The following is a 54,154-nucleotide window of genomic DNA, read 5'->3' on the forward strand; positions in this document are numbered from 1 at the left end:
CGAAGCGGAGGGACACGAAGCCCCGAGCGAGGCGCCGCTTTTTCTTGGAGGAGCTTGCGGGGGAAAGAAAAAGCGGCGCCTCGCGAGCCGGCGACGAAGTCGCCCAACAAAAGCGAAGCCGGCGACGAAGTCGCCCAACAGACTTACCCCATGAAACTTCGCATCGGCGTGGGCATGAGCCCGCGCGACCCCGCCGACCCCGCGACGTTCGGCGAACTCGCCCGGTACATGGAAGACATCGGCGTCGACTCGCTCTGGTTGCCCGACCTGATCGGCGGCGACCTGCCCGACCCCCTCGTCGGCATCGGCTACGCGGCCGGTCGTACCGAGCGGCTCAAGCTCGGCAGCGGCGTCACCGTGCTGCCCGGCCGCAACCCGGTCGCCGTGGCCAAGGAACTCGCCACCCTGGCCGCGCTCGCGCCGGGCCGCATCCTGCCGGTGTTCGGCGTGCAACACGCCACCGCGCGCGAACGGCCGCTGTTCCCGATCCCGGGCCCGCGCGGCGAGGTGATGGACGAGGCGCTCACCGTGGTCCGCCTCCTGCTCGACAACGACGACGTCTGCTTCGAGGGCAAGTACCACCGGTACGAACACGCCACCGTGCGCCCGCGACCCACCCGGCCACTGGACCTGTGGCTCGGCGGCAACGGCCCGAAGTCGCTGCGCCGGGTGGGTCGGCTCGCCGACGGCTGGCTGGGCGCCGCGCTCACCCCCGACGAGGCCGGCGCGGCCCGGCGCGCGATCGAGGCCGCCGCGGCCGAAGCCGGGCGTACCGTCGACGACGACCACTACGGGATGAGCCTGGTGGTCGCGTTCGACGGCGCGCCGGGCCGCGAGTTCGGGGCGCTGCGCCGGCAACGACCGGACGTGGACCTCGCCGAGCTGGTACCCACCGGTTGGGCCGCCGCGCGCGAGCTGATCGGGCGGTACGCCGAGGTCGGGGTGAGCAAGTTCGTGGTGCGGCCGGCCGTCCCACCGCGCTCGTGGATCGCCTTCCTGAACGAATTCGCCACCGAGCTGTTGCCGCTGGAGACGTGAACGATCTTGCCGTACCCGCGAACTGACGCTCCGTAAGCAAAATATTGCGCACACTCGGGCCTGCCGGAATCGTACGGCCGGCCGAGCGGCCGGGGACCCCGGACCGCCGACCGGCCGCCCTTCCTCCTCGCGCCCACCTGCGCCGCAGCGTCGGTCGACACGTGAACAGTCCCCGTATGCCCGGGAGTCGGTCCTGCCCTCCGATTGGCCGGATTCCGTACGCCGACACCGATCGAATCCGGCCGGCGGGCGCGCGGCGGTCGCCGCGACGGAGGGTTGCGCCCGGTCTGACAGTCAGTCAGGATCGCCCCCGTTCCCCTCCGGACGGCGCGCGCCACCGAGCGCTGCCGCCGGCAACGAAGGATGGAAATACACGTGTCGACTTCCCCCGCGACTCCGCTCTGGCTTCAGGGACGGGACGCCGTCGTTGCCGCCGCGGCACCCGGCGACTGGCGCGAAGAGGCCCCCGACTACCACCTCTCGCACACCGTGATGCCGGGCCAGCGCAGCACACGGCACGCCCCCGACTCGCTGGAGGCGATCGTCGAGAGCATCGTGCAGGTCTTCGAAATGGAGGTCTCGCACAAGAAGGACCCCAAGACCTGGGTCTCCATGGTCACCGAGCGATTCCGCACGAACGTCAACGGCGGCCCGTGGGCGAGTGCGCAGGACATCGTGGACCGGGGCAGCTACAACATCCTGATCGGCGACAGCATCTTCTATTCGCCGGGCGGGGAGAGCTTCGAGTCCTCGCACCACATCTTCCACACCGCGTTCCCCGAGGGCTTCTACTGGGAGGTCCTCGAAGTCCTGTCCCCGCCGCCCGTGGTCGCCTTCAAATGGCGGCACTGGGGCAGCTACACCGGCGAGTACAAGGGCTTCCGGCCCAACGGCGAGACCATCGAGATGTTCGGCATGAGCGTGGCCAAGGTCAGCGACGACCTCAAACTCGTCGAGGTCGAGCACTACTACGACCCCAACAGCTTCCTCGCCCGGCTCACCGGCGGCTGCCCGGTCGCCCACGGAAGCTGATCCCGCACAACCGCACCCCAAAGGTCCGCGACCAAAGCACACCACCACCCCCACCGACGCCCGGGTGCCGAGCCCCCTCCCCAACCCCCGCCCGGCACCCGAGCCTCGGCCCCTCGCGCCCGACGTGTCGGCGGTTCGGGGTCGGGCTTGGGGGTGTGGCCGATCGTTGGGGGTGCTTCATGGGTTATGCGGCACGGGGTGTGCGTGGGGGGCGGTCACAGGCGTGGGGTGCGCATGCGGGTGAGGCGGCCGCCCTCGGTGGGGGTGGTGTCGTCGGTATTGACCGTCAGGGAGCGGTAGGTGCCGGGGACGGTGGCCACCCAGAAGCGTTCGGCGAAGATCGTTGCCGGGGCCGGGAGGATGAACCGGCCGCGGCGGAACTCGACTCGCGGGGGTACGCCGTCGTTCGGCAGCACACCCCACGCGAGCGCCCACGGCGGCTCGCCGCGTCCGGAGCGCAGCGCGCCGCGCAGCAGCGTGCGACCCAGCGCGGTCCCGGCCACGGCCACGTCGATCAGCCGGTACCCCGTGTACACCTCGAGCGCCGGTCGCCCGCGCGACCCCTTGCCCACACGCATCGTGCAGTCGCTCAACCGCAGGTAGAGCTCGGTGCTCGACTGCTGTAGGACATCGCTCATGGCGCGCTCCCCCGTTCGAAGCGCCCGACGGGACAGTCCCTCGGGCCCCACCAGGATTCGCTGTGGGGGCGGTCCGGCGCATCCACTGAACGAACCGTTTCCGCCGCCCCGCGTACTCCCCCTGTAGGACGGAGAAACCCTTCGCGCCTCACCCGAGCGAGCGAGTAACCGGCCCGCGCACCGCTCGCGCGAGCACGCGGGCCGGGCCCGAAACGGTCGGGCGGACTCCGTGGACGCGCCGCCCGCTCCGAAGGGAGGAGCCTTCAGGCCGTGCCCGGAACGGCCAGCCCGGTCTCGTACGCGCAGATCACCGCGTGCACCCGATCCCGCAGCCCGAGCTTGCCCAGGATGCTGCTGACGTGCGTCTTCACCGTGTGTTCGCTGACCACCAGCGCCTCGGCGATCTCCGCGTTGGACATGCCCAGGGCCAGGCAGCGCATCGTCTCCCGCTCGCGCGTGGTCAACACCGCGAGCCGCTCCGACGGCTCGGCCGGGGCCTCCGTACGCGGCAGCCGACGGGTGTAGTCGGCGATCAGCCGCCGGGTCACCGAAGGCGCGAGCAGCGCCTCTCCGCTCGCCACCATCCGCACCGCGTGGACGAGATCGTCCCGCCGCACGTCCTTGAGCAGGAAGCCGGCCGCGCCCGCGTACAGCGCGTCGTAGACGTACTCGTCCACGTCGAACGTGGTCAGCATGACGATCCGACACGCGGGCGCCTCGGCGGAGACCGCGCGGGCCGCCTCGATGCCGTCCATCCTGGGCATCCGGATGTCCAGGAGCAGTACGTCCGGGCGGTGCGCGCGAACCGCCTCGATCGCCTCCACGCCGTCGCCCGCCTCGGCCACCACGCGGATGTCCGGCTGCGCGTCCAGGATCATCGCGAAGCCGCTGCGGACCAAGCCCTGATCGTCGGCCACCACCACGCGGATCGACGTCACGGGGCCCGCACCGCGTCGAGCGGGATCCGCAGCGCGACCTCGAAGCCCGGCCCGGTCACCCGCGGCCCGACCGTCACACTGCCGCCGCACGCGCTCGCCCGTTCGCGGATGCCGACCAGCCCGTGCCCGCCGCCCGGGCGCGGTCGCCCGCCCCGGCCGTCGTCGGTGATGGTGATCCTCATCGTGTCCTCGCCCCATTCGAGCCGCACCGTCACCGTGGTGGCCTGCGCGTGTCTGACCGTGTTGGTCAGTGCCTCCTGGACGACACGGTACGCGGCGATCTCCGCGTCCGAACGCAGCGGCCGGCGCTCGCCGATGCTCTCGTACACCACCCGCAGGTCGGTCCGGCCGACCTCGGCGACCAGGTCGGCGATGTTGGCGACGGTGGGCTGCGGGGCCCGGGCGCCGGCCTCGGCGTCCTCCTTGAGCGTGCCCAGGATTCTGCGGAGTTGCACCATCGCGTCGCGCCCGGCGTCGGCGATCGCGTCGAACGCGGCCTCCGCGCGCGCCGGATCGCTGCGCACCACCACCGGGCCGGCCTCGGCCTGCACGGTCATCAGGCTCACCGCGTGCGCCAGGATGTCGTGCATGTCCCGGGCTATCCTGGCCCGTTCGCGCGCGGCGGCGCGGGCCACCTCGGCGTCCGCGCGACGGATCTCCAGGTCGCGTTCGTGCTCCAACCGCCGGGTGCGCTCCTCGATCCCGGCGATGTACGCGGTGCGGTGCCGGGTGGCCAGGCCGAAGGCGGCGGCCGCGGTCAGCGCCAGGACGTCGAAGGTGGCCTGTTGCGAGGGCTGATGCTTGGCGTACTCGACGGTCAGCGTGATCGGCAGGATCATCGCCGCGACCGTGATCCGCTCCCAGCGCCGGCCGAGCGCGAAGACCGTGTAGATCGCGATCGTCATGCCGAACTGGAACGCCTGTCCCGGTCGATGGTGCAACGAGGCCGGGACCGCGAACATCGCGACCACGCACGCCACCAGGAACGGCCTCCGGCGCCGCCAGATCAACGGGATCGCCGTTCCGGACAGCAGGAAGAACCCGATCCGATACGGCGAGCGCCAGGCGACCAGGAACGGCAGCGACACCATGAACTGCACCATCAGCGCGATCAGGATGTCGACGAGCCGCGGATCGGTCCGCCGCAGGATGTCCAGCGTGTGTCTGGCCCGGCCGCGGACGTGCCGGTCGGCGCCGGGCTCGGCGAGGTGGTCGGACATGCGGCCTACTCCAGGGTGGTGTGTACCGACAGTCTCGCGGGTGATCGTCCACCGCCGCCTCGCTCGCGCGAGGGATCCCGCGCGGAAGGCGCGGGCGTTGCGCGACGGGACCGCCGAGCGTTCGTGCGAGGTCCGCGAGCGTTGCGTTCGGACCCCGCCCGGCCCGTGCCGGTCGATGCCCGCGCAAGTGCGCCGCGCCCCCGGTGAATCGGGCGAATCGCTCCGCCGGCGGCGAACGCGCACCCCGTTGGCATTTCCGGTGGCGTCGCGTCTGGTACGACTGGTGCCATGGCTACCGGCAACCGCTTCGTCCCCGACCCCGACCGTCCGACGCCGGCAGCGCGTCGCGGCCTGCCGGCCATCGCCGTCTCGGGCCGGACAGGGGCGGAGCCGTGCGGGCGCTGAGGCGCGGCCAGGTGTGGACCATCCCCACCGTCGGCCGCGAACGCACCTTCATGATCGTGCAGAACGACCACGTCGCCGCCCTGCACCCGGGCGCCGCCCTGTGCGCGCTGGTGGACACCATCGGCGACCGGCAGGAGTCGCTGGTCACGGTCCGGATCACCACGCCGGTCAACGGCGTCGTGCTCGCTCCCGACCTGTACACGTCCCGGCATCGCCGGTTCGAACAGGGCACCTATCTCGGCGATGTCGCGCCGGACGAGATGGAGCGGGTTGACGTCGCGCTGCGCGCCGTCCTGGGTCTGTGAGGCCGTCGGTGCCCTCGTCGGCGAGACCGACGGCCGGCACCACCCGGGACGGCGCGCGGCCGGCCCGTGCTATCTGGGCAGCGTGATCCGAAACGTGGTGCGCCCGGGTTCGGAGTCGACCGTCACCGTGCCGTCGTGTCGCTGGACGATGATCCGGTAGGAGATGTCCAGGCCCAGGCCGGTGCCCTCGCCGAGCGCCTTCGTGGTGAAGAACGGCTCGAAGATCCGGTCCTGGATGTCGGGCGCGATGCCCGGGCCGCTGTCCTCGATCTCGATCACCACCGACGCCGCGTCCGCGTGTGCCCGCAGGGTCAGCGTGCCCTTGCCGCCCATCGCGTCCGCGGCGTTGTCGATCAGGTTGGTCCACACCTGGTTGAGCTCGGCCGGGTAGGCCTGGATCTTCGGCAGGTCCGCGGCGTACTCGCGCTCGACCCGGATGTCGCGCAGCGGGCCGGCCAGCATCGCCACCGTGCTGTCCAGGCCCTTGCGCAGGTCGGTCTCCTGGTACGGGGCCCGGTCCATCTGGGTGTACTGCCCGGCCGCGGCCAGCAGTTCGGTGATCCGACCCAGCGCGTCGGCGACCTCGTCGAGCAGCGCCTCGCCCTCCAGGTTGGCGGCGAGCCAGGTCAGCCCCGGGCGCGCCGCCGGGCCGAGCGCCGCACCCGCGTCCCGGGCCCAGTCCTCGTACAGCCCCACGTTCACGAACGACGGCGCCGTCTCGTACGCGTCCGCGATGTCCAGGTCCTCGAAGACCTCGGCCACTTCGTCGGTCCGGTCGGAGAACTCCAGCGGGCGCAGCCGAGGCGGCTCGCCGGCCCGGTGCGCCAGCACCTCCTCCTGTAGGCGTTCCAGCGCCGCCAGCGCCTCGGCGCTCGCGCCCGCGTGGGCCAACTCGGCGCGGGCCGAGCGCAGTTCGCCGAGCCGGGTACGCAGGTTCGCGGCCGCCCGCTCGGCCGCCGCGGCCGGGTTGCCCAACTCGTGGGTGAGCCCGGCGGTGAGCGTGCCCAGGGCCACCATGCGCTCGCGCTGCCCGACCGCCGAGCCGTTGCGGCGCGCGCCCAGGAACATGCCCGCGACCAGGTGCGCGGCCATCGGGAACCACTCGGTGAAGGCCTGCGCCAACGCGGCGGCGGGCAGCACGAAGAAGGTCGAGTCGACGTGCGTGCGCGCGGTGTTGCCGTACGCGTGCACGGCCGGCGTCGCGTCGTCCTCGCCGTCCAGCGCGAGCGCGGCGCCGACGTAGGCGCCGCGCATCGACGAGCGGTGCACCTCCAACTCGCCGCCGCGCACCATCCGGTTCATGGTGACCTCGCCGGAGAGCAGCACGAAGAAGCACTCGCCGGGGTCGCCCTCGTGGTACAGCGTGGTGTTCGCCGGGAACGCCTTGACCTTGCCGTGCGCGCACAGCCAGTCCAGGTGCTCGTCGGCGAGCTTCTCGAACAGGAAGAGCGTGCGCAGTTCCTCGGGCGGCAACACGTCGCACACACTCATCGCGAGCCCTCCGTCTGCGGGATCCGGGTGTTCAGGGTGTCCAGGTAGCGGTGCACCAGCATCACCGTCATCGCACCCTCGCCGACCGCCGAGGCGACCCGCTTGACCGAGGCCGCGCGCGAGTCGCCGGCGGCGAACACGCCGGGCACGGCGGTCTCCTGGACGAACGGCGGTCGATTCCAGCCGTCGAGCTCGCCGTCGCAGTCGTCGAGGAGTTCGCCGCCGGTGAGGATGTAGCCGTCCCGGTCGCGGCGCACCCCGCTGCCGTCCAGCCACGCGGTGCGCGGGCTGGCGCCGATGAACACGAACAACCACGACGCGGGCACCGTCTCCTCCTTGCCGGAGTCGCGGTCGCGCAAAGTGAGTTCGCGCAGCCGGCCGGTGCCGTGCGCGTGGGTGATCTCGGTGCGCACACGCACCTCGACGTTGGGGATCTGCGCCAACTGCTCGATCAGGTAGTGCGACATGGACGCCTCCAGGCCCGCGCCACGCACCAATATGATCACCCGGCGGGCATAGCGGGCGAAGAACACCGCGGCCTGACCCGCCGAGTTGGCCGCGCCGACGATGTACACGTCCTGGTCGCGGGTGTCCGGGCCGGTGGTCAGCGCGGCGCCGTAGTACACGCCCCGGTCGGTGAGTTCGGCCAATCCGGGCGCCTCCAGGGTGCGGTAGGACACGCCGGTGGCGAGCACGATCGCGTGGCCCCGGGCGACGACGTCGCCCTCGCACGAGATGGTGCGCACCTCGCCCTCCACCCCCAATTCGGTCACATCGCGCGTACTGACTATCTCGGCGCCGAACTTGAGCGCCTGACGGCGTGCCCGACCGATGAACTGCGAGCCGGAGATGCCGTCCGGGAAGCCGAGGTAGTTCTCGATCCGCGAACTCTGCCCGGCCTGCCCGCCGGTGGCCTGGCGCTCCACCAGCAGCGTGCGCAGCCCCTCGCTGGCCGCGTATACCGCGGCGCCCAGGCCGGCCGGGCCGCCGCCGACGATCACCACGTCGTACAGGTCGCCGGAGGCGGTCACGGACAGGCCGACGTACTCGGCCAGTTCGCCCTTGGACGGGCCCCGCAGCACGGTCGAGTCCGGCGCGATCACCACCGGCACGTCGGCCTCGGTGGTGCCGGTCTCGCGCATCAACCGCCGCGCCTCGGCCTGGGTGACGTCGTACCAGCGGTAGGGCACGCCGTTGTTGGCGAGGAAGTCGCGCAGTTCGAAGGACGGCGCGGAGAAGCGCGCGCCGATCACCGTGGCCCAGCTCTCGTCCGGCACCGGCGCGGTCTCCCACGCGGTGATCAGCGAGTCCAGGACCGGGTACAGGCGTTCCTCCGGTGGATCCCACGGCTTGAGCAGGTAGTGGTCGATGTCCACGTCGTTGATCGCCCGGATCGCCGCGCCGGTGTCCGCGTAGGCGGTCAGCAGCACCCGTTTCGCGCGCGGGTACAGGTGTGCGGCCTGTTCCAGGAATGCCACGCCGTCCATCTGCGGCATGCGCTGGTCGGCGATCAGCACCGCGACCCGCTCGCCCCGCTCGTGCAGTTCGGCCAGTGCCTCCAGGGCCTGTGCGCCGGATTCGGCGCGCACGACGCGGTGTCGGTCGCCGTACTGTCGCCGCAGGTCACGGGCCACGGCGCGGGATACGGCCGGATCGTCGTCGACGGTGAGCAATACGGGCTTGTCCACGGATTTCCTCACGGGCATGGGCGGAACACGGAAGGGGGCCACTGCCCGGAACCGGTCTCGACCATGCCCCGGACAGCGCGCCCGCCACGTTATCCTCTCGCCGAAACCCGCAGGTGGAGAGTGTCCGCGCAGGTCCGCCGCGACCGGGTGGGCCCGGCGCCGGGCGACGCGGTGCGCGAAGGCGGCGGCGACTCCCACCGGGTGTCGCCCGCCGCTCAGTCGACCATGCCCGCCTCGTAGGCCACGATCGCGGCCTGGACCCGGTTGCGCACCCCCAGGCGGGCCAGGATCGCGCTCACGTGCGTCTTGACCGTGCCCTCGACCAGGTGCAGCCGGCGGCCGATCTCCGCGTTGGCCAGGCCGGCGCCGACCAGCGCCAGGACCTCCCGCTCGCGCGCGGTCAGCAGCGCCACCCGCGCCCCGGCGTCCACCTCGCGCGCGGGCCGGCCCGGGACCATCCCGCTGATCACCCGCTTGGCCACCTTCGGGGACAGGTACGCGCCGCCCTCCGCCGCCGCCCGCACGCCCGCGATCAGTTCGCGCGGGTCGCCGGACTTGAGCAGGAACCCGGTGGCGCCGCTGTCCAGCGCGGTCGCGATGTACTCGTCCTCACCGAACGTGGTCAGGATCACCACGGCCGTATCCGGTACCGCGCGGCGCAGTTCGGCGGTCGCGGCCAGGCCGTCCAGGTTCGGCATCCGGATGTCCATCAGCACCACGTCCGGGCGCCACAGCCGGGCCTGCTCGATCGCCTCGCGGCCGTCGGCGGCCTCGGCCACCACCTCGATCCCGGGGTCGGCGGTCAACACCATCCGCACGCCGGTGCGGATCAGCCGCTCGTCCTCGGCGATCAGGACCCGGATGGTGGTCGTGGACTGCTCGGTGGTGCTCAACGCGGTGGCTCCTCGGGTGGGTGCGTGGGTGCGTGGGTGGTGTGCGGTGGCGTGCGGTGCGGTGCGATGGGGTGCGTGGGATGGGGTGGAGCGGGCCGGTCCGGCTCGGTTCGTCAGTGTGTGTCGTCCCGGCCGCGTCGCTGTTCGAGCGGCACGTCGTCCTTGGCGACCAGCACGCCGCGGACGAAGCACAGGCGGAACAGCCGGCTCGGCAGGAAGTCGCCGTTCGGGTAGTACTCGCACGCGGCGCCGGTCGGGATCGGCGGCTCCCGCTCCGGGCGGTGGTCGCTCTGGTCGTCCGGCAACATCGAGGCCAGTTCGGCGCGGGTCTGGCCGATCCGCATGCGGTCGAAGTCGCGCGGCGCCACCGACTCGCCCTGGGTGGTCAGCGCGTACGCCGATCCGGCGAGCAGCACGCCCGCGCCGGTCCACACCAGCGTCTTGACGAACCGGCGGCGGATGCGCCGGCCCTGTTCCACGTGGTTGGTGGTGTCCGAGCGGGCCGGTGCGGCGTGGTGCGGGAGGTGGGCCAGCACCCGGAACCCGTCCGCGTCCGGCGCAGCGGTCAGCGTGCCGCCCAGGAGTCGGGCCCGCTCGCGCATCCCGACCAGGCCGTGGCCGCTGCCGACCGGCGCGGACTCGGGCGGACGCGGGGCGGGGCCGTTGGCGATCTCGACGGTGGTGCGTTCGCGGCCGTGGGTGACCGTGATCCGCACCACCGCGCCCGGCGCGTGTTTGGCCGCGTTGGTCAGTGACTCGCGCACGATCCGGTGCAGCGCGAGATCGACCATCGGCGGCAGCGCGACCGGTTCGGCGGTCGGCTCGGGGGCCGGCTCGACCGTGTGGCGGATCACCATGCCCGAGGCGCGGCAGCGCGCCACGAGGGTGTCCAGGTCCTCGTGCACCGGGTCCACCGGCGCCGGTTCGTCGTTCTCCCGCAACACGCCGATGATCTCGTGCAGCCGCTCGGTCGCCGCACCCGCGCCGGCCCGCAGTTGGCCGGCCCGTTCGCGCTGCGCGTCGGTGAGCGTCGCGTCGAGTTCGAAGGCCGCGGCGCGCAGCGCGATCAGGCTCAGGTCGTGGCCGAGCGAGTCGTGCATGTCCTGGGCGATCCGGGCCCGTTCGCGCAGCCGGGTGCGTTCCTCGACCAGATCCCGCTCGCGTTGCAGCCGTGCGGCCTGCTCCCAGCCGCGTCGGTGCAGCGCGACCCACTGGTAGCGGTACCGCCCGATCAGCCAGGGCACCGCCGCCAGGCCCAGCAGTTCGGCGGGCAGCACCGCGAGTTCGGCCGTGCTCGGCGACTCGATCCAGGCTCCGAGCGCGGCCGGCACCAGCACCGAGACCAGCCGCCCGGGTAGGCCCGGTCCGTCCGCGGAGCGCCGCCCGGCCAGGAACGCGGCGAGGGCCACGGCGGCGTAGCAGCGGGAGTCGAGCTGGGCCATGAACACGGTCAGCGCGAGCGCGGCGGGCGGATACGCCCGGCCCAGCACGGCGCCGCCGACCAGGCAGATCGCCAGCGTCGCGGCGTGCGTGGCGGACAGCGGCAGCGGTGGGTTGACGGTCAGCATGCCGATGCCGAGCAGGGTCCACAGGGCCAGGTCGGCGGCCCAGGCGGCGGGGGTGGTGCGCATGCTCGCGACGGTACCGACCCGCCGGGTCGCGACACCTCCGTCGAAAGTCGTGTGCCATGCCTGCCGGCGCACCCCGAACATGCCTAACGTGGCGCTATGTCCGAGAAACGACGCCGCCCGCACCGCGAGACCGTCCAGGCCCTCGTCGGCGTGGCCGTGATCGTGATCGGCCTGGTGGCGACCCTCGTCCTGCACCTCACCCACGACTCGGACGGGCCGCGGCCGACCCCGGTCCCGGTGCCGATCAGTCCCACGGCGCCCGTGGTGCCGGGGCCGAGCGAGGTGCCCGGGGTGCCCGGGGGGCCGGGGGAGCCGTGTTGCACGCCGTCGCCGGGGCCGGTGGCTCTGGACGACGGCGTGCCCTGAGGTCGGGCGGCTATCGGCCGACTCGGATCGGTCGGCTCGGATCGGTCGATCGGATTGGTCGGCTCGGCTCGACTCGACTCGACTCGACTCGACTCGGCTCGGTCGGCTCGACTCGGAACGGTCGGCTCGGCTCGGGCGACCCGTCGCGACACTTGCAGAGAACCATTTGCAGAGACTTCTTTGCCAAGAGTCCTTTGCAGAGAAGTCTCTGCATATTAGAGTCGGGTCATGCCCAATCCACTTCCGCGGATGGACGCCCGCAGCCTGCGTGGCCTGGCCCACCCGCTACGCATGCGCATCGTCGAACTTCTCAAGCTGGACGGCCCCGCGACCGCCACCCATCTCGCCGCGCGACTCGGCGAGAGCACCGGCACGGTCAGTTGGCACCTGCGCACGCTGGCCGAGCACGGCTTCATCGAGGACGACCCCGACCGAGGCACCAAGCGCGAGCGCTGGTGGCGGGCCGTCTACAACCCGCGCCAGCTCAACACCAGCGACTTCCGGGACGACCCGGAGACGAGCGGCGCGCTGGCGGTCTACGAGGACGAGGCCCTGCGGCAGCAGGCCGAGCGCATGGTGGCCACGTACGCCGACGCCCAGGAGATGGGCCCCGAATGGGTGCGGGCCCGAGCCGTCTCGGACTGGAGCGGCGCGCGCCTGACGGCCGATCAGATGGCCGAGCTCAACGATCGTGTGGTCGCGCTCGTGAGCGAGTACACGCAAGCACCGGAGCAGCCCGGCGCGATCACGGTGGTGCTCCAGTACCAGGCCCTTCCGCGCCGATCCCAGGAATCGACATGAGTGGACTGCTGCGCCGACACCGTGACTTCCGCCTGTTGTGGTTCGGTGAGACCACGGGCAAGTTCGGCGCCTCGGTCACCAGCGTCTCGATGCCGCTGATCGCGGTCTCCACGCTGGACGCGAGCACGTTCCAGGTCGGCCTGCTCAGCGCGGCGGCGTGGTTGCCGTGGCTGCTGATCGGGCTGCCGGTGGGCGTGTGGGTGGACCGAATAGCGCGTCGTCCGATCATGCTCGGCGCCGCGGCGGCTTCCTGCGCGCTGTTCCTGGCGGTACCGCTCGCGCACTTCGCGGGGTTGTTGAGTGTCGGTCTGCTGCTGGTGATCACGCTCGCGACCGGGGTGTCCGCGGTCTTCTTCCAGACCGCGTACACCGCCTACCTGCCGAGCCTGCTGGGGCCCGCCGACCAGGCCGAGGGCAACAGCAAGCTGCACGGCAGCGCGTCCGCCGCGCAGATCGCGGGGGTCGGCGCGGGCGGCCTGATCGCGCAACTCGTGGGCGCGGTCAACGGGATGTTCGTCAACGCGGGCACGTTCCTGACCTCGTTCACGTGTCTGCTGGGCATCCGGCACCGCGAACCGCCGCACGAGCCGGACGGGGCGGCCGGAGCGGCCGGGGCGGCCGACGACTCGGGGGCCGGGCGTTCGCTGGTCCGCGAGATCGGCGAGGGTCTGCGGCTGGTCGCGCACGACCGGTGGCTGCGTACGTTCGCGCTGTTCGGTGGCGCGTCCAACCTCGGTCTGGTCGGGCTGCAATCGATCCAGGTGGTGTTCCTGGTCCGGACCGTGGGGGTCAGTCCCGGAGTGGTCGGCGGCCTGATCGCGATCGGCTCGCTCGGGGGCGTCGCGGGGGCGTTCGTCGGGCGCCGGGTCGCGGCACGGATCGGCACCGCGCGGGCCACGATCGTGTTCGAGTTGGGCCTGCCGGTGCTTGTCCTGCTGATGCCGCTGACCGGTGGGGGCGTACGGCTCGTGCTGTTCGTGGTGGGCAACTTCGCGATGGTGGCCGGCGTCGTGGCGGGCAACGTGATCAAGGCGGGCTTCCAACAGCGCTACTGCCCGCCGCGGTTGCTGGGTCGGATGACCGCGAGCATGCAGTTCGTCAACTACGGCACGATCCCGCTGGGCGCGGTCCTGGCCGGCACCCTGGGCTCGACGATCGGGGTCCGTCCCACGGTCTGGGTGATGGCGGTGGCCATCCCGGCCGCGGCCCTGATCCTGCTCTTCTCGCCGCTGGCCCATCAGCGTGATCTGCCCACGGCCAGGGAGGACGAGGTCGACACGCGCGTGGCGCAGCGGGTCGCGTGAGATCCCGCGTCGGTCCGGAACGCACCGCCGCCGGTCCCGAGTCCCGGGTGGGACTCGGGACCGGCGTGCGTGTCCGTCGTGTCAGCGGCAGCGGTGGGGCGGCGCGGGGATCACGCTGTCGCCCCCGCGCCACGGGCCGGGCGGGGGCGGCGGTGGGACGCGGGTCGGGGGGTGGGGTCCGGGACCGCGGCGGCGAGGTGTGCCTGTCTGGCTTGGGCGATCTTGCGCCTGCGCTCGTCGACTTCTCGGGGCGTCATCAGGTACGGCGGGACGACCGTCGCCGAGTCCTGCACGGGCGGGCCGTCGTCCGCGACGGGGGAGGGGGCGCGTGGTACGAAGGTGCGCCACTGGGGGTGGGTCTGCGGCTTCGGGTTGGCGGGACGGCTCGGTCGAGGGCGCTTCGGCGCGGTAGGTCGGGCGGGCTGCCCGTCCGGCGTCGGCGGGGTGCGTCGTCGGCGCAGCCATCCGAAAACGGCCGCGATAAAGTGGGTCACGTCGTCAGCTCCTCGTAAGCTGTCGGCCGATCCCGGGACCGTTCCAGCGGTCGCCGGGGCTTCTTTCATGGGTGGGTCACGACGGGGTCGTTACCGGGCGAGTAGCGATTTCCATCGTTGGGCTTGGTCGGGTAGGTCTCGGGCGTTCGCTTCCGCGGTCGCTCCGGTGACGAAGGCGCGGATGCCGGCGTTGGATGCCGCGCGCCATGCCGGGAATCCGCGCAGCCACGCGTGTGCGGATTCGGTGGTGTGATCCGACCACAGCAACAGCAGGTATACGTAAGCGAGTTCGGCCCAGGCGGGACCGATGGCAGACATCCCCCAGTCCACGAAGTAGGCGCGTCCGCCGGCGCTGTCGTCTTCGATGAGCACATTCCAGGGGTTCAGGTCGGTGTGCAGCAGGTGTGTTCCGCCGAGGAGGGCGCGTTCGGTCGGTGTGAGGTGTTCGGCCCAACGGTCCGCGAGACAGGGCAGGGCGAGTCCGTGCGGCGGGCGTACGCGGCCGGCTCGGCTCAACGCGTAGGCGAGGGGCGACAGGTCGGATCCGCCGGGGGAGACGTCGGCGTAGCGGCCTTGTACGTGCGTGAAAAGCAGTACGTCCCAGCCGGGCGGCGTGAGGTGGGCGAGCAGGGTCGGGGCGACACGTCCGCCGACCGAGGGGGCGGCCAATGCCTCCCGTCGTTGGTGGTCGAGGGCCTTGCCGTTCGTGGTCGGCGTGCCCTTGACGAACACCCTGCGCCCGGGGGCTCGCAGCACGGCCGTGAAGGGTGATGTCAGGCCCTCGCCGGGTGGTTCCGCGGTGCGTACGGGCCCCGTGACCGTCTCGATGTCCGCCCGGACCGTGTCGGGTAGTTCGGTCCATGTCCAGCGGCGTTCCATGGGTTGCCTTTCGCTTCGGTCACGGGGTCCGATCGTCTACTTCTTCCTGCTGACCGCCGGGCACTTTCGGCAGCGGTCTTCCCCCGACCAGTGCCACCACTCGTGCGCGCAGTTCGCGTTCCCACCTGTGATTTCGTATTCGTCGTCTGCCATGTGCCCCACCTTGCGCGTCGGTAGTGCTCGGATGGTGCGAACACCGCCCGGTGTCCTTCCCAGGCGTCCGGGCGGAGCGAACATGAGGGTCAACGTGGCGACTTGACCCGGTACAACTCGGAGCCCTTCAGCAGGTACGGCGTGCCGGTCGGCGGACACACCATGACCACTTGGTCGTTGTCGAGCCCGGCGGAGTCCTCGGCCCTTTCGACGCATCCGGCGGGGTGGGCGTCGTGGCCGAGCCCGGGACGCGGTGCGACCCAGTCGCCGACGGAGTGGCGCAAGGGTTCGGGCTGTTCTCGCGGGGGCAACTCCCGTGCCACGACGATCGGCACGGCTTCCCCGTCCACACCGACCACGAACCCCGCCCCACGGCTCACGACAACCGCCCACGAGGTGCACCCCGAACGACCAACCGGGGATACCGAGCACGAACCCGACGGATGATCCACCGCCGAATGGCGTACTGATCCACGCTCAACGTCCGCACCCCACCGGGCGGATGCATCGATTTCGTCATGCCACTCCCTTGCAAGACCACGCGCCCCGGCGCCGGGACCACGCGCGACCGAGACCGACGCCGGGGCAGTTCAAGGCGCGACGGATCGGCCGCGCGACGGGGCGCGACCGGCTCACAAGATCACCAGTGAGTGTCGGTGATGTCGCTGTACGTAGCGTGCACTGAATCAGTGCTGAAGTGCAACATGTGTACTTGAGAACGTCCTATGTCACTTCTCGCTGTCTCCTCCGTCTGCGAGACGGCAGACTGATCCGCACATGGAGGTGGGTGCGTGCCGATTGAGCAGAACCCGACAGTGCGTCGGCGACGTCTGGGATCAGAGCTACGGCGGCTGCGGGAAGGGGTGGGGCGGACGCTGGACGACGCCGCGGTGGTCCTTGAGTGCCACAAGACCAAGATCAGCCGCATTGAAAACGGGCGTTCCGGTGTTCGGGCTCGCGATGTCAGGGAACTGCTCAACCTATACGGCGTAGACGATGCCGATATCCGGACGACGCTGGAAGCGCTCGCTCGGGAAGGCGCCAAGCGTGGTTGGTGGCAGGATTACAGCGACACGCTGCCCTCGTCTTATGCGGACGTAATCGAGCTGGAAGCAGCGGCGAGTTATATCCGAGGTTTCCAGACTTTGCTAATTCCCGGTCTCTTTCAGACTGAAGAATACGCCCGAGCAGTTCACTCCGCTAATCCGGCCGCCATCGATCCGGCGACGACGGAGACGCTTCTCGAAGTCCGCATGGCACGACAGGGCGTCTTGGAAAAGACCGACCCGGTTGTCCGCGTGAGCGCAATCATTTGCGAGCCCGCGATCCTTGCCCCGGTCGGTGGTGCAAGTGTGATGAAGGCCCAGCTCGATCGGCTTCTGGATCTATCGGTGCGACCTAATGTCGATGTTCAGATACTGCCTATGAGTGCCGGAGCTCACGCGGGGATGAGTGGGCCGTTCATCATCTTCGGATTCCCGATGGTAGGGGATACGGACGTCGTGTTTCTGGAGAATCTGACAAGCTCTCTGTACGTAGAGAAGCAGACCGAAACCGATTTCTACACGCTGGTTTACGATAAGCTCAGGTCCTCGGCCCTGGATCCGGAAGCATCTCAAAATGCAATCCGACAAGCAATCGCGAAACTCTAATAGAGGTGAATCGTGTTCTCATTCGATGCCGTGGTCGGCGCATGGCGCAAGAGCAGCTATAGCGGTGCCACGAATGAATGTGTCGAAGCGGCAGGGTCGATCAAGGGTGGTGCGGTAGTGCGCGATAGTAAGGATCCGAGCGTTGGGCACCTTATTGTCGACGCATCCTCTTGGGAGGCCCTGACGGCATCCTTGCGCGTGTAATTCGCGCTTCGGGCGCCCCGTCACCTTGACCGCGAGCGACGGGGTGTCCTGCTTCCCGTCCGCACGGCCGATGATGTCAGGGCCCAAGCAGTGACGGTTCGGAGCGCAACTACGAGCGAGGGCCGGTCGGTCGGGAGGGCGAGACGTCGAACGGGAGGTCTCGGTGGAAGACGGCCATCGGCTGGTCGGGGCCGTTGTAGTCGTCGATGATCCTCGCGTCGAAGCCGAGGCTGCGATGGAAGGCGATCGAGCCGGTGTTCTCGACCGACGTGATCGCCTTCAAACGCCGTGCGCCCTGACGTTCGGCCGCTTCGGCGAACGCCGCGTACAGGCGACGTCCGAGACCGGTGCCGCGAGCGTCGTTCCGCGTAGCGATCAGGTGTACGTAGCCGGTGCCTTCCGGGGTGACGAATCCGAAGACGTACCCACGGATACCGTCCTCGGCTCGGGCGACCAGGCAGGTCGCGCCGAACTCCTGTATCAGTGCGAGCAGATGCAGCGATCGGAGATCGCGTTCGCCCCAATAGCGGGGGTGGTCGGCCAGGACCCGGTGGTAGTCGCCCACCTCGGCCGGTGAGATGCGGATACCCATGATGATGATCATGGCAGTGTTACCGAGCGTTCAACGGCGTGGGCCCGAGTCCGAGGCGTCGACGTGCCGGGAGTGGCCCATCGTGGACAGGTGGGCCGCAGTCGCGCGCAGCTCCGTGATGTAGGTCTGGCGCTCCGCCGGGCCTACGGCATTGCGTAGGGGCCCGATTTGCAGTTCGTGCGTCGGGCGGCCCCGGGAGTCGCGGACGGGGGCGGCCAGGTAGCTCAGGGGGAGGGGTTGGTCCGAGGTCAACTCGGCGTCCGTGTACGGGTGGGCGCTGATCGAGGCGAGTTGGGTGCGGACGCGTTCGCGGAGGGCGGTCCGGCCCGGGTGTTCGTCCAGCAGGCCCACCACGTCCCGCAGAACGGCCAGCAGTTCCGTCGAGTCGGTGTGTGGGCGCCACGCGGCGACCCCGTGGGCCCGGATCGTGTCCAGGGCCGGCGCCAACTCCGGGGCGTGGGCGAGCCACGCGGCCCGTTCGGCGGCCGGTCGCCACGGCATCACCGACGCGCCCGCGGGTGGTCGCAGCGGAAGCCGGGTGCCCACCTCGATCCCCGCCGGCACCCGCCCCGGACCCGGCTCCACCACGAGGAAGACCACGTGGTCCGCGCCGACCAGGGACAACGCCACCCCGCAGCCGACCCGTTCCGCGAGCCCCGCCAACACCTCCGCCGTATCGCCCGGCGGCCGAACCCGCGCGTGTACCGCGTCGGCGACCGCCAGCAGACCCGGCCCGAGCGTGTAGAGCCGATCGGCCCCGCGCTGCACCCACCCCGGCGTCTCCAAGGCGGCGAGCACGGCGGTCGCCGTGGACCGGTTCAGGTCCAGGCGCGCGGCCACCTCCGACACGCTCAATCCGATCGGCGCGGCGGCGATCAACTCGACGACGGCCACGACCCGATCGGTGGGTGGTGAAGCAACCATGGGGGCCTCTTGTCCGGGCTCGACGTCATGCCTAGAGTCAATGAATATACGTCACTTCGGCGACGAATATTCGTCAACCGCCCATCGATACCAGGTGGTTGCGAGGCGGCGCCGAGGGCTGACCAGGGAGTCCGGATGAGCGATGTGCATATGGTGCGTGACTTGGACGCGCCCTTCGACATCGAGGGATACGACTTCGCCTTCGACGACATCCCCGACGCGCACGAGTTGATCGCGGCGGCTCGGGCGCGGAAGCCGTACGCGATCGTGCCGTTTCTGGGGACGCGCGCGGTGATGTTCCTGACCCACGATCTGGTGAGTGCGGCGTTCAAGGACGAGGAGTCGTTCCCCGCGTCCGCGATCTACTCCGCGACCACCGAACCCGTGCTCGGGCACACCATCCAGTGCATGCGCGGCGCCGAGCACCGGATCAACCGCAAGCTCGTGGTGCCGGCCTTCCGCCGCAGGATCGTCACCGACCAGGTCGAGGCGATCCTGGAACCCCTCGCGCATGAACTCGTCGACCGCTTCGAGGCGCGTGGAGAGGCCGACCTGGTCACCGAGTTCACGCACGGCTACCCGGTCCAGGTGATCACCCGCCTGCTCGGGCTGCCGGTCGACGACGAGGAACGTTTCCGCCGCTGGGCCGTCGACCTGTTCCACTTCCCGATGGCGCCGGACGCGGCCGAGCGCGCGTCGCGCGAGTTCACCGAGTACGTCACGCCGATCGTCGCGCGCCGCCGGATGGACCCGGGCGACGACCTGCTCTCGACGCTGGCCGGTACCGAGGCCGAGGGCCGCCGGCTCACCGACGAGGAGATCCTGTCCTTCCTGCGGCTGCTCTTCCCGGCCGGCGCCGACACCACCTACCTGGGCCTGGGCAACGCCCTGTACGCGCTGCTCACCCACCCCGAGCAGATGGCGCGGGTGCTGGCCGACCCGGACACGGAACTGGAGTGGGCGGTCGAGGAGTCGCTGCGCTGGGAGCCGCCGGTGGGACTGCTGCCCCGGATCTGCCCCGCGCCGGTCCGCGACTGGCAGGGTCTGGGGCTGGACATACCGGCGGAGACCCCGCTGATCTTCGCCATCACGGCGGCGAACCGGGACCCGGCGCACTACCCGGACCCCGACGTGTTCGACATCGGCCGCCGGGTCCGGCCGACGCTCGCCTTCGGCGACGGCCCGCACGTGTGTCTGGGCACCTGGCTCGCGCTCGCCGAGATCCGGGCCGCGCTCAAGGTGCTGCTGCAACGCCTGCCGACGATGCGACTCACCGAGCCGACCCGGATCCGGGGCCTGCTCGGTACGGCGCTTCGCGGACCGGAGTCGCTACGGGTGCGCTTCGACGGGTGAGGCGGCGACGCGGCCTCCGACGGCGGCGGTCGGTCGACCCGGTCCCACCCGACCGGCGCCGCGCCCTCCCCGGCTCCGCCCGGGGAGGGCGTTCGGCGCGACGACGGACGCCGACACGACGAGGTAGTCCGCCGCGTAGCTACCCCGCCTGCTCGGCCGGGATCGTCGGGTCGGCCGCCGCGTCGAGGCGGGTGACGTTTTGGAGGAGGCCCCAGACGAAGTCCAGGCGGTAGGTCTCCTCACCCTCGGTGATCAAGCTGCCCCACCGACTCGGCGCCGACCCCTCCACATGGCGCAGGTGCGGGAACGCGTGGGCGACGTCGCCGATGACGAACTCCCACGGCCGCAGGTCGGCCACCGTCTCGACGGGCGGAATGCCGGCGGGATCGGCTCTGACCAGCCATTCCTGCCAGACCCGCCCGTCGGGGCCGGTGAGCACCTCGAAGCGCAACTTCGGCCACAGCGGCAACACCCACCACTGCGCGTCGGCGGTGAGATCCCCGATCCTGCGCTCGGCCCGGCCGGCCGGTTCGCCGAGCGCGGCCCGGTACGCGCGGCCCGAGCCGCCGACCGAGCGGGAGCGCACCATGCGCTGCCACTGCGCGTTGACCTCGCGCATCCGGGTGCGGGTGAACTCCAACTCGCGGACGGCGTCGGCGACCAGGTCGGGTTGGTAATCGCCCATGCGTCGCAACAACACCAGACAGAATTGATCCGGTCCCACGGTGATCTCCGTACTCGTTCGCAGCAGACCTCGACGCTATCCACAAAGCGGACGACCATGCCGTCATTCCCCGCATTGTGATCGCCGGGCCGAACCCGAACACCTCGCAAGGTGTATTCCGGAGCCCCTGGGATCTGACGGTCCGTCAGCGCTATCGTGAACCCGAAGTCATCGGGCGGCCACCGAACCATCGGCGCCGACCCATTACATGGCAAGGGGTGGCACATGATCGTCGACTACATCCGCATGCTCGGTGGGGACCGCATCGAACATCCCGGCGGAACCCTGCTCGCCCATCTGAGCCGGGTCGAGGCACTACTCGAGACCTGGGGCGCCCGCCCCGAACTGCGCAGCGCCGGCCTGTGCCACGCGTTCTACGGCACCGACGGCTTCGCGACCGCGCTGCTACCGCTCGACCGCCGTGCCGAACTCGCCGGTCGGATCGGCGTGGACGCCGAGCGCATCGTGTACTTCTACGCGAGCTGCGACCGGGCCGCCAGCCACGGCACGCTCGTCGACGGCACCTTCCGGGACCGATTCACCGGCCGGACCTACCGGCCCACCGAGGCCGAGCGTCGCGACTTCGCCGAGCTCACCGCGGCCAACGAACTGGATATCGTCAAGATCGACCCGCAGGCCCACGCGCGCTGGGGTGCGGCCCTCCTCGACCTGCTCACCGGCTTCCGCCCGCTGCTCAGCGCCCCCGCGTGGGCCGAGTGCGAACGCGTGCTCGCGAACACGAAGGCCGGCACCCGGTAGCGACCGGCGAACCGATGGTAGTGATGGGGAGCCCGCGCCGATCCGGTGTCGGGTCGCCGATCCAACCGGCGAACGGTGTCAAGGGAGGACCATGCGTATCGAACGGCTCGACCATCTCGTGCTGACCGTCGCCGACATCGGCGCCACGATCGACTTCTACGCCGGCGTGCTCGGCATGGAGCCGGTGACGTTCGGCGACGACAGACACGCGCTGCGGTTCGGCGCGGGCAAGATCAACCTGCACCGGGCGGGTGCCGAGTTCGAGCCGAAGGCCCGCGCCGCCACCCCCGGCAGCGCGGACCTGTGCTTCGTGGCCGAACCCCCACTCACCGCGATCACCGCCGAGCTGCTCCGCGCGGGAGTGCCGATCGAGGAGGGGCCGGTGCGGCGCACGGGCGCGCTGGGGCCGATCGACAGCGTGTACGTGCGGGACCCGGACTGGAACCTGGTGGAGATCTCGGTGTATCCGGCCGATCAGGAGGCCGGCGGCGTGGTGTGACGTCCGGGACCACGTGCCGGGTACCCCGGTCGGCCCGGTGTGGTTCAGCGGCCGTCCGGCGTCGGCCGGTGTTCCACGTACTCGACGATCGTGCCGTCGGGGTGCCGCGCGGTGAGGCCGGCACCGGTGGGTACGCGGCGCGGCGGCTCGGTGATCTCGGCGCCGGCCGCCGTCAGGCGTTCGAGGTAGGGGGCCAGTTCCGGGACGAGCAGGGTGCCGGTGGTGGACCGGAACCGTTCGACCGTCTCGGCCTCCCCCTCGATCAGCAGGAAGCCGCCGACCGCCGAGAGCGCGATGCCGAACTCCCGGAAGGTGAACCACATGTCGCGCTCGACCCCCTGGAGCTCCTCGTAGAACGTGGTCGCCCGCTCCAGGTCGCCGGGTTCCACGAAGACCCGCAGGAACGCGCGGGGCGTGGCGAGCGTGGACGAGTCGTTGCTGCGGCGCCACATGATGTTGGCCCCGGTTTCGGTGTCGGTCGTCGATCCGGTCGTTTGCTCGGCCGTCGGTGGGGCGGTCGATGCGGTCGATGCGGTCGTCGGTTCGGTGGTCATCGGTATCGAGGTCCCTTGGCTGTGTGCCGGGCCGGTCGGCGCCGGCGGCGTTCGTCGGTACGTCCACCACCCTCGCGGCATCGCCGCGGCGGGGGCAGGTTCCGGTTCATACGGTGAGCAACGGTCATAGGCTGGGCCGATGGCCACCGAGGACGAGCCGGATCGCCGGCGCGAATTGGGCGGATTCCTGCGCGCGCACCGCGAACTGCTCGCCCCCGAAGCCGTCGGACTGCCCCGATCACCGCGCCGCCGGACACCGGGCCTGCGCCGCGAGGAGGTCGCCGCGCTGTCGGGGGTCGGGGTGGCCTGGTACACGTGGCTCGAACAGGGCCGGGTGGACACCTCGCGCCAGGTCCTCGAAGCGGTGTCGCGGGCGCTGCGCCTGGACCCCGACGCGCGTCGGCACGTCCTGGAACTCGCCGGCTTCCACGTACCGGCCGGCCCGGGCGCGACTCCGGCCGACGGCCTCCGGGCGATGGTCGAGAGCTGGCCGGCCACGCCCGCGCTGGTGCTGGACCGGGCGCTGGACGTACTGGCCTGGAACGACGCCTGGCGGGCGACCTGGCCCGATCCGGGCGCGGTGCCGACCGAGCGCCGCAACCTGCTGCTGATGCTGCTGACCGATCCGGCGTACGAGCCGGGGTTCCCCGAGCGGGAGACGATCGCGCTCGACCTGGTCCGGCACCTTCGCACCCGCCCCGACGACGCACGCGACCGCGCGATCGCGGCGGACCTGCGCGCCGCGCGCCCGGACCTGGCGGCGTGGTGGCACTGCCGCGCGGTGGGCGTGTTCGCGACCCGGACGGTGCGGGTGTGGGGGCCGGCGGCCCGGGCCGCAGGGCGATCGCGGGCGGCGGGAGGTGTGGCCGGGGCCCCGTCGGAGGCCGAGCGGTCCGGCCCGGTCGACGGCGACGGGACGGGCGAAGGCCGGGATCCGCGGGGTGTGCCGTTGCGGTTCACGATGTCGCTGCTGATGCCGGCGGAGGCTCCGGAGACCACGGTGCTGGTGTGCACGCCGGCGGACGCGGAGACGATCGGGTATGTGACGGGTGGGTCGGCCGACCCGCGACCGGCGGACGCGGCGTCGGCGACCGCGGGAGCGCGCGGGGCTGCGGCGACAGGGGCACGGGGGTAGGCGGATCCACGGCGCCGCGCGCGGGTGGCCGGGGCGCGGGCGGTGGGCGTCCGAGGGCGCGGCGCGGTCAGGCGTGCTCGTCGCCCACTTGGCTGAGCCGGTCGTCGCCCAGCCTGTGCTGTACGTCGCGGAACAGGATCGCCAGCAGGCTCGCGAGCTGCGTCTGCTGATCGGGAGTGAGCCCGTCGATCAGCTCGGCCTCGCGGGTCAGTACCCGATCCACCGTCGCCTCGACCAACGCGTGCCCCGCCTCGGTCAGTTCGACCTCGACCGACCGGGCCCGACCGGGCCCGGGCCGCCGTACGACCAGCCCCTCGCGCTCGGCGCGGGCGACCCGCTGGGACACGGCGCCCGCCGTGACCAGCGAGCGTCGACCGAGTTCGCGGGTGCCCAACGTGTACGGAGGCCCACTGCGGCGCAGCACGCTGAGCAGGTCCAGCGTCGCGGTGTCCACGCCGGCCCGGGCCAGCACCCGGCGCCGATCGTCCCCGAGCAGCTTGGCCAGACGCCAGATCGGCGTGACGATCCCGATCGAGGACACCGGCGTCCCGGGCCGCTCCCGCTCCCACGCGGCGGCGATCTCCTCGACGGTGTGCCCGACCCGTTCCTCGCCGTCCCGAACGCCCGCCGGACCCACCGACACGCCCGCCTCGGTGCGGGCGTCCGTCCGGTCCTCGGGATTCTCGGTTGCCATCGGGCCTCCTTCGAGTGTTACGTTCAGACCTGAATTTAGATCTAAACGAACGACGTGGAGGTCATCCTATGGCACGCAACATCCTCGTCACCGGTGGCGGCACCGGGATCGGGCTCGCGGTTGCCCGGCACTTCGCCGCGCTCGGGGACGCGGTGACGATCACCGGTCGGCGGGCGGAGCCGTTGGCCGTCGCCGCCGAGGAGACCGGCGCCCGGGCGCTGGTCTGCGACCACACCGATCCCGAGGCGCTGACCCGACTGGTGGCCGAACTGCCCGAGCACCTCGACGTACTGGTCAACAACGCGGGCGGCAACACCGACTTCGACCACGGCGCCGGCGACGACCTGGCCGGCTTCGCCCGGGCCTTCCGGGCCAACCTGGACGCCAATCTGGTCGGCGCCGCGCTGACCACCCGGGCGGTCGAGGACCGGTTGGCCGCCGGCGGCGCGGTGATCGGCATCGGCTCGATCGCCGCCGACACCGGATCCGGCTCCTACGGCGCGGCCAAGGCCGGACTGGCCGCCTGGAACGTCGGCCTGGCGGACGCCCTGGGCCCGCGCGACATCACCGCCAACGTGGTGTCCCCGGGCTACATCGCGGACACCGAGTTCTTCCGGGACAACCTCACCGACGAGCGGCGCGGCCGGTTGGTCGCCGCGACGTCGGTCCGGCGGGCCGGCTCGCCCGAGGACATCGTGGGCGCCGTCGCGTTCCTTGCCTCGCCCGCCGCCCGGCACGTCACGGGCCAGGTGTTGAACGTCAACGGCGGTGCGCACAAGAGCCGTTGAGGCTCGGATCGGATCCGGGCGGGCGTCGCCGCGCGCGGGCGGGGCCGGGAGCGGGCGGGAACGGGCGCGGGCTGGGCCGGGCCGGAAAACCGGTTCGCCGGACGGGGCGTCGGTCGCATCCGTAGCGTTGGTCTGTAAGGGGTTCTCGTACGGAAGGCAGATCTGATGGATTCCGGCACCCTGGCCGTTCCCGGAGCCGACCTCTACTACGAGGTGCGCGGCTCCGGGCCGGTCCTGCTGATGATCAACGGCAGCAACGGAGACACCGCCCTGTACGCGGGGTTGGCCGATCGCTTCGCCGGCCGCCGTACGGTCGTCACCTACGACCGGCGCGGCAACTCCCGGAGCCGGCTCACCGGTCCGCCCGAGGAGCAGCGGGTCGAACAGCGGGTCGAGCAGCACACGGACGACGCGTTCCGGTTGCTTCGGGAGCTCACCGCCGAACCGGCGGCGATCTTCGGGAGCAGCACCGGCGCGGCCGTCGGGCTCGATCTGCTCGCCCGTCATCCCGAATGCGTCGAACTGCTGGTCGCCCACGAGCCGCTCGTGCTCGGCATGTTGCCCGAACCGAAGCAGTGGCACGCGAGGTTCGACGCCGTGTGCGACCTGTTCGTGACCGCCGGCGCGAGGGCCGCGATGGACGAACTCTGCGCGTTGTTCGGGGTGGCCGCCCCGCCCGAGCCCGCGGCGGAGATGCCCGCGTCGATCCGGGAGCTGCTCGAACGCGTGCAGGCCAACGTGGAGTTCAACTTCTCCTGCGAACTGCGCGCGTTCAGCCGCTTCGAACCTGATCTCACCGCTCTGCGCGGCGCCCCGCTGGTGACGGCGGTCGGAGCCGAGGGAGTGCAGACGCTGCTCTACCGCACCACGGCGCTCCTCGCCGAGCGCCTGGACCTGCCGGTCACCGAGTTCCCGGGCGACCACATGAGTTACGCGATGCGGCCGGAGGAGACGGCCGAAGCCCTGGCCCCGATCCTCGAGCGCACGTAGGGGCCGGGCCCCGGGCCGCACGACGTCACGGGGTCGGGCCGCCGGCCTTCACGACGTCACAGGGCCGGGCGGCTCGGCCCTCACGACGTCACGTCGAGGACCGCCTTGCCGCCGAGCCTGCGGTCGGCGAGCAGTTCGGCGGCTTCGGCGATCCTGGTCCAGGGGCCGTGCCAGGAGATCTGCGGGTCGAGGTCGCCGCGCGCGGTCCGGGCGGCGAGCCAACCCAGGTCGGCGTCGACGCCCGTGATGTCGTCGAGCAGGTAGTAGGTGACGAGCGAGCGGTTGTGCCGACCCTCGTTCCCGAACAGCGCGCCGAACGCGAACTCCTCGCCCACCCCCGACGCGTGGCCCAGTGCGACCAGCGTCCCGCCGCTCGCCAGCAGATCGTACGCGGCGGTCAGGTGCGGCCCGCCGACGTTGTCCAGGACGCCGTATACCGGCGCGGTCGCGTACGGGAGCCCTTCCGTGAGCACCTCGGCGGCGCCGAGCGCGCGCAGATCGTCGGCCTGGGCCGGATTCCCGGTGGCCGCGACCACCTCGGCGCCGCCGAGCGCGGCGAGTTGCACCGCGAACCGGCCCACCCCGCCACCCGCGCCGGTGATCAGGATCCGCCGGCCCAGGATCGGGCCGATCCGGCGCAGCGCGCGCAACGCGGAGAGCGCCGCCACGGGCAGTGGCGCGGCCAGCGCGGCGGGCATGCCCTCGGGCAGCACGCCGAGCCGACTCGTCGGCACCGCGCGCAGTTCGGCCCACGCCCCGCCGTCCCCGAGCGTGGTCACGGGCGTTCCCGCCGCGGGCCCGGAACCGTCCGCGGCGGCGCGCTCGACCACACCGGCCGCGTCCCAGCCGGGCACGGTGCCGTCCTCGCCCAGCGGCACGACGAAGTGGACCTCGCCCGCGTTGAGCGAGATCGCCCGTACGCGCACGAGGGCCTCGTGTGGTGCGGGTTCGGGGTCCGGCACGTCGGCGAGGGTGAGGTGACCGGGGGCGGCGTGGTCGATGACGAGGGCGCGCATGGTGATGGCTCCTGTGCAGAGGCGGCGGGAAGCCCACTGTGCCACTCAGTGGCGTTTGCGCACAAGTGGCTTTAGCGGCCGATAGGCGAATCGGGGTAGGCTGGCCGGTATGACCACCGAACTGCCGCTCCGGGAACGCAAGAAGCTGCGCACGCGGCAGGCGCTGGCCCAAGCCGCTCTGGAGCTGTTCACCGAGAAGGGCTTCGACGCGACCACGCTCGACGAGATCGTGCGCGCGGTGGAGGTCTCCAAGCGCACGTTCTTTCGCACGTACGCGTCCAAGGAGGACGTGGCGCTCGCCCCGGAGCGCGAACTGTGGTCCGCCTATCTCGCCGACCTTGCCGAACGCCCGTTGCGGGGCCCCCTCCTGGCGATCCATCAGGCCGCGTTGACGGACACCCTGGCGACCATGCCCGACGACTGGGCGGACCGGTTCACGGCCAGCCGCCGGATCGCCGAGGCGACGCCCGGCCTGAACGCGCACAGCCTGCGCTTCTGCGCGGACACCATCGACGCCGCCGTCGACACGGTCACCGGCCGGCTCGGTGCGGCCGCGCCGGACCGGATCCTGGTGCACCTGTCGCTCGACACGATGATCGCTGCGTGGCACTGGGCGCAGCGCGAATGGACCGAGCGGGGGGCGGGGCCGGGCCTGGCGGAGCATGTGGAGCGGGCGTTCGCGGCCATCCGGCCGAGTCTGGACCTGGTGGTGCCGGCGTCGGGCTGACGCGACGACGGCGTGCGGGCACGTTGCGTGCCCGCACGGCGTCTCGGTCGTACGGCTTCGCGGGCCTGTGGCGCTCTCGGGGTCAGGCCGATGCGCCGCCGTCGAGGACGAGGTCGGTGCCGACCGCGAAGCCGGCCTCATCGGAGGCCAAGTACAGGACGGCCGCCGCGAATTCGGTCAGCGTGCCGATCCGGCCGGACGGGTTTTCGGCCTTCATCCGGTCCGCCCGGTCGCCTTCGGTCTCACCCTGGCGCAGCGACATGCCGGTGGCCAGCGGGCCCGGGCTGACCGCGTTGATCCGGATACCGTCGCCGATGTGGTCCAGCGCGGCGTTACGGGTGAGCGTGCTCACGGCGGCCTTGGACGTGACGTACGCGCCGACATTGGCCAGCCGGGCGTGCGCACCGAGGTTGGACGCGATGTTCACGATCGCCCCGCCGCCGTTGGCCCGCATGTAGCCGATCTCGTGCTTCATCGACAACCACGTGCCGGTCACGTTGATGTCCAGGATGGCCCGGAAGTCCGCCTCGTCGACGTCGCCGAGCGGGCCGATGCCCAGGAGTACGCCCGCGTTGTTGACGGCGACGTCGAGGCCGCCGAACAACTCGACGGTGCGGGCGACGAGCGCGGCCAGGCTCGCCGAGTCGGTGACGTCGGCGGTGACGGCCGCGGCTCGGCCGCCTTCGGCCTCGATCAGGCGAACGGTCTCCGCCAGCGGCGCGGCACCGCGGCCCGCGACCACGACGGCGGCGCCCTCACGGGCGAAGGCGAGTGCGACCTCCCGGCCGCCACCCGAGCCGGCGCCGGTGACGAGAACGGTCTTGGCGGTGAAACGTGCGGACATTGAGATTCTCCAGAGTCTTGCGGGTGGTGTGTGGGTCGGGGAATCGATGGGCGCGCGGGGGCCGCCCCGCCGGTCAGCTGCGTCGGTGGGCGGATTCCGGGAGGCTGTCGTGGTCGTGGTCGTGGTCGTGGTCGTGGTCGTGCTCGTGGTCGTGGTCTTGCGCGTGCGCGTGCTCGTGGTCCCGGTCCCGGCTGTCCCGGCCGCGGGTCGGGCGGAAGGCCGCGAGGGCGACCAGGGCCGCCACGAGGAAGACCGCTCCGGCCGTGCCGAAGGCCCACGCGTAGCCGACGATCACGTCGCCGCGGGTCGCGGCCACCGACATCAGCGCGGCCAGGCCGACGGTGGGGCCCAGTTCCATCGCGGTGTTCAGCACGCCGCCGGCCAGGCCCGCCTGGTGGGCGGGCACGTCCCTGGTGGCCAGGACGGCGGTGCCGGCGAAGATCAGGGCGGCGCCGACGGGCAGCAGGACCAGGCCCGGGAGGAGGTCGAGGGCGTACCGGCTGCCGTCGTCCAGGCGGGCGAGCAGGAGCAGGCCGGCGCCGCCGATCAGCAGGCCCAGCACGGTGACGCGGCCCGGGCCGTACCGGGTGATCAGCGGGCCGGCGGCGCGACCGGCCGCGATCAGCGCGAGGGCGAACGGTACGAACGCGCCTGCCGTCGCGAGCGGCGACCAGTCCCGTCCCTGCTGGAGGTAGAGCGAGATCAGGAAGCTGATCAAGCCGGTGCCGGCTGCCGCGAGCAATACCCCGACCAGCCCCAGGATCCGGCGTGGATCACGGATGAAGCCCGGCGGCAGGAGCGGATCGACCACCCGGCGCTCGACCGAGAGGAACGCGACGAGCAGGCTCACACCGACGCCGAGCGGGACGAGTACGGTCGCCGACGCCCACGAGTGGTCGCCGGTCACGGTCAGGCCGTACCCGGTGACGGTGATGCCGACCGTAGCCAGGACGGCGCCGATCGGGTCCAGCCCGGGGCGACGGCGGGACGGGGCCGACGTCCCGTCGGCGGGCTCGCCGTACGTCGGGCGCCCGGCCGGCAGGAGGCCCGGTGTCAGGAGCAGGGCCAGGACGGCCACGGCGACGGGTACGACGAACATCCAGCGCCAGGACACCCATGTCGTGAGCACGCCCGAGGCCAGGTTGCCGACGGCGGCGCCCAGTACGGACAGGCCGCCCCAGGTCGCCATCGCCCGCCGATACGCGCCCGGTTCGGGGTACACCGCGCGCAGCACCGCCATCGCGGCCGGCGCGGTCAACGCCGCCCCGAGGCCCTGCCCGAAGCGCACCGCGACCAACACCGCGAAGCCCGGCGCGAACGCGGCGATCGCGGACGCGAGGCCGAACAGGACCAGGCCCGTCGTGAACATCCGGCGCCCGCCGTAGCGATCCGCGAGCCGACCACCGAACAGCAGCAGTCCGCTGAACGGCAGCCCGTAGGCGGCGCTGACCAGCACCAGATCGGCCGACCCCAGGCCGAACTCCCGGCCGATGTCGGGCAGTGGCACGCCGATGATGGTGATGGTGAAGATCAGCGTGGCCTGCACGAAGCCGAGCAGGACGAAGGCGAGGGTGGCGCGCGGGGCCGACGCGGGGGCGGGTGTGTTCGGGCTGCTCTCGGAGCCGAGGCCACCCGTGGTCGGGCTCGTTCTCGTGTCCGTTCCCGGTCTCGTGTCCGTTCCCGTTCCCGTTCCCGTGTCCGCGTCCGTGCCTCTGCTCACGGCCATTCCGGTCAGGCCTGTCATGCCGGTACCCCCGTTGCCACTGGCTTTACAGATCGATCGTTCTTGAATCAGGGCGTGCGTGTCCGATGGCGCGACGAGTGCCGCGCCGTCCGGGGGTGTTCAGGTGAGCAGGGTGAACGCCTGCCGCGTCGCGTCCCGCAGGCGCGGCGAGTCGGGGCCGGCCTTGCCGACCACGCGTATTCCTTGCAGCAGTACCAGCAGGAAGCGGGCGAGGGCCTGCGGATCCCGGTCCGGGCCCAGCTCGCCCTGTGCCCTGGCCCGGGTGAGCGCGACGGTCAGATTGGTCTCCATCTGACTCCAGCCGTACTCGACGATCCGCGCCGCGCCCGGGTCGTGCGCGGCCAGTTCGGCGGCGGTGTTGGTGAGGAAGCAGCCGAACAGCCGACTCGGCTCCTCGGACGCCTGCCGGGCGAACCGCTCGACGAGTGCCCGGACGGCCGGCAGCACCGGGCCCGGCTGGGACAACTCCTCGAACAGCTCCGGGTTGCGGCTCTCGCGGTAGCGGTCGAGCGCCGCGAGGTAGAGGTCGTGTTTGTTGCCGAACGTCGCGTAGATGCTCGCTCGGGCGATGCCGAGGCGAGCCACGAGGTCCGCCATCGAGGTCGCCTCGTAGCCGCGCTCCCAGAAGAGTTCGAGAGCGGCCTGCAGGGCGGCGTCGGGATCGAATTCCTTGGTCCTGGCCACGAGTGCGACTCTAGGCCATTCGAGAACGAATGGTCAAGAAACTTGCGCTCGGCGGGCCGGTGTCGGGGCGTTTGGCTAGGGTGCGAATCGGTCGCCTGCGCGGCCGGCCGCTGTCGCGGGCACGGGTGACCCGGGTAGCACGGGCGACCCGGGCGACCGGCCCGGACCGGGTGGTCGTCGACAGCCTCGGTGGCCTCGGCGGTCGGGTAGGCCGGAAGCGCGGGTTGATGGAGGTAGGGCGATGGCAACCACCGCGGACGACGTGCGTCGACTGGCGCTCGCGTTGCCCTCGACGACCGAGAAGCTCGCGTGGGGCATGCCCACGTTTCGGGTCGCCGGCAAGATCTTCGTCTGGCTGGGCGAGGACGACGCGTCGATGGGCATGAAGTGCCCGATCGAGGAACGCGCCGAACTGATCCAGGCCGAGCCGGACAAGTTCTTCCTGCGCGAGGGGCACGACGACACGGGCAACTGGATCCGCGTGCACCTGTCGGCGGTGGACGACGAGGACGAACTGCGCGCGATGGTCGTGGACGCGTGGCGACTCACCGCGCCCAGGCGACTGGCGGCGGAGCACGGCGAGCCGGGCGTCGACTCCTGAGGGAGTCGCGGGCTCGGGCGGATTCCCGGTCGGGGCCCGGAGTCCTTCGGGCCTCCGACCGTCGGGGGGCCGGGACCCCTCGGGTCTCCGGCCGTGCCGGGTTTCGGTGCTCAGCCGGCCGCCGCCCGGGTCCAGCGTCGGCCCAACTCGGCGACCCTGGACACGAGTTCGGGTGGGCTCTCGACCGTGAAGTCGAGGTCGAGGAGGGCGAGGCGGAACGCCAACGTGTCGATCGAGGACGATCCCGTGGTCAACCGGCACGTGTTCGCGTCGATCGCCGCCAGCACACCGTCGGTCGCGCCGATCCGTGCGGCGGCGACCTCCGGGGCGGCCCGCAGGAGCACGCTCGCGTGGTGCGGGTAGGCGCGGGTGGAGATGCCCGCCGACATGTACGCGGCGACGTCCTCGTCCGGAAGCCGACGCGGCTCGAACCGCGGGCCGTTCGGCGTGCGCAGCCGGATCCGGTCCACACGATAGGTACGCCAGTCGTCCCGGTCGAGGTCCCAGGCCAACAGGTACCAGCGACGTCCGGTACAGGCGAGCCGGTGCGGCTGCGCGCTGCGCGTACCCTCGCGGCCGTCGTGGGTGCGGTAGTCGAAGCGCAGCGTCTCGGCGGACCGGCACGCCGTCGCGATCGTGCTCAGGTCGGCGGGCGCCACCGTCTCACCGCACACCGGCAACACCACGGTGACCGCGTCGAGCGCGCCCACGTCCTGTCGAAGCCCGGCGGGCAGCGCCTGTTCCAGCTTGGCCAGCGCCCGGGCCGAGGTCGCCTCGATCCCGGCGACGGTGCCGCCGACGGCGGTACGCAGGCCGGCGACGATCGCGGCCGCCTCGTCGTGGTCCAGCAGCGGCGGCAACGGGCCGCCCGGTTCGAGTCGGTAGCCGCCGGACGAGCCGGTGGTGCGGACGTGATAGCCCGCGTCGCGCAGTCGCCGTACGTCGCGCCGCAGCGTGCGCGGGCTGACGCCGAGGCGGGCCGCGAGGCGGGGGCCGGTCCAGGCGGGTGGTTCGGGGTGGCCGGCAGGGTCGGGTCGGTCGGTGCGGTCGGGGCCGTCGGCGCGCTCGTGCGGGTCGGGTCGGGATTGGAGGAGGGACAACAGACGAAGCAGGCGGGTCGTATTCTCCAACGAGTCCATGTCTTCAGGTTGGCGTCGAATGAGGCAAGTTTCCGACCGCATTCGCTCCTAGTCTTGGCGCATGGAGATCACCACCCCCACCACCCTCAGCACCCGCCGACTCAACCGCGTGTTGCTCGAACGCCAGTTGTTGACCCGGCGGCACGCGCTCTCGGCGGAGGCGGCGATCACGCATCTGGTCGGCATGCAGGCGCAGGCGCCGCACCCGCCGTACATCGGCCTGTGGACCCGGCTCGCCGACTTCCGGCCGACGGAACTGGCCGACCTGCTGACCGAGCGCCGGGTGGTGCGGCTCGGCCTGATGCGCGGCACGGTGCACCTGGTGACCGCCGACGACTGCCTCGCGCTCCGGCCCGTCGTGCAGTCGATCTACGACGCGGACCTGTACCGGAACGTCCTCCACGGCCTCGGCGACTCGACCGTCGACGTTCCCGAACTCGTGGCCGCCGGACGCGAGTTGATGGAGAAGCAAGCACTGACGGCGAAGGACCTGGGGCTCGCGCTCGGCGAACGGTTCCCCGGCGAGAACCCGAAGGCCCTCGCGCACGCGCTGCGCAGCCAGGCGCCGCTGGTCCAGGTCCCGCCTCGCGCGGTGTGGGGCCGCAGCGGCCAATCCGCCTGCACGACCGCCGAACACTGGCTCGGCCGACCGCTGTCGACGACCAGCACGCCCGACGCGATGCTGCTGCGCTACCTGGCCGCCTTCGGGCCGGCCACGGTCGCCGACATGCAGGCCTGGTCCGGCCTCGGCGGGCTGCGCGAGGTGGTCGACCGCCTGCGCTCGACCCTGGTCGTGTACCGGGACGAGTCCGGCCGCGAACTCTACGACCTTCCCGACGCCCCGCTCCCACCCGAGGACGCCCCGGCCGCGGTCCGGTTCCTCCCCGAGTTCGACAACATCCTGCTCTCCCACGCCAACCGCGCCCGGATCATGTCCGAGGAGGACCGCAAGCGCCTGTTCACCGTCAACGGCATCATCCGCGCGACCTTCCTCGTGGACGGCTTCGTCGCGGGCATGTGGCGCCTCACCCGAGCCGGCAAACCGGTCTCGCCCGGCTCCCCGGCCGCCACGGCCACCCCCGCGGGCCCACCCCTCACCCTCGAAATCCAACCCTTCCGCCCCCTCACCCCCACCACCAAGACCGCCCTCACCACGGAAGCCACCCACCTGATGACCTTCACCACCCCCAACAACCACGACATCCGCTTCGCCTGAACCGGCCGCGCCTCCACGGCGATTGACGCCGGGCGGCGTCCTCGGACCGGGTGGGGGAGCGGGCTGTGTGGGTGTCGGGGGTGGTGGTCGGGATGGCCCTCGTCACCCCCGACATTCGTTTTGCCTGAAGCGGCCGCGCCTCCACCGCGACCGGGGCCGGCCCGCGGCCGCGTCGGACTACGTGGGGGAGCGGGGGAACGTGTGGGTTTCGAGGGTGGTGGTCAGGGTGTGGGAGAGGCCGTGGGGTGGGGCGGTTGGGGTGGTGAGGGCGTGGGCGGTTCGGGCGAGGAGGTGGGTGATGCGGGGGGAGGTGATGGTGGAGTGGGCCGGGAGGATGTGGGAGTGCAGGAGGGTGGTGGCCTCGGGCCAGGTGCGGGTTCGGGCGAGGGCGTGCAGTAGGTAGACGTGGTCGTTGAGGGCGGTGCGGCTGCCGGGGATGCGTCCGACGGCGGACTGTTCGAACAGGGGGATCGCGCGGGTCCAGTGGCCGTTGTCGGCGTGGATCATCGCGTGGTGCCAGGTGATCTCGGCCGTGTCGAGCCACCAGGCCCACGCCGGATCGCGGGTGCCGGCGCCTTGCAGGTGTCGGCTGTGGGTCTCGCGGATGAGGTCGAGCGCCTTGGCGCGCTCTCCGTACTGGTTGAGCGCCCGTGCCCGGCGCATGACGAACAGGGTCCGTACGCCGGGCGGCAGGTCGTCCGCCAGGACGGTCGCGCAGATGTCCAGCGCCCGGTCGGGGCGGCGCAGATGGATGGCCTGCATGGCGAGTTGGGACAGCGCGAAGTGTTCGGCGGAGCGGTCGCCCGCGCGGCGCGCGGTGTGGACGGCGTCGGTGCTCAGGCGTCGGGACAGGTCCTGCCGGTCGGCGTCGAAGGCCAGCCATCCGGCCACCTGTTGCGCCTCGGCGACGGCGGCCAGCCGGTCGCGGGAGGCCGGGCCGACCAGGGTGGCGCGAAGCGCCGATCGGGCCGAGCGCACCGCCGCTCCGAGGATGGCCCCGGCGCCGTGGCGGGTGTCGAGCGTCACGATGTGGGCGCTGTGCTCGCGCAGTCGCCGCGTTTCGTCCAGGTCGCGGGCGCTGTACGGGCGCGCCGGCGGGAGGGCTTCGGCCGGGGCGACAGGTGGCGTCGCGGGTAAGGGGGCGTGGGCCACGGGCCGACTCTCCGTCTTGGTATCCGTGTCTTGGTTTCCGCTCTCCGAGCTTGTCGCCATGAGATCACGGTGTGCTGCCTCGCAGGGCGGTGGGGCGGCGGAGAGCTGTTATGGAGCAGGTGCTCTGTTATTGTTCCGGCATGCCTCGTCCTCGGGTTCACGATCTCGATCTGCTGCTGGACGCGGCCGAGCGGTTGGTGGCCGACGTCGGGCCGGAGCGCTTCACCGTGCGGGGGTTGGCGACGGCCTCGGGGGTGTCCAACGGGGCGATCTATCACGCGTTCGGGTCGCTGCCGGTCCTGCTCGGGCGCGTATGGTTGCGCGCCGCGGGCGACTTCCTGGACCTCCAGGTCGAACTCGTCGACGCGGCACGGCCGGACGGCCCGGCCCACCCGGACGGCTTGGACGGCGGCGTCCCGGCCGTGCTGGCCGCGGCGAGCGCGCCGGCGGTGTTCGCCGACCGGCGACCCGAGGCGGCTCGGATGCTCATGGGCGTCCACCGCGATCGGCTGCTCGGCCCGGACCTGCCGCAGGAGTCGGCCGAGGCGATGTTCGCGCTGGACAAGCGGGTGTTGGCGCTGCTCACCCGACTGGCACGGGCGTTGTGGGGGCGGGCCGACGGGCCGAGCGTCGAAGTGGTGACGCTGTGCGTGGTCGACCTGCCGACGGCCGTGTTCCGCCGGGAACTGACCGGGCCGTGCACCGACGGCCGCCCCCGGATCGGCGCCGACAGCCGCGCACGTTTGGAGGCCGCGGTCCGCGCGGTCCTCACCCTCCCGCCGCCGCTGCCGCCGCATGGTGGGCGGACGACGGGTTCCGGAAAGGAATGACCGACCATGCCCGAACTGCGCCACGAGGAACACGTCTTCGTCCTGGACCTCGGCGACGGGGAGAACCGGTTCGCGCCGGACTGGGTGAAGACCGTCGACGCCCTGCTGGACACCGTCGTAGAGCACCCCGAACCGGCGGTGCTGGTGACCACGGGACGAGGCAAGTTCTACTCCAACGGCCTCGACCTGGACTGGTTGGCCGAACACGCCGACGAGTTCGGTCCGTACGTCGCCGACGTGGAGGCCCTGTTGGCCCGCGTGCTCACGCTGCCCGTGCCCACGATCGCCGCGGTGAACGGCCACGCGTTCGGTGCCGGGGCGATGTTCGCGATCGCCCACGACTTCCGGATCATGCGGGCCGACCGCGGCTACTTCTGCTTCCCCGAGGTCGACATCCGGATCCCCTTCTCGCCGGGCATGGCCGCGCTCGTCCAGGGCAAGACGACCCCGGCCGCGGCCGTCGCCTCGATGACCACCGGCAGACGCTTCGGCGGCTTCGAGGCCCGGGAGATCGGCCTGGTGGACGACACGGCCGAGGAGGCGGTCCTGGTGGCCGCGGCCTCGACCCGCGTACGCCCCCTGGCGGGCAAGGACCGCACCACCCTCGGCGCGATCAAGTCGACCATGTACGCGGCGGCGGTCACCGCCCTCACGACCCGCTGACGGCGACGGGAGCGGGGCCGGTGGGAGCGGGGCCGACGGAGCGCCGCCGCGCTCTCCCGCCGCGTCGCCCCGCCGCCCCGCCACGCCTCACGCGCTCGTGGCGAGCGTGGTGGTGTAGCCGGGGCGCGGGTGGTGGATGGGGCGGCTGTCGGTGCCGGCCAGTTGGGTCAGGAGGCGTTCGGCCAGGGCCAGGCCGGTGTCGTTGTACAGCCCGTCGTGGATCAGGAACGCCTGGTCCGGGGCCACTTCGCGGATGTAGTCGGCGGCGTCGCCGAGTTTGAGCCAGGGAGCGCCGGCCGGCACGAGCAGGGTGGGGGTGGCTTCCTCGGGAACGGTGAAGGCGTCGCCGGGGTGGAAGACGCGGCCGTCGATCAGGAAGCCGACGTTGTCGATGACGGCGATGTCCGGGTGGATCACGGCGTGCTTCTCGCCGTACACGTGCACGGACGGACCCTGCGCGCCGCCGATCTCGAACGTGTCGCCGTGCGTCACCGCGCGCACCCGACCGCCCAGGTCGGGGAACTGGGCGGCGACGGCCGGGTTGGTCCAGATCTCCAGGTCCGGGTTGGCCGCCGCGGCGGCCCGGAGCGTGTCGGGCACCACGTGGTCGAGGTGCTCGTGGGTGATCAGTACGGCGTCCGCGCCCACCATCGCGTCGGGCTCGCTGAAGGCGCCGGGGTCGATCACGACGGTGGCCGCGTCGGTGGTCAGTCGTACACACGCGTGGCCGAGCTTGGTGAACCGCATGCCTGTTCTCCCGGGGGTTTCGCTTGGTGATGGCCGATCGGGTGCCGGGGCGTCGCCGTGGCGGGCGCCGCCTCCCGCGTCTCTTGCCGCTTCCCGGGTCGATCATGCCAAGCCGGCCCCGGAGCGGGCGGCGGGGAGGGTGCCCGCGCTGCGAGACAATCGATGCATGTACGACGACCAGCAGGAACCGACCGAGTCCATTCCGGTGGGGCGGGCGACGGATCTCGGTGCGGCGTTGCTGATGCCCGACATCGACCTGCCCCGCGCGTGGTTGCTGACGCTCAACGATTCGCCGCAGTCGTACGTGGATCTCGACCGGCCCGAGCACCTGGAATTCGAGTACACGCGGCGCCTGGGCCACGTGGTGGATCTCGCGGCCGAACCCGGCGAGCCGCTCGACGTGCTGCATCTGGGCGGCGGTGCGCTGACCCTGCCCCGCTACATCGCGGCCACCCGGCCCGGTTCGACGCAGACCGTCGCCGAACTCGACGGGGAGTTGATCGCGCTGGTCCTGGAGCATCTGCCGTTGCCGGCGGGCGCGGCGATAGAGGTACGCACCGGCGACGCTCGCGAGGAGTTGGCGGTTCGCCCCGACGATTCGGCCGACCTGGTGATCGCCGACGTGTTCGGCGGGGCGCAGGTGCCCGCGCATCTGACGTCGCGGGAGTTCGCCGAGGAGGTGGCCCGGGTGTCACGGCCCGGCGGTGTGTACGCGGCCAATATCGCCGACGGCGGCGACCTCGACTTCGCGCGCGCCCAAGTGGCCACCCTGCGCTCGGTGTTCCCGCAGGTGGCGCTGATGGCCGAGCCGGGCGTATTGCGCGGGCGGCGGTTCGGCAACCTCGTCGTGGTGGCGTCCACGGTCGCGCTGCCGGTGAGCCAGTTGGCCCGGCGTACCGCCTGCGACGACACACCGGCGCGCGTGCTCTCCGGGATCGAGGCCCGGGTGTTCTCCCGGGACGGGGCGGCCGTGACGGACCGGACGGCGATTCCGTCGCCGGCGCCGCCCGGGGGGACGTTCCGGATCGGGTGAGCACGGGGCGGGTGGGTCGCGGATCGGGTGAGCGACGGGTCGGGTGAGCCGGGGGGCGGGTGGGTCCGGAAGCCGGGTGTCCGGCCCGGAGCCGGGGGTCAGGCCCAGAAGTCGGCCGCCGCCGTCATGTCCTCGACGCATTCGTCGAGGTCGGTGATCTTCTCGCCGACGAGGCGGAAGACGATGCCGCCCATCTGGTCGAGGTGCCTGCCCGCTCGCTCGCCGGTGGCCCGGTGCACCGAGACCACATGGCCGCGGCCGTCGACGAACAGGTGACGCAGCTCGACCCGGAAGCTGCCGCCGGTCTCCGTCGCGAGTCGCGTGTAGTAGCCCAGCACCGCGTCCACACCCTTGAAGTCGCCCGACAACATGTGGTCGCCGGGGACGTGGTGCGTACAGTCCGTCGTCATCATCGCGCGCAGAGTGCCCAGATCACCCTGTGTGAACGCCTCGTAGCCCCGGCGAACCAGGGCGGCGTGTGGGTGTTCAGCCATGGCGTTTCGCCACCTTCCGCCACAAACATGGATGGATGGCTGACCTCTTCACCCTGTCACTCCGCACGTCGCCGGTCCACCCGCCGGCGGGGCGGTGCGGGGCGACGCGGTGCGGGGGCTACGCGGGGCGGGCGTCAGGCGGCGGAGTCGGTGCCGATCCGGATCGGCCCGAGCGCGGGTGTGTTGAAGGCGCGGCGGTAGTCGGCGGGGGAGACGCCGAGCCGGGTGGCGAAGTGGTGGCGGAGGTTGGCGGCGGTGCCCAGGCCGCAACGTTCGCCGATCTGCTCGACCGGAAGGTCGGTGGTCTCCAGCAGGGATTGGGCGCGGGCCAGGCGCTGGGTGAGCAGCCATTGCAGCGGGGTGGTGCCGGTGGCGGCCTGGAGGCGGCGGAAGAAGGTGCGCGGACTCATCCGGGCGCGACGGGCCAGGTCCTCGACGGTGAGCGGGCGGTCCAGGTTGGTGCCGGCCCAGGCCAGCACGGGGGCCAGGCCCTCGTCGTCGGTGGCGGGTACGGACAGGTCCACGAACTGCGCCTGGCCGCCCGGGCGGTGGGCCTGGACGACCATGCGCCGAGCGAGCAGGTTGGCGATGTGGGCGCCCAGGTCGGTGCGCACGATGTGCAGACACAGGTCGAGGCCGGCGGTCATGCCGGCGCTGGTGAGCACGGTGCCGTCGTCGACGTACAGGACGCTGTCGTCGACCGTGACGTTCGGGTACCGGCGGGCCAGATCCTCGGTGTGCGCCCAGTGCGCGGTGGCCCGGCGCCCGTCCAGGAGGCCGGCGGCGGCCAGGGCGAACGCGCCCGTGCACAGCGAGACCATCCGCGCGCCGGCGTCGGCCGCGGCGCGCAGGGCGGCCAGGAAATCGGCGGGCAGTTCGAGGTCGTGGTCGACGCACTCCTGCGGCACCGCCGCCACGATCACGGTGTCCGCGCCGGCCAACGCGTCCCATCCGTAGGGGGTTCGGATGCCGAACCCGAAGCCGAAGCCGGAACCGGAGTTCGAGTCGGAGTTCGAGCCGGCGCTCGCGTCGGCGGCGGTTTCGGACCCGCCGTCCGAGCCGGTCGCGCCGCCCGTCGGTCGCTCCACGCAGACGCGGAAGTCGTACCAGCGGTCCGTGAGTTCCGGTTGGGGAGTGCCGAACACCGCGCAGGCGATCGCGAGTTCGTACATGTCCCACGGCGGGATGTCGCCGTCGTCGATCACCGCGACGGCCACCGATCCCGGTCCCGTCGCCCGCGTGTTCCTCGCTCGGTCGTTCACGCGGGACAGCCTAGATCATCGGTGGCGCGAATTTTGCGCCGATAGGCATTCCTGCCACTGTCGGCGCGGTTTCGCCGCTGCGAGGGTTGTCCACGTTCGGCCGGGAGGACGGCCGGCGAAGCACCGAACGACGACGCGTGAGCACGGGTGTCCCGTGCCGCGCACCGAGCACGAACGAAGGACGAACATGAAGCACGAAGCCGTGACGGTCATCGGTCTGGGATCGATGGGCGCCGCCCTGGCCGAGGCGTTCCGGGCGGCCGGCCATCCCACCACGGTGTGGAACCGCTCCGCCGCGAAGGCCGACGACCTGGTCGCCCGCGGCGCCGTGCGCGCGGACACCGTGGCCGAGGCGATCGCCGCGAGTCCGGTGATCGTGGTCTGCGTGCTGGACTACGACAGCACTCACGCCATCCTGAAGGCCGACGAAGCGGCGCTCGCCGGGCGCACCCTGGTCAACCTCAGCTCGGGATCGCCCGAACAGGCCCGGGCGACCGCCGCGTGGGCGGCCGGACTGGGAGTCGCCTACCTCGACGGCGCGATCATGTCCACGCCGCCCGGGATCGGCTCGCCCGAGTCCATGCTGCTCTACAGCGGCGACCCGTCCGCGTTCGCCCGGCACGCCGCGACCCTGCGCGCGCTCGGCGATCCGGTCGACCTGGGCCCGGACGCCGGCGTCGCGAGCCTGTACGACACCGCGCTGCTCGGCGTGATGTGGGCGACGCTGACGGGTTGGCTGCACGGTTCGGCCGTGGTCGGCGCCGACGGGGTGCGCGCGGCCGAGTTCACGCCGATCGCGAACCGTTGGCTGGCCCACGCCGTGACCGGATTCATCGACCTGTACGCCGGACAGGTCGACGCGGGCGCCTACCCCGGCGACGACGCCACGCTCGACGTGCACCTGGCGACGATGGACCACCTCGTACACGCCGCCCGGGCACGCGGCGTCGACACCGCCCTCCCGGAGCTGTACCGCACCTACACCCGACGCGCGATCGCGGCCGGCCACGGCTCGGACGGCTACGCCCGACTGGTCGAGGAACTCCGTAAGTGAACCCGCGAACGGGGACTGGAACGGAAGCGGGGATGAGAGCAGGGCTGGGAGTGGGGACGGGAGCGGGGATGGGGACGGGGACGATGGCGCGAGGCGCCACGACGACGAAGACGGCGCCGGCCGCCCAGGGCTGGCCCCAGTTGGTCATCCGAGCGACCGAGGTCTGCGTCGCGGCCCTCACCCGAGCCGCGGCGGAGACCGGCGCGGGCGCCGCCGAGGGCGTCCCCGCCGAGGCCGATCATCCTGCGGCCGTTCACCCCGCGGCCTTCGACCCCGCCTGGGGCCGACCCGCCGACGGCGAGCGGTCCTGCCGGCAACTGCTCGACCACCTCGCGCTGGGCCTGGTCGGCTACACGGGCCTGCTGATCGCCCGGCCGACCGACCGCTACATCACGCTGTTCGCGTCGCTCGACCCGGCGGCCCCGATCGTCGCGTGCCTGGACGGCCTGGGGATCGCCGGCACCGTACTCGCGTCGACCGTGCGCGACACCCCGCCCGAGGTCCGCGCCTGGCACCCCTGGGGCCACTCGGATCGCATCGGGTTCGCCGCGATGGGCGTGGTCGAACTGCTCCTGCACACGTACGACATCACCCGCGCGCTCGGCCAGGCCTGGTCGCCGCCGGACGAACTCGCCACCCCGGCGCTCGCCCGGCTGTTCCCGGACGCGCCGACGGGGACGGGCGACGCCCCGGGGGACGTGCTGTTGTGGTGCACGGGTCGGGGCGACCTGCCGGGCCGGCCGCGGGTTCCGGCCGGCGAATGGCAGTGGCAAGGCTCGGTTCGCTGAGGAGGAAGGGCCGCGTTCGCTCGAACGCGGCCCGGTTCGGCGCGGCGGGGCACGGCACGGCCGGATCCGTTGGGGTGGGGCGGCCGGGTTCGCCGGAGCGCAGTCGGGTCAGCCGGGTCACGGCCGGGTTCGCCGGGTCGCGGCGTCGGCCGAAGGGCTCGGGCTCAGACCTCCGCCGGCGTCTCGTTGTACACGCCCGCGTAGTCCTGACCCGACAACTTCTGGATCGCTTCCATGATCTCGTCGGTGATCTCGCGCCGCGCCCGGGCCACGTCCGTACGTCCGAAGTGGCGCGAGAAGTCGAGCGGCTCGCCGAAACGGATGAGCGCGCGCGGCGACAACCTCGGGATGTTCGAGCCGATCGGCTGGACCCGGTCGGTGTCGATGATGCCGACCGGCACCACCGGGCACCGGGCGGCCAGCGTGAGCCACGCGACCCCGGTCCGGCCCCGGTAGAGCCGGCCGTCCCGAGAGCGGGTGCCCTCGGGGTAGATCCCGAACGCGTCGCCGCGTTCGAGCACCGAGAGCGCCGTCTCCAGGGCGGCCTTCGCCGCGCTGTGCGCGCCTCGGGGCACCGGGACGGCGCCGATTCCGGAGAAGAAGGCATTGCTGACCCGGCCCTTGAGCCCGGGGCCGTCGAAGTACTCGGCCTTCGCGAGGAACGACACCTTGCGCGGCATGACCACGGGGATCGCGACGCTGTCAACGAACGACAGGTGGTTGCTGGCGATGATGACCGGGCCGGTCATCGGTACGTTCTCGCGGCCCTCGGTACGCGGGCGGTAGATCGCCTTCGCGGTGGGCGCCACGACGCCATGCATGAACTTGTCGATCAGCACGGATCCCCCGTGGGAGTGGGTGAGGTCTGGAAACACGCGCCACCTTATCGAGTCTGCGGCACCCCCTACGACACACGTACCCACCTGCATTGTTGACGTAGCGTCAAATGTTCGTCACGGCACCGATCGTGGCGATCGGTGACGCTGTGTCCGACCGCTTTCACACCCGTCGGGCGAGCGATTCCAGCAGCAGGTCGAGCACATCCTCGAAGGGGCTGCCCGACATTCCCTGGGCCAGGTGCCGGCGGACCGTACCGATGGCCGGATAATCCGCGCCGGACAACCTGTTGTACGTCTCCTCCCAGGAGCGGTCGTCGGCCTCGCGCACCTCCGGCGCGAGCGCGGCGAAGGACGCCTCCAGGGCCGCGTGCGCGAGCACGGTGTCGATGAACACCCGGTAGTAGCGCACCGCGTCGGCGGGGGAGAAGCCCGCCGAGAGCAGCAGGGCCACGCCGATCTCCACGGCCCGGAACTCGTTGTGTCGCCGGGTCACCCGGGACGCCGCGACCGCGGCCACGCGCGGGTGCCGCAGGTAGCCGTCGCGGACCCGCAGGCCCAGCTCGCGCAGCGAGGCCACCCAGTCCGGGCCCGGCCGATAGCCGGCCAGCGTCTCGCCGATCAGGAAGTCGGCGATCGCGAGCAGCAGGTCGTCGGTGCCGCGGAAGTATCGGTAGATGGCGGTGGGGTCACACCCGAGCGCGGCACCGAGCTTGCGCACCGTCAGCGCCTGCGCACCGTGGTGTCCGATCAGGCGTACCGCACAATCGACAATGACATCCTCGGACAAAACGCTGCCCGACTTGGTCGGCCTGCGTCGGCGACGTTCACCCACCACGCGGGCGGCGCGGTCCGCGGGGTCCGCGCGATCGACCCGGTTCGCACTGTCCGGGCCGTCCAGGCCGTCCGGGCCGTCTACACCGTCCACACCGTCCACACCGTCCACACCGTCCACACGATCCTCCGAAGCTTGTCCCGCTGTCCCGCTGCCCGCCACTGCCTGCCCGCCGAAGTCCCGCGTGCCGGCGTGTCTGCGCCACACCTTATGTCAACACCATTGACGTAATTCTGACGCAGGCTGTTTCATCGGCGTCCACCCCCTGTCCGCTTTAGCCTCCCTGGGAGCGCCGATGTCCACGAACCTGCCACGGGACGATCAACCGCCCGCGCTGCGCAAGTCGCTCGGTGTCGTCGACGGCATCGCGGTGGCCGCGTCCAGTACGGCGGCCACCACCAGCATCGGCGTCGGCATGGGCAGCCTGGCCGCCACCGTCGGGTTGGCCACGCCGGCGATCATCCTGATCGCCTTCCTGCCGATGCTCGGCATCGCCGGAGCGTACGCCCGACTCAACCGGGTCGAGCCGAACTGCGGCAGCGGCTACGTCTGGGTCGGCAAGTCGATCGGCCCGTGGTCCGGCTTCCTCACCGGCTGGGTCGCCCTCGCCGGATCGATCATCTTCCTCGCCTACACCAGCGCGATCACCGGCTCGGTGCTGCTCCAATTCGCCAACAAGGCCGGTTGGCACGAGTTCGCGGGGCTGGCCCTGGATCCGAACTCGACCAAGCTCAGTACCGTCCTGGGCCTGATCGTCCTGGTGGTGGTCACCGTGCTCGCGATCACCGGCGTGCACCAGGCCACCCGGCTGCAGACCTTCCTGCTCGTCTTCGAGTACGCGGTGCTGCTGGTCTTCTGCGTCTGGGCGATCGCCTCCGGTGACCAGCCGTTCTCGTTCTCGTGGTTCAACCCGTTCGAGATCGACTCGGCCTCGGACTTCGCCCAGGGCCTGGTGCTCGCGGTGTTCTTCTTCTGGGGCTGGGACGCGGCGTTCAGCGTCACGGAGGAGACGAAGAACCCCGAGGACTCGGCCCGAGGCGGGCTGATCGCGCTGTTCGTGATGCTCGGCATGTTCCTGCTCGGCGCGATCGCCTTCCAACGGGTGATGACCGCCCCGGAACTGGCCGAGAACGGGCCGCAGGGACTGACCTTCCTGGGCGCCCACCTGGCCGCCGACCCGTGGGCGAGCCTGCCGCTGCTCGCGCTGATCTTCTCCGCGATCGCGTCGTTGCAGTCCGGCGTCATCCCCACCGCGCGCGGCATGCTCGCGATGGGCCGCGACCAGACGCTCGGCAAGGTGTGGACCCGGATCCACCCGACCTTCGGATCGCCCGCGATCGGCACGGTGCTGATCATGGCGATCGCCGCCGGCACCGCCGTACTGGCGATCGGCATCCCCAAGCTCAACGACATGATCCTGGCCGCGGTCAACTCGATCGGCCTGATCGTGGCGTTCTACTACGGCCTGACCGCGATCGCCTGCGCGGTGCGGTTCCGGCCGACGCTGCGCACCGACCGGCGCGAGGCGGTGCGCGCCGTGGTCATCCCCGGGGTGAGCGGATGCGCGCTGCTGGGCGTCGGCGCGTACCTCGCCTACGACTACCTGACCATGAGCGACAGCTTCGAACTCAGCCCCGACAACGGCTGGTTCATGTTCTCCGTGCCGACGGTGGTGATCCTCACCGGCCTGGGGTTCGCCGCCTACGCCAAGTACGTGCGCAAGTCGGCCTACTTCGAGACCGGTCGGGGCACCGACGGCGACTCGATCGAACTGCCGATGGACCGCTACAACGACGCCGCCGACTTCGACGCCTTCAAGTCCAAGGAAAACGCATGAGCACCACCGAGCAGCACACCGTTCACACCGTTCACACCTCCACGACGGTGCCCGCGGCGGTTTCGACCGCGGTGCCCGCCGCTGTCTCCGCCGTGGTGCCCGCCGCTGTTTCGACCGCGGTGTCCGCTCCCGTCTCCGCCGGCGCGGACGTGGTCTTCACCGGCGGCGCGGTGTACACGGTCGACGCCGCGCGCAGTCGGGCGAGCTCGGTGGCCGTGCGCGACGGGCGGATCGTCGCGGTCGGGCACGACGAGGTGCGCGCCTTGATCGGCGCCCGTACGGAGGTCGTCGACCTCGCGGGGAAGCTGCTGATCCCGGGCTTCCAGGACGCACACGTGCACCCGGTGGGCGGCGGCGTGGAGATGGGTCAGTGCGACCTGTCCGAGCACGAGACGCTCGCCGAATACCGGCAGGCCGTGCGGGCCTACGCCGACGCCCACCCGGATCCGGAGTGGATCACCGGCGGCGGCTGGTCGATGGAGGCCTTCCCGGGCGGCCTGCCGCACCGGTCGATGCTGGACGAACTGGTCTCCGACCGACCGGTGTTCCTGCCCAACCGGGACCACCACGGCGCGTGGGCCAACAGCCTGGCGCTGCGCCTGGCGGGCATCACCCGGGACACCCCGGACCCGGCCGACGGCCGGATCGAGCGCGACGCGGACGGCGAGCCGACCGGTGTGCTCCAGGAGGGCGCGGCGGACCTGGTCGGCCGGCTGCTTCCCTTGCTCACCGCCGAGGACCAGGTGGCCGGCCTGCTCCGGGCCCAGCGGTTGTTGCACTCGCTCGGCGTCACGGCGTGGCAGGACGCGCTGCTCGGCGCGCACGCCAACATCACCGACGCGAGCGCCGCGTACCTGACGGCGGCGGACCGAGGGCAGTTGACCGCGCGTGTGGTCGGCTCGCTGTGGTGGCAGCGGGACCGCGGGATCGAGCAGATCGAGGACCTGCTGGCCCGACGCGAGGCGGGTACGCGGGGGCGGTTGTCGTGTACGACCGTCAAGATCATGCAGGACGGCGTCGCGGAGAACTTCACCGCCGCGATGCTCAGCCCGTACCTGACGGCGTGCGGATGCGCGTCCGACAACAGCGGGATCAGCTTCATCGAGCCGCAGGCGCTGCGCCGGTACGTCACGGCGCTGGACGCGCACGACTTCCAGGTGCACTTCCACGCGCTGGGCGACCGTGCGGTCCGCGAGGCGCTGGACGCGGTGGCCGCGATGCGCGCGGCGAACGGGTGGAAGGACACCCGGCCGCACCTGGCCCACCTCCAGGTGGTGCACCCGGCGGACATCGGCCGCTTCCGCGAACTCGGCGCGAGTGCGAACATGCAGGCGCTGTGGGCCGCGCACGAGCCGCAGATGGACACGCTGACCATCCCCTTCCTGGGCGCGGAGCGGGCCGCATGGCAGTACCCGTTCGGCGAACTGGCGCGCAGCGGTGCGACGTTGGTCGCGGGCAGCGACTGGCCGGTGTCCAGCCCGGATCCGATCCAGGGCATCCACGTCGCGGTGAACCGGCGGATCCACGGGTCGGATTCGCCGGCGTTCTTCCCGGAGCAGCGGCTCGACCTGCACACGGCGCTGGCGGCGTACACGGCGGGCAGCGCGTACGTGAACCACCTGGACGACACCGGAAGCATCGTGGTGGGCAACCACGCGGACCTGGTGGTGCTCGACCGCGATCCGTTCGCGGCGCCGGAGAGTGAGATCGGGGCTACGCGGGTGGTGGAGACGTTCGTGGGGGGTGAGCGGGTGTTCGGGGCGTAGGGGGTGGGCGTGCGCGGTGGGGCGGTGCTGATTGGGCGGGTCGGGGGCGGGGCTTGTCACCTACGTGGGTGACGAGTGGCGGGCCTTGTCACCCACGTGAGTGACGAGGCCGGTGCCGGTGCCGGTGCCGACTGTCGGCTCGGTCAGCGCGTGTCGTCGGCGTTCTGCGCTCTGCGCTCGGTCTCGCGGACGCGCTCGGCCTCGCGGACGAGTTCGGTCTCGTGGACGAGCTCGGTGATCCGGGCCTGGTGCTGTGGGTCGGCGGTGAAGGTGACGAGTTTCTGCTCCGGGTCGTCGGCGACCCGCAGGACCACGTGGGTCAGGTCGAGGCGGCCCAACCTCGGGTGGTACAGGCGCTTTCGGCCGGAGGACAGGTCGCGCACGTCGTGTCGGGACCACCACGCGTCCGCCTCCGGACCGGCGGCGCGCAGGCGACGGATCAGGTCCGCGAAGGCCGGATCACCCGGACGGCGGTCGGCGGCGGTCCGGAAGCGGGCCAGGGCGCCGGCGGCCTCGCTCTCCCAGTCGACGAGGCGGGTGCGGGCTTCGGGGGCGACCAGGGTCCACCACACGATGTTGCGTTCCTCGGGCGGCAGGCGCGGCCAGTCGGCCCACAGGACGCGGGCCGCGCCGTTGGCGGCGAGCACGTCGAAGCGGCGGCCGGTGACGTAGGTCGGATGCGGGTCGAGGCGGTCGACCAGCGCCGCCACCGCGGGGTCGAGAACCTCTTCGAGCCCGTCGGGGCCGTCGGCGCGGGCGGTCGCTGGTACGCCGTGGGCGAGCCGGATCAGGTGGGCGTGCTCGGCCGGGTCCAGCCGCAGCGCGGCGCCGAGCGCGTCCAGGACCTGGCGGGAGGGATGTACGTCGCGGCCCTGTTCGAGGAACGTGTAGTACGTGGTCGAGATCGCCGCGAGGCCCGCGACCTCCTCACGGCGCAGGCCGCCGGTGCGGCGGCGGGTACCCGGCGGCAGACCGACGTCGGCCGGTCGCAGCCGAGCGCGGCGCGAGCGCAGGAAGTCGGCGAACTCGCGGGTGGGGCGGTCGGGAGCGCGGCGATTGGGCGCGGGGTGCTCTGGAGCGGGGTGGCGGTCCGGCGTCGCGGGCATCCTGGGGGGTTCCTTGATAAAGCTTCGGTCGGGGTCGGGGCAGGGTCGGGGTTGGTGGCGGTGGCGGGTTGGGGTCGATGCCGCTTCGGGGGTGGGCTCGACGTCGGGTCGGTTCGGTATGGGTCCCGGGGCGGATGGATCCTGGTACCGGTGTTACCAGTAAAGACGACGCATGGATGCCGGAGTGGAACGGATCTACGGTCGCCGGCATGAGCAAAATCGTCACCGAGTGGATCGAGATCGACGTACCCGACGCGGCGGCGCCGATGTCGGGGTACCTGGCCCGGCCGAGCGCACCCGGACCGCGTCCGAACGTGCTCGTGGGGTTCGAGATGTTCGGCGTCACCGGCTATGTGCGGGGTGTCGCCGACACGCTCGCGGGACTCGGCTTTCGAGCCCTGGTACCGGACTTCTACCATCGGGCGGGCCACCGGATCGAGTTGCCCGCCGACCCCGACGGTCGGGCTCGGGGGCTCGAACTGGTCGGCGGGTTGACCCGAGACGGCGTGCGTGACGATGTCACCGCGGCCATCGCGGAGTTGGGCCGACGGTTCGGCGACGCCGTGCCGACCGCGATGCTGGGGCTGAGCGCGGGTGGGCACATCGCCTACTACGCGGCGACGCAGGTGCCGTTGGCGGCGCTGGTCGTGTTCTATCCGGGTTGGCTGACCGGCGGCGAGATCGCGTTGGGGCGCCCGGAGCCGACGGTGGAGCTGACTCCGCTGACGGCCCGGCACGACACCTCGGTACTGGTGCTGATCGGCGCGGACGACCACCTGTACACGGCCGACCAGCGGGAGTCGATCGCGAGCCGGCTGGCCGAGTCGGGCGTGCGGCACGAGTTCGTGGTGTACCCGGACACGCCGCACGGCTTCTGCTGCCCGGAGCGCGACACGTACCGTCCGGCGGCTGCGGCGGATGCCTGGTCACGGGCCACGGCGTTGTTGGGGGAGATGCTGGAGGGCCAGGGTCCGGCTCAAGGGTTGGGTCCTGTACGGGGATCCCGGCCGGTCGGGCGGCGGGGTGCGTGGCGGGACGGCGCGTGGCGGGGTGGTGCGTGGCGGACGGCGCGTGCCGGGGGTCGGGCGTCGGGCGTCGCGGGGGAGGGCGCGGTGTGAGTGCCGCCGACCGTGCGGGTTGTCAGGGGGTCAGAGCGTCAGGGCGTCAGGGCATCGGCGTCGGGGCGTCGGTCGGTCGGTTGCCGGTGGTGTGGGCGCGGGCCACGGTGAGGCTGTCCTCGTATACGTGATAGCGGTTGATCAGGCCCGCTTCGACGGTGACGTGGACCGCGCACATGGCCCGGTAGGCCGTTCCGGTGGGCGCGGCGGTGCGGCGGATCTCGGTGAGCAGGACCGCCTCGGGCCCGTCGAGCAGGATCCGCAGGTCGGGCCCGGCGGTGGGGCCGCCGGCGTCCGCGTCGGCGTCCGCGTCGTGGTCGTCGGTGTGCGCGGCGGCCAGTTCGCGAAAGTGCGCGGCGACGTCGGCCCGGGTCGAGCGCGACCGGATCCACGGCGTCGCCGGGTGGCCCTCGGCCGGCCAGTCGAGCAGCCAGTCCACCCGGTCGGCGAACAGTTCGGCGATTCGGTCCGGATCGCCCGAGCCCACCCGGCGGACGAACTCCGCGACCACGGCGCCGGTGCCGGGCGTCGGATCGGTCGGCACGGTGAACTGCCGGTCGTGCCGGATCCGGCCGTCCGGGCCGAGTCGGACCACCATGCGCCCGGTCCACGCGACATCACCGCCGGCCGCCGGGAGCATGTACGTCGTGAAGGTGATCGTGCCGTTGTGGCCGACCGCGTCCTCGGCGGAGCGGAAGACGAACCCGCCCTCGGCGACCAACTGCTCGTACGCCTCGGTGACCCGAGCCAGCAGCGCCTCGTGCCCGACGTACCGCCCGGACTCGATGGTCTCGACTCCGTCCGGTGCCCACAGCGCCACCACGGCGGCTCGCCGGGCGGCCGGGTCCGGTTCGTTCCACACGGCTACGTAGCGGTCGACGAACTCGTCGATGTCGATGTCGATGTCGGCGTCGAGGTCGGTGTCTCCGTCGGTGTCGAGGTCGGTGTCGGTGTCGGTGTCGAGGGGGGCGAGGGCCTCGTCCGTGGCGGTGGCGGCGGCGCCGGTGCCGGGCGCGGGGGTGGGGGCCGAGGCGATGTCGGTGGGGTGGGTCGCGTTCATGGTCGGACCGTAGGCGGACTCCACTGACACGGTATGTCAGTGGAGTTCGGCAGACTGCGCGCATGCGGGCGAGTCGGCTGGTCTCCATCCTGTTGTTGTTGCAGACCCGGGGTCGGGTCACGGCTCGGGAGATCGCCGACACCCTGGAGGTCTCGGTGCGCACGATCTACCGGGACATGGAGTCGCTGAGCGCGGCCGGGGTGCCGTTGTACGCGGATCCGGGCCATCGCGGCGGGTACGAACTGCTCGACGGCTTCCGCACCCGACTGACCGGGCTCACCACCGGCGAGGCCGAGTCGCTGTTCCTCACCGGCCTGCCGACCGCCGCCGCCGACCTGGGTCTGGGCTCGGTGCTGACCGCCGCGCATCTCAAGCTGATGGCGGCGCTCCCCGCCGAACTGCGCGATCGTGCCGGGTGGATCGCCGAGTGCTTCCATCTCGACGCGCCGTCCTGGTACGGCGCCGCCGATCCCACGCCGCACCTGGCCGAGGTCGCGGACGCGGTGTGGAACCGCCGGCGGTTGTGGATCCGCTATCTCCGCTGGGCCGAGCCGAGCGAGACCACGCGGGTGGTCGATCCGTACGGCGTGGTGCTCAAGGCGGGCGCCTGGTACCTGGTCGCCGCACACGCGGAGTCGGCCGAGGGTGGCGGCCCGCACGGCGTCGGGGCGCGGGAGGCGATCCGTACGTACCGGGTGTCCCGGATCCTGGATGTCGAGGTGCGATCGGAATCGTTCGAGCGGCCGGCCGGGTTCGCCTTGGCGGCGCATTGGCAGGACTACCTGGACCGGTTCGACCGCCGCCGGCTCCGCGCGTCGGCGACCGTACGGATGTCGCCGATCGCGATGGACCGGCTGACCCACCTGCTGGAACCGGCCGTGGTGCACGCGGCCCGGGCGAGCGCGACCCGGCCCGACGCGGACGGCTGGGTGGAGGTGGTCGTCCCGATCGAGTCGGTCGAGCAGGCGATCACGGCGCTGCTGCCGTTCGGCGGCGAGGTGGAGGCGCTCGAACCGGCGGAACTGCGGGTCGGGATGCGGACGGCGGTGACGGCGTTGGCCCGGCTGTACGGGGAGGGAGGGTGAGTCGGGGGCCGGGCGGTCTTGTTGCCGTGGGTGGGCGTGGGCGTGTGCGCGGTCGGGTGGGGTGGGGGCCGCGTGGCGGTACGTGGCGTCGGGCGGGGTGGGGTGGGGTCACGTGCGCATGTGGCCGGATGTGCGCGGGGGTTGATGGTGCTTTTTGTGATGATGAATCCGGATAGTCGTTGCTCGCCAAGCGGATGGAGAGCTTCCGGAAATTGCATTCTTTGCCGTAGCTATAGGAATCTCGGAGGTCGCATGACAGTTCGACGGGCAAAATCAAGCCTTTGCCCGTGGATCATGAGGGCTCCGGACGCGGTGCGCACGTAGCCACGTGATCGACGGGATCGAGGCGACGAGGGGTCACCAGATCGCGTGGTTGGACGCCTGGGTGATCAAATGTCCGAGTGACTCTGCGGGGCGCACGTCCGATTCGCCCGCGTCCCGCAGTCGGCCCGATCCATCGGGCCGGGCCAGGGCCCGTCCTTCCCGATCCCGCCGCGTCGCGCCCGGCGGGATCGGGGGACGGGCTCGGGTGTGCTTGGCGTCATCGCGCGTGGGGGTACACCCCCGGGCCCAACGCACGGGACCAGGCCACCTCGCGGTCGAGTTGCCCGGTGGTGCGAAACAGGCAGACCTGATGGGTCGGGCAGACCCGATGGGTCTCGGCCGGTACGGTCGCGGGTCGGGCTCGGGTGGCGGGCTCGGGTGGCGGGCTCGAAGCCCAACTTCGGCCACAACGGTCGCGGTCGGCGACTGAGCAGCCAGGCCCGACGAGTGCCGGCGCCGGCGGCCCGGTCGAGCGCGTTATCCCGCCGCGTCGCGCCCGGCGGGATCGGGGGCGGGCTCGGGGGCGGGCTCGGGTGTGCTTGGCGTCAGCGCGCGGGCGCATGCCCCAGGCTCAACGCGCGGGACCAGGCCACCTCGCGGTCGAGTTGCCCGGTGGTGCGAAACAGGCAGACCTGGTGGGTCTCGGCCAGCACGGTCGCGAGTCGGGTTCTATCGGCCGGCTCGAAGCCCAACTTCCGCCAGAACGGCCCGGATCGACGACTGAACAACCAGGCCCGACGAGCGCCCGCGACGGCGACCCGGTCGAGCGCGTAGCGGGCCAGATCGAGACCCAGGCCCTGCCCCCGAGCGGCCTGATCCACCGCGACGCTGCGGATCAACGCGTGATCGCCGGCGGCGGACAACTCGAACCCGGTACTGCCGCGCACGATGCCGGCGGCGTCCCGGAGCAACCACAGGCGCACGGTGGGCGCGTCGAGGCCGCTGAGGGTGAGGTCGGCCCGGACCAGGAAGTCGTGCAGGTCGGGCAGGTCGGCGGAAGTGAGCGGCGCGAGGGCGGCCTCGGTGCCCACTTCGTCCTCGGCGCGGTTCGTCGTCATCGGCCGAGGAGACAGAAGGAGTGGCCCGCCGGATCGGCGTACACCCGCCAGCCACGAGGGTCGATGCGGAGCAACACGGCGCCGAGTCCGAGGACCTGCTCGTGCGCGTCGTCGAGGTTCGGGACGTCCACGTCGAGGTGGAACTGCTGCGGATGCGCGGCGTCGGGCCACCGCGGCGGCCGGTAGTCGGCGACGCGCTGAAACGCCAACACGAGCCCGGCCTCGGTATGAACGGTCGCGAAGTCGGCGCCGACCGCCCACCGCGGATCGGGTCGATCGACGGCGCCACCGAGCAGCGCCGCGTAGAACCGGGCGAGTTCGTGGACGTCCGGGCAGTCCAACACGACGCACTGCAACCTGCCGACCATCGGCGTCCTTCCGATTCTTCCGGCTCTTCCGGGTCCTTCCGGTCCTTCCGGTCCTTCCGGTCCTTCCGGTCCTTCCGGTCCTTCCGGTCCTCCCGGTCCTTCCGGTCCTTCCGGTCCTCCCGGTACTTGTTGTCCTACTTCGCGAGGAGTTTGCCGAGGAGGGTGGTCAGTTGCCGGCGCTCGGCGGCGGTCAGCGCGGAGAAGCTGCTGTCGAGGAAGTCGGGGATGTCGCGCTCCGCGTCGGTGAGTACGCGGGTGCCGGCGGCCGTGATCGTGACGGCGTACGCGCGGCGGTCGACCGGGTCGCGGTCACGGCGGACCAGGCCGGCCTTTTGCAGCGAGTCGACGATGCCGACCATGACGCTGCGGTCGATGCGCAGTTCCTCGGCCAACGCCTGCTGAGCACTAGGCCCGACGGCGTCGAGCATCTTCAGGACCAGGTGCTGACCTACGCCCACCTCTTGGCCCGCGGCGTGCGTGTCGGCCGCGCGAGCCATCGCGGCGGCGGCGCGGCACAACGCGATGTCCACACGCTCCTCGGCGAGCCGCGCGAAGTAGTGGGGTTTGGCCTGGGTGGTGTGCTCGGCAGCGGCCTTCTTCATGCCGCAAGGCTATCGCATGCC

Annotated in this window: 56 protein-coding genes and 1 pseudogene; 26 read left to right on the forward strand and 31 right to left on the reverse strand. The window is 71.9% G+C overall.

Going from position 1 to position 54,154, the window contains the following annotated elements; translation table 11 throughout:
• Window positions 1-150 precede the first annotated feature (150 nt).
• A complete protein-coding gene (locus ACWCPW_RS33575) occupies window positions 151-1,038 on the forward strand; it encodes a TIGR03854 family LLM class F420-dependent oxidoreductase (protein WP_449765334.1) in 888 nt (295 codons plus the stop codon).
• A 375-nt stretch (window positions 1,039-1,413) separates the two neighbouring features.
• Window positions 1,414-2,070 (forward strand): ester cyclase, encoded by a 657-nt coding sequence (locus ACWCPW_RS33580; RefSeq protein ID WP_449765335.1) that lies wholly within the window; start codon window positions 1,414-1,416, stop codon window positions 2,068-2,070.
• 215 nt (window positions 2,071-2,285) lie between these two features.
• Here the strand turns inward: ACWCPW_RS33580 and ACWCPW_RS33585 are convergent, their stop codons facing one another.
• The 3 genes from ACWCPW_RS33585 to ACWCPW_RS33595 form a co-directional block, all read right to left on the reverse strand.
• Window positions 2,286-2,708: a hypothetical protein gene (locus ACWCPW_RS33585; protein ID WP_449765336.1), complete on the reverse strand. Its 423-nt coding sequence runs from the start codon at window positions 2,706-2,708 to the stop codon at window positions 2,286-2,288.
• Window positions 2,709-2,971: 263 nt separating this feature from the next.
• Window positions 2,972-3,586 carry a response regulator gene (locus ACWCPW_RS33590; protein WP_449765459.1) on the reverse strand — a complete coding sequence of 205 codons (615 nt, stop codon included), beginning with the start codon at window positions 3,584-3,586 and terminating at the stop codon, window positions 2,972-2,974.
• 56 nt (window positions 3,587-3,642) lie between these two features.
• Window positions 3,643-4,866, reverse strand: coding sequence for a sensor histidine kinase (locus ACWCPW_RS33595; protein WP_449765337.1), 1,224 nt, complete (start codon window positions 4,864-4,866; stop codon window positions 3,643-3,645).
• 392 nt (window positions 4,867-5,258) lie between these two features.
• On the opposite strand from ACWCPW_RS33595, the gene ACWCPW_RS33600 reads away from it, so the two are divergent.
• The gene (locus ACWCPW_RS33600; protein ID WP_449765338.1) at window positions 5,259-5,576 is read left to right on the forward strand and encodes a type II toxin-antitoxin system PemK/MazF family toxin; all 318 of its coding nucleotides are present in this window, start codon (window positions 5,259-5,261) and stop codon (window positions 5,574-5,576) included.
• Between the two features lie 69 nt (window positions 5,577-5,645).
• On the opposite strand, the gene ACWCPW_RS33605 is transcribed toward ACWCPW_RS33600, so the two are convergent.
• The 4 genes from ACWCPW_RS33605 to ACWCPW_RS33620 form a co-directional block, all read right to left on the reverse strand.
• Window positions 5,646-7,067: an ATP-binding protein gene (locus ACWCPW_RS33605; RefSeq protein WP_449765339.1), complete on the reverse strand. Its 1,422-nt coding sequence runs from the start codon at window positions 7,065-7,067 to the stop codon at window positions 5,646-5,648.
• Window positions 7,064-8,773, reverse strand: a complete 1,710-nt coding sequence (locus ACWCPW_RS33610; RefSeq protein ID WP_449765340.1) for an FAD-dependent oxidoreductase — start codon at window positions 8,771-8,773, stop codon at window positions 7,064-7,066. Before ACWCPW_RS33610 ends, ACWCPW_RS33605 begins: the two co-directional genes overlap by 4 nt.
• Before the next feature lie 197 nt (window positions 8,774-8,970).
• Window positions 8,971-9,567 carry a response regulator gene (locus ACWCPW_RS33615; RefSeq protein ID WP_449765460.1) on the reverse strand — a complete coding sequence of 199 codons (597 nt, stop codon included), beginning with the start codon at window positions 9,565-9,567 and terminating at the stop codon, window positions 8,971-8,973.
• A 194-nt stretch (window positions 9,568-9,761) separates the two neighbouring features.
• Window positions 9,762-11,279, reverse strand: coding sequence for a sensor histidine kinase (locus ACWCPW_RS33620; RefSeq protein WP_449765341.1), 1,518 nt, complete (start codon window positions 11,277-11,279; stop codon window positions 9,762-9,764).
• 96 nt (window positions 11,280-11,375) lie between these two features.
• Between ACWCPW_RS33620 and ACWCPW_RS33625 the strand changes: the two genes are divergently transcribed.
• The 3 genes from ACWCPW_RS33625 to ACWCPW_RS33635 all read left to right on the forward strand — a co-directional run bounded on the left by ACWCPW_RS33625 (window position 11,376) and on the right by ACWCPW_RS33635 (window position 13,750).
• The gene (locus ACWCPW_RS33625; protein ID WP_449765342.1) at window positions 11,376-11,645 is read left to right on the forward strand and encodes a hypothetical protein; all 270 of its coding nucleotides are present in this window, start codon (window positions 11,376-11,378) and stop codon (window positions 11,643-11,645) included.
• Window positions 11,646-11,873: 228 nt separating this feature from the next.
• Window positions 11,874-12,446 (forward strand): ArsR/SmtB family transcription factor, encoded by a 573-nt coding sequence (locus tag ACWCPW_RS33630; RefSeq protein WP_449765343.1) that lies wholly within the window; start codon window positions 11,874-11,876, stop codon window positions 12,444-12,446.
• Complete coding sequence (locus tag ACWCPW_RS33635) at window positions 12,443-13,750, forward strand: MFS transporter (protein WP_449765344.1); 1,308 nt, start codon at window positions 12,443-12,445, stop codon at window positions 13,748-13,750. Before ACWCPW_RS33630 ends, ACWCPW_RS33635 begins: the two co-directional genes overlap by 4 nt.
• A gap of 584 nt (window positions 13,751-14,334) precedes the next feature.
• Here ACWCPW_RS33635 and ACWCPW_RS33640 read toward each other — a convergent pair.
• The gene (locus tag ACWCPW_RS33640; RefSeq protein ID WP_449765345.1) at window positions 14,335-15,123 is read right to left on the reverse strand and encodes a phosphotransferase family protein; all 789 of its coding nucleotides are present in this window, start codon (window positions 15,121-15,123) and stop codon (window positions 14,335-14,337) included.
• A gap of 242 nt (window positions 15,124-15,365) precedes the next feature.
• Window positions 15,366-15,656, reverse strand: coding sequence for a hypothetical protein (locus ACWCPW_RS33645; RefSeq protein WP_449765346.1), 291 nt, complete (start codon window positions 15,654-15,656; stop codon window positions 15,366-15,368).
• Between the two features lie 411 nt (window positions 15,657-16,067).
• On the opposite strand from ACWCPW_RS33645, the gene ACWCPW_RS33650 reads away from it, so the two are divergent.
• Together ACWCPW_RS33650 and ACWCPW_RS33655 are read left to right on the forward strand one after the other, a co-directional pair.
• Complete coding sequence (locus tag ACWCPW_RS33650) at window positions 16,068-16,928, forward strand: helix-turn-helix domain-containing protein (RefSeq protein WP_449765347.1); 861 nt, start codon at window positions 16,068-16,070, stop codon at window positions 16,926-16,928.
• A gap of 30 nt (window positions 16,929-16,958) precedes the next feature.
• On the forward strand, window positions 16,959-17,132 hold the full coding sequence (locus ACWCPW_RS33655; protein WP_449765461.1) for a DUF397 domain-containing protein: 174 nt from the start codon (window positions 16,959-16,961) through the stop codon (window positions 17,130-17,132).
• A 109-nt stretch (window positions 17,133-17,241) separates the two neighbouring features.
• Here ACWCPW_RS33655 and ACWCPW_RS33660 read toward each other — a convergent pair whose 3' ends face one another.
• Window positions 17,242-17,736: an N-acetyltransferase family protein gene (locus ACWCPW_RS33660; RefSeq protein WP_449765348.1), complete on the reverse strand. Its 495-nt coding sequence runs from the start codon at window positions 17,734-17,736 to the stop codon at window positions 17,242-17,244.
• An 18-nt stretch (window positions 17,737-17,754) separates the two neighbouring features.
• Window positions 17,755-18,648 (reverse strand): helix-turn-helix domain-containing protein, encoded by an 894-nt coding sequence (locus tag ACWCPW_RS33665; protein WP_449765349.1) that lies wholly within the window; start codon window positions 18,646-18,648, stop codon window positions 17,755-17,757.
• Window positions 18,649-18,783: 135 nt separating this feature from the next.
• Between ACWCPW_RS33665 and ACWCPW_RS33670 the strand changes: the two genes are divergently transcribed.
• The gene (locus ACWCPW_RS33670) at window positions 18,784-20,001 is read left to right on the forward strand and encodes a cytochrome P450 (RefSeq protein ID WP_449765350.1); all 1,218 of its coding nucleotides are present in this window, start codon (window positions 18,784-18,786) and stop codon (window positions 19,999-20,001) included.
• 139 nt (window positions 20,002-20,140) lie between these two features.
• Here ACWCPW_RS33670 and ACWCPW_RS33675 read toward each other — a convergent pair whose 3' ends face one another.
• The gene (locus ACWCPW_RS33675) at window positions 20,141-20,725 is read right to left on the reverse strand and encodes a hypothetical protein (RefSeq protein ID WP_449765351.1); all 585 of its coding nucleotides are present in this window, start codon (window positions 20,723-20,725) and stop codon (window positions 20,141-20,143) included.
• A 225-nt stretch (window positions 20,726-20,950) separates the two neighbouring features.
• Between ACWCPW_RS33675 and ACWCPW_RS33680 the strand changes: the two genes are divergently transcribed.
• Window positions 20,951-21,484: a DUF6817 domain-containing protein gene (locus ACWCPW_RS33680; RefSeq protein ID WP_449765352.1), complete on the forward strand. Its 534-nt coding sequence runs from the start codon at window positions 20,951-20,953 to the stop codon at window positions 21,482-21,484.
• Window positions 21,485-21,575: 91 nt separating this feature from the next.
• Window positions 21,576-21,983 carry a VOC family protein gene (locus ACWCPW_RS33685; protein WP_449765353.1) on the forward strand — a complete coding sequence of 136 codons (408 nt, stop codon included), beginning with the start codon at window positions 21,576-21,578 and terminating at the stop codon, window positions 21,981-21,983.
• 44 nt (window positions 21,984-22,027) lie between these two features.
• Here ACWCPW_RS33685 and ACWCPW_RS33690 read toward each other — a convergent pair whose 3' ends face one another.
• Window positions 22,028-22,537, reverse strand: a complete 510-nt coding sequence (locus ACWCPW_RS33690) for a VOC family protein (RefSeq protein ID WP_449765354.1) — start codon at window positions 22,535-22,537, stop codon at window positions 22,028-22,030.
• Between the two features lie 139 nt (window positions 22,538-22,676).
• On the opposite strand from ACWCPW_RS33690, the gene ACWCPW_RS33695 reads away from it, so the two are divergent.
• Entirely contained in the window at window positions 22,677-23,672 is a 996-nt protein-coding gene (locus ACWCPW_RS33695; RefSeq protein WP_449765355.1) for a helix-turn-helix domain-containing protein, read from the forward strand.
• Between the two features lie 67 nt (window positions 23,673-23,739).
• Here the strand turns inward: ACWCPW_RS33695 and ACWCPW_RS33700 are convergent, their stop codons facing one another.
• Entirely contained in the window at window positions 23,740-24,366 is a 627-nt protein-coding gene (locus tag ACWCPW_RS33700) for a MarR family winged helix-turn-helix transcriptional regulator (protein WP_449765356.1), read from the reverse strand.
• A 68-nt stretch (window positions 24,367-24,434) separates the two neighbouring features.
• On the opposite strand from ACWCPW_RS33700, the gene ACWCPW_RS33705 reads away from it, so the two are divergent.
• Both ACWCPW_RS33705 and ACWCPW_RS33710 read left to right on the forward strand, forming a co-directional pair.
• Entirely contained in the window at window positions 24,435-25,154 is a 720-nt protein-coding gene (locus tag ACWCPW_RS33705) for an SDR family NAD(P)-dependent oxidoreductase (protein WP_449765357.1), read from the forward strand.
• Window positions 25,155-25,319: 165 nt separating this feature from the next.
• Window positions 25,320-26,144, forward strand: a complete 825-nt coding sequence (locus ACWCPW_RS33710) for an alpha/beta fold hydrolase (RefSeq protein WP_449765358.1) — start codon at window positions 25,320-25,322, stop codon at window positions 26,142-26,144.
• Window positions 26,145-26,224: 80 nt separating this feature from the next.
• Here the strand turns inward: ACWCPW_RS33710 and ACWCPW_RS33715 are convergent, their stop codons facing one another.
• On the reverse strand, window positions 26,225-27,160 hold the full coding sequence (locus ACWCPW_RS33715) for a zinc-binding dehydrogenase (protein WP_449765359.1): 936 nt from the start codon (window positions 27,158-27,160) through the stop codon (window positions 26,225-26,227).
• Window positions 27,161-27,269: 109 nt separating this feature from the next.
• Here ACWCPW_RS33715 and ACWCPW_RS33720 point away from each other — a divergent pair, with 109 nt between their 5' ends.
• Window positions 27,270-27,887, forward strand: coding sequence for a TetR family transcriptional regulator (locus ACWCPW_RS33720; protein WP_449765360.1), 618 nt, complete (start codon window positions 27,270-27,272; stop codon window positions 27,885-27,887).
• Between the two features lie 82 nt (window positions 27,888-27,969).
• Here ACWCPW_RS33720 and ACWCPW_RS33725 read toward each other — a convergent pair whose 3' ends face one another.
• The 3 genes from ACWCPW_RS33725 to ACWCPW_RS33735 all read right to left on the reverse strand — a co-directional run bounded on the left by ACWCPW_RS33725 (window position 27,970) and on the right by ACWCPW_RS33735 (window position 31,159).
• Entirely contained in the window at window positions 27,970-28,731 is a 762-nt protein-coding gene (locus tag ACWCPW_RS33725) for an SDR family NAD(P)-dependent oxidoreductase (protein ID WP_449765361.1), read from the reverse strand.
• A 73-nt stretch (window positions 28,732-28,804) separates the two neighbouring features.
• Window positions 28,805-30,451: an MFS transporter gene (locus ACWCPW_RS33730; protein WP_449765362.1), complete on the reverse strand. Its 1,647-nt coding sequence runs from the start codon at window positions 30,449-30,451 to the stop codon at window positions 28,805-28,807.
• Between the two features lie 123 nt (window positions 30,452-30,574).
• Window positions 30,575-31,159 carry a TetR/AcrR family transcriptional regulator gene (locus tag ACWCPW_RS33735; RefSeq protein WP_449765363.1) on the reverse strand — a complete coding sequence of 195 codons (585 nt, stop codon included), beginning with the start codon at window positions 31,157-31,159 and terminating at the stop codon, window positions 30,575-30,577.
• Window positions 31,160-31,400: 241 nt separating this feature from the next.
• Here ACWCPW_RS33735 and ACWCPW_RS33740 point away from each other — a divergent pair, with 241 nt between their 5' ends.
• On the forward strand, window positions 31,401-31,760 hold the full coding sequence (locus ACWCPW_RS33740; RefSeq protein WP_449765364.1) for an MmcQ/YjbR family DNA-binding protein: 360 nt from the start codon (window positions 31,401-31,403) through the stop codon (window positions 31,758-31,760).
• A gap of 110 nt (window positions 31,761-31,870) precedes the next feature.
• Here the strand turns inward: ACWCPW_RS33740 and ACWCPW_RS33745 are convergent, their stop codons facing one another.
• A complete protein-coding gene (locus tag ACWCPW_RS33745; protein ID WP_449765365.1) occupies window positions 31,871-32,899 on the reverse strand; it encodes a helix-turn-helix transcriptional regulator in 1,029 nt (342 codons plus the stop codon).
• 61 nt (window positions 32,900-32,960) lie between these two features.
• Between ACWCPW_RS33745 and ACWCPW_RS33750 the strand changes: the two genes are divergently transcribed.
• A complete protein-coding gene (locus ACWCPW_RS33750) occupies window positions 32,961-34,115 on the forward strand; it encodes a winged helix DNA-binding domain-containing protein (RefSeq protein ID WP_449765366.1) in 1,155 nt (384 codons plus the stop codon).
• Window positions 34,116-34,292: 177 nt separating this feature from the next.
• Here ACWCPW_RS33750 and ACWCPW_RS33755 read toward each other — a convergent pair whose 3' ends face one another.
• Window positions 34,293-35,267 carry a hypothetical protein gene (locus ACWCPW_RS33755; protein WP_449765367.1) on the reverse strand — a complete coding sequence of 325 codons (975 nt, stop codon included), beginning with the start codon at window positions 35,265-35,267 and terminating at the stop codon, window positions 34,293-34,295.
• Window positions 35,268-35,407: 140 nt separating this feature from the next.
• Here ACWCPW_RS33755 and ACWCPW_RS33760 point away from each other — a divergent pair, with 140 nt between their 5' ends.
• Window positions 35,408-36,097, forward strand: coding sequence for a helix-turn-helix domain-containing protein (locus tag ACWCPW_RS33760; RefSeq protein WP_449765368.1), 690 nt, complete (start codon window positions 35,408-35,410; stop codon window positions 36,095-36,097).
• Between the two features lie 6 nt (window positions 36,098-36,103).
• Window positions 36,104-36,760: an enoyl-CoA hydratase-related protein gene (locus ACWCPW_RS33765; RefSeq protein ID WP_449765369.1), complete on the forward strand. Its 657-nt coding sequence runs from the start codon at window positions 36,104-36,106 to the stop codon at window positions 36,758-36,760.
• A gap of 87 nt (window positions 36,761-36,847) precedes the next feature.
• On the opposite strand, the gene ACWCPW_RS33770 is transcribed toward ACWCPW_RS33765, so the two are convergent.
• A complete protein-coding gene (locus tag ACWCPW_RS33770) occupies window positions 36,848-37,507 on the reverse strand; it encodes an MBL fold metallo-hydrolase (RefSeq protein WP_449765370.1) in 660 nt (219 codons plus the stop codon).
• Window positions 37,508-37,673: 166 nt separating this feature from the next.
• Here ACWCPW_RS33770 and ACWCPW_RS33775 point away from each other — a divergent pair, with 166 nt between their 5' ends.
• The gene (locus ACWCPW_RS33775; protein WP_449765371.1) at window positions 37,674-38,540 is read left to right on the forward strand and encodes a spermidine synthase; all 867 of its coding nucleotides are present in this window, start codon (window positions 37,674-37,676) and stop codon (window positions 38,538-38,540) included.
• A 98-nt stretch (window positions 38,541-38,638) separates the two neighbouring features.
• Here ACWCPW_RS33775 and ACWCPW_RS33780 read toward each other — a convergent pair whose 3' ends face one another.
• Window positions 38,639-39,034: a nuclear transport factor 2 family protein gene (locus ACWCPW_RS33780; RefSeq protein ID WP_449765372.1), complete on the reverse strand. Its 396-nt coding sequence runs from the start codon at window positions 39,032-39,034 to the stop codon at window positions 38,639-38,641.
• Window positions 39,035-39,168: 134 nt separating this feature from the next.
• The gene (locus ACWCPW_RS33785; protein WP_449765462.1) at window positions 39,169-40,206 is read right to left on the reverse strand and encodes a GlxA family transcriptional regulator; all 1,038 of its coding nucleotides are present in this window, start codon (window positions 40,204-40,206) and stop codon (window positions 39,169-39,171) included.
• Between the two features lie 13 nt (window positions 40,207-40,219).
• Between ACWCPW_RS33785 and ACWCPW_RS33790 the strand changes: the two genes are divergently transcribed.
• Together ACWCPW_RS33790 and ACWCPW_RS33795 are read left to right on the forward strand one after the other, a co-directional pair.
• Entirely contained in the window at window positions 40,220-41,350 is a 1,131-nt protein-coding gene (locus ACWCPW_RS33790) for an NAD(P)-dependent oxidoreductase (RefSeq protein WP_449765373.1), read from the forward strand.
• 83 nt (window positions 41,351-41,433) lie between these two features.
• A complete protein-coding gene (locus tag ACWCPW_RS33795; protein WP_449765374.1) occupies window positions 41,434-42,138 on the forward strand; it encodes a maleylpyruvate isomerase N-terminal domain-containing protein in 705 nt (234 codons plus the stop codon).
• Window positions 42,139-42,302: 164 nt separating this feature from the next.
• Here ACWCPW_RS33795 and ACWCPW_RS33800 read toward each other — a convergent pair whose 3' ends face one another.
• Both ACWCPW_RS33800 and ACWCPW_RS33805 read right to left on the reverse strand, forming a co-directional pair.
• Window positions 42,303-43,067, reverse strand: a complete 765-nt coding sequence (locus tag ACWCPW_RS33800; RefSeq protein WP_449765375.1) for a lysophospholipid acyltransferase family protein — start codon at window positions 43,065-43,067, stop codon at window positions 42,303-42,305.
• A gap of 70 nt (window positions 43,068-43,137) precedes the next feature.
• Window positions 43,138-43,875 carry a TetR/AcrR family transcriptional regulator gene (locus ACWCPW_RS33805; RefSeq protein WP_449765463.1) on the reverse strand — a complete coding sequence of 246 codons (738 nt, stop codon included), beginning with the start codon at window positions 43,873-43,875 and terminating at the stop codon, window positions 43,138-43,140.
• A 229-nt stretch (window positions 43,876-44,104) separates the two neighbouring features.
• On the opposite strand from ACWCPW_RS33805, the gene ACWCPW_RS33810 reads away from it, so the two are divergent.
• Together ACWCPW_RS33810 and ACWCPW_RS33815 are read left to right on the forward strand one after the other, a co-directional pair.
• A complete protein-coding gene (locus ACWCPW_RS33810) occupies window positions 44,105-45,646 on the forward strand; it encodes an APC family permease (protein ID WP_449765376.1) in 1,542 nt (513 codons plus the stop codon).
• A complete protein-coding gene (locus ACWCPW_RS33815; protein ID WP_449765377.1) occupies window positions 45,643-47,412 on the forward strand; it encodes an amidohydrolase in 1,770 nt (589 codons plus the stop codon). Before ACWCPW_RS33810 ends, ACWCPW_RS33815 begins: the two co-directional genes overlap by 4 nt.
• 143 nt (window positions 47,413-47,555) lie before the next feature.
• Here ACWCPW_RS33815 and ACWCPW_RS33820 read toward each other — a convergent pair whose 3' ends face one another.
• Window positions 47,556-48,518 carry a helix-turn-helix transcriptional regulator gene (locus tag ACWCPW_RS33820; protein WP_449765378.1) on the reverse strand — a complete coding sequence of 321 codons (963 nt, stop codon included), beginning with the start codon at window positions 48,516-48,518 and terminating at the stop codon, window positions 47,556-47,558.
• Between the two features lie 209 nt (window positions 48,519-48,727).
• Here ACWCPW_RS33820 and ACWCPW_RS33825 point away from each other — a divergent pair, with 209 nt between their 5' ends.
• Window positions 48,728-49,636, forward strand: coding sequence for a dienelactone hydrolase family protein (locus tag ACWCPW_RS33825; protein WP_449765379.1), 909 nt, complete (start codon window positions 48,728-48,730; stop codon window positions 49,634-49,636).
• A gap of 46 nt (window positions 49,637-49,682) precedes the next feature.
• On the opposite strand, the gene ACWCPW_RS33830 is transcribed toward ACWCPW_RS33825, so the two are convergent.
• Together ACWCPW_RS33830 and ACWCPW_RS33835 are read right to left on the reverse strand one after the other, a co-directional pair.
• On the reverse strand, window positions 49,683-50,180 hold the full coding sequence (locus ACWCPW_RS33830; protein ID WP_449765464.1) for a nuclear transport factor 2 family protein: 498 nt from the start codon (window positions 50,178-50,180) through the stop codon (window positions 49,683-49,685).
• A gap of 30 nt (window positions 50,181-50,210) precedes the next feature.
• A pseudogene (locus tag ACWCPW_RS33835) lies at window positions 50,211-50,696 on the reverse strand (hypothetical protein); the annotation flags it as partial.
• Window positions 50,697-50,758: 62 nt separating this feature from the next.
• Between ACWCPW_RS33835 and ACWCPW_RS33840 the strand changes: the two are divergent.
• Entirely contained in the window at window positions 50,759-51,781 is a 1,023-nt protein-coding gene (locus ACWCPW_RS33840) for a helix-turn-helix transcriptional regulator (RefSeq protein WP_449765380.1), read from the forward strand.
• 869 nt (window positions 51,782-52,650) lie between these two features.
• Here ACWCPW_RS33840 and ACWCPW_RS33845 read toward each other — a convergent pair.
• The 3 genes from ACWCPW_RS33845 to ACWCPW_RS33855 all read right to left on the reverse strand — a co-directional run bounded on the left by ACWCPW_RS33845 (window position 52,651) and on the right by ACWCPW_RS33855 (window position 54,133).
• Window positions 52,651-53,163 carry a GNAT family N-acetyltransferase gene (locus ACWCPW_RS33845; protein ID WP_449765381.1) on the reverse strand — a complete coding sequence of 171 codons (513 nt, stop codon included), beginning with the start codon at window positions 53,161-53,163 and terminating at the stop codon, window positions 52,651-52,653.
• Entirely contained in the window at window positions 53,160-53,531 is a 372-nt protein-coding gene (locus tag ACWCPW_RS33850) for a VOC family protein (protein WP_449765382.1), read from the reverse strand. The genes ACWCPW_RS33845 and ACWCPW_RS33850 overlap by 4 nt, the downstream gene beginning before the upstream one ends.
• 134 nt (window positions 53,532-53,665) lie before the next feature.
• A complete protein-coding gene (locus ACWCPW_RS33855) occupies window positions 53,666-54,133 on the reverse strand; it encodes a MarR family winged helix-turn-helix transcriptional regulator (protein ID WP_449765383.1) in 468 nt (155 codons plus the stop codon).
• Window positions 54,134-54,154 lie beyond the last annotated feature (21 nt).

The organism is Embleya sp. NPDC001921 (assembly GCF_053594475.1).

Coding starts and splice junctions, on each gene's coding strand:
- ACWCPW_RS33575 (WP_449765334.1), top strand. CDS start 151: ATGAAACTTCGCATCGGCGTGGGCATGAGCCCGCGCGACCCCGCCGAC.
- ACWCPW_RS33585 (WP_449765336.1), bottom strand. CDS start 2,708: ATGAGCGATGTCCTACAGCAGTCGAGCACCGAGCTCTACCTGCGGTTG.
- ACWCPW_RS33590 (WP_449765459.1), bottom strand. CDS start 3,586: ATGATCCTGGACGCGCAGCCGGACATCCGCGTGGTGGCCGAGGCGGGC.
- ACWCPW_RS33595 (WP_449765337.1), bottom strand. CDS start 4,866: ATGTCCGACCACCTCGCCGAGCCCGGCGCCGACCGGCACGTCCGCGGC.
- ACWCPW_RS33605 (WP_449765339.1), bottom strand. CDS start 7,067: ATGAGTGTGTGCGACGTGTTGCCGCCCGAGGAACTGCGCACGCTCTTC.
- ACWCPW_RS33610 (WP_449765340.1), bottom strand. CDS start 8,773: ATGCCCGTGAGGAAATCCGTGGACAAGCCCGTATTGCTCACCGTCGAC.
- ACWCPW_RS33615 (WP_449765460.1), bottom strand. CDS start 9,567: ATGGTGTTGACCGCCGACCCCGGGATCGAGGTGGTGGCCGAGGCCGCC.
- ACWCPW_RS33620 (WP_449765341.1), bottom strand. CDS start 11,279: ATGCGCACCACCCCCGCCGCCTGGGCCGCCGACCTGGCCCTGTGGACC.
- ACWCPW_RS33625 (WP_449765342.1), top strand. CDS start 11,376: ATGTCCGAGAAACGACGCCGCCCGCACCGCGAGACCGTCCAGGCCCTC.
- ACWCPW_RS33630 (WP_449765343.1), top strand. CDS start 11,874: ATGCCCAATCCACTTCCGCGGATGGACGCCCGCAGCCTGCGTGGCCTG.
- ACWCPW_RS33635 (WP_449765344.1), top strand. CDS start 12,443: ATGAGTGGACTGCTGCGCCGACACCGTGACTTCCGCCTGTTGTGGTTC.
- ACWCPW_RS33640 (WP_449765345.1), bottom strand. CDS start 15,123: ATGGAACGCCGCTGGACATGGACCGAACTACCCGACACGGTCCGGGCG.
- ACWCPW_RS33660 (WP_449765348.1), bottom strand. CDS start 17,736: ATGATCATCATCATGGGTATCCGCATCTCACCGGCCGAGGTGGGCGAC.
- ACWCPW_RS33665 (WP_449765349.1), bottom strand. CDS start 18,648: ATGGTTGCTTCACCACCCACCGATCGGGTCGTGGCCGTCGTCGAGTTG.
- ACWCPW_RS33670 (WP_449765350.1), top strand. CDS start 18,784: ATGAGCGATGTGCATATGGTGCGTGACTTGGACGCGCCCTTCGACATC.
- ACWCPW_RS33680 (WP_449765352.1), top strand. CDS start 20,951: ATGATCGTCGACTACATCCGCATGCTCGGTGGGGACCGCATCGAACAT.
- ACWCPW_RS33685 (WP_449765353.1), top strand. CDS start 21,576: ATGCGTATCGAACGGCTCGACCATCTCGTGCTGACCGTCGCCGACATC.
- ACWCPW_RS33690 (WP_449765354.1), bottom strand. CDS start 22,537: ATGACCACCGAACCGACGACCGCATCGACCGCATCGACCGCCCCACCG.
- ACWCPW_RS33695 (WP_449765355.1), top strand. CDS start 22,677: ATGGCCACCGAGGACGAGCCGGATCGCCGGCGCGAATTGGGCGGATTC.
- ACWCPW_RS33700 (WP_449765356.1), bottom strand. CDS start 24,366: ATGGCAACCGAGAATCCCGAGGACCGGACGGACGCCCGCACCGAGGCG.
- ACWCPW_RS33705 (WP_449765357.1), top strand. CDS start 24,435: ATGGCACGCAACATCCTCGTCACCGGTGGCGGCACCGGGATCGGGCTC.
- ACWCPW_RS33710 (WP_449765358.1), top strand. CDS start 25,320: ATGGATTCCGGCACCCTGGCCGTTCCCGGAGCCGACCTCTACTACGAG.
- ACWCPW_RS33715 (WP_449765359.1), bottom strand. CDS start 27,160: ATGCGCGCCCTCGTCATCGACCACGCCGCCCCCGGTCACCTCACCCTC.
- ACWCPW_RS33720 (WP_449765360.1), top strand. CDS start 27,270: ATGACCACCGAACTGCCGCTCCGGGAACGCAAGAAGCTGCGCACGCGG.
- ACWCPW_RS33725 (WP_449765361.1), bottom strand. CDS start 28,731: ATGTCCGCACGTTTCACCGCCAAGACCGTTCTCGTCACCGGCGCCGGC.
- ACWCPW_RS33740 (WP_449765364.1), top strand. CDS start 31,401: ATGGCAACCACCGCGGACGACGTGCGTCGACTGGCGCTCGCGTTGCCC.
- ACWCPW_RS33745 (WP_449765365.1), bottom strand. CDS start 32,899: ATGGACTCGTTGGAGAATACGACCCGCCTGCTTCGTCTGTTGTCCCTC.
- ACWCPW_RS33750 (WP_449765366.1), top strand. CDS start 32,961: ATGGAGATCACCACCCCCACCACCCTCAGCACCCGCCGACTCAACCGC.
- ACWCPW_RS33760 (WP_449765368.1), top strand. CDS start 35,408: ATGCCTCGTCCTCGGGTTCACGATCTCGATCTGCTGCTGGACGCGGCC.
- ACWCPW_RS33765 (WP_449765369.1), top strand. CDS start 36,104: ATGCCCGAACTGCGCCACGAGGAACACGTCTTCGTCCTGGACCTCGGC.
- ACWCPW_RS33770 (WP_449765370.1), bottom strand. CDS start 37,507: ATGCGGTTCACCAAGCTCGGCCACGCGTGTGTACGACTGACCACCGAC.
- ACWCPW_RS33775 (WP_449765371.1), top strand. CDS start 37,674: ATGTACGACGACCAGCAGGAACCGACCGAGTCCATTCCGGTGGGGCGG.
- ACWCPW_RS33780 (WP_449765372.1), bottom strand. CDS start 39,034: ATGGCTGAACACCCACACGCCGCCCTGGTTCGCCGGGGCTACGAGGCG.
- ACWCPW_RS33785 (WP_449765462.1), bottom strand. CDS start 40,206: ATGTACGAACTCGCGATCGCCTGCGCGGTGTTCGGCACTCCCCAACCG.
- ACWCPW_RS33790 (WP_449765373.1), top strand. CDS start 40,220: ATGTCGCCGTCGTCGATCACCGCGACGGCCACCGATCCCGGTCCCGTC.
- ACWCPW_RS33795 (WP_449765374.1), top strand. CDS start 41,434: ATGGCGCGAGGCGCCACGACGACGAAGACGGCGCCGGCCGCCCAGGGC.
- ACWCPW_RS33800 (WP_449765375.1), bottom strand. CDS start 43,067: ATGCAGGTGGGTACGTGTGTCGTAGGGGGTGCCGCAGACTCGATAAGG.
- ACWCPW_RS33810 (WP_449765376.1), top strand. CDS start 44,105: ATGTCCACGAACCTGCCACGGGACGATCAACCGCCCGCGCTGCGCAAG.
- ACWCPW_RS33815 (WP_449765377.1), top strand. CDS start 45,643: ATGAGCACCACCGAGCAGCACACCGTTCACACCGTTCACACCTCCACG.
- ACWCPW_RS33820 (WP_449765378.1), bottom strand. CDS start 48,518: ATGCCCGCGACGCCGGACCGCCACCCCGCTCCAGAGCACCCCGCGCCC.
- ACWCPW_RS33825 (WP_449765379.1), top strand. CDS start 48,728: ATGAGCAAAATCGTCACCGAGTGGATCGAGATCGACGTACCCGACGCG.
- ACWCPW_RS33840 (WP_449765380.1), top strand. CDS start 50,759: ATGCGGGCGAGTCGGCTGGTCTCCATCCTGTTGTTGTTGCAGACCCGG.
- ACWCPW_RS33845 (WP_449765381.1), bottom strand. CDS start 53,163: ATGACGACGAACCGCGCCGAGGACGAAGTGGGCACCGAGGCCGCCCTC.
- ACWCPW_RS33850 (WP_449765382.1), bottom strand. CDS start 53,531: ATGGTCGGCAGGTTGCAGTGCGTCGTGTTGGACTGCCCGGACGTCCAC.
- ACWCPW_RS33855 (WP_449765383.1), bottom strand. CDS start 54,133: ATGAAGAAGGCCGCTGCCGAGCACACCACCCAGGCCAAACCCCACTAC.